Source organism: Bradyrhizobium sp., assembly GCF_027451485.1.
GTDB lineage: Bacteria > Pseudomonadota > Alphaproteobacteria > Rhizobiales > Xanthobacteraceae > Bradyrhizobium.
Window position 1 is genome coordinate 1 of the sequence record NZ_DAIDJE010000156.1, and the last position, 55,280, is coordinate 55,280.

General features: G+C 62.3%; 60 protein-coding genes and 1 other RNA gene. 19 read left to right on the forward strand and 42 right to left on the reverse strand.

Annotated features, from left to right (window positions below; genetic code table 11):
- Window positions 1-402 (forward strand): hypothetical protein (locus NEZ08_RS18920; protein ID WP_298110190.1); only part of this gene is annotated, 402 nt, incomplete at its 5' end.
- 24 nt (window positions 403-426) lie between these two features.
- Window positions 427-1,089 (forward strand): SOS response-associated peptidase, encoded by a 663-nt coding sequence (locus NEZ08_RS18925; protein WP_298110192.1) that lies wholly within the window; start codon window positions 427-429, stop codon window positions 1,087-1,089.
- 259 nt (window positions 1,090-1,348) lie between these two features.
- Here the strand turns inward: NEZ08_RS18925 and NEZ08_RS18930 are convergent, their stop codons facing one another.
- Both NEZ08_RS18930 and NEZ08_RS18935 read right to left on the reverse strand, forming a co-directional pair.
- The gene (locus NEZ08_RS18930) at window positions 1,349-1,600 is read right to left on the reverse strand and encodes a hypothetical protein (protein WP_298110195.1); all 252 of its coding nucleotides are present in this window, start codon (window positions 1,598-1,600) and stop codon (window positions 1,349-1,351) included.
- A gap of 68 nt (window positions 1,601-1,668) precedes the next feature.
- Window positions 1,669-2,100: a hypothetical protein gene (locus NEZ08_RS18935; protein WP_298110198.1), complete on the reverse strand. Its 432-nt coding sequence runs from the start codon at window positions 2,098-2,100 to the stop codon at window positions 1,669-1,671.
- Between the two features lie 48 nt (window positions 2,101-2,148).
- On the opposite strand from NEZ08_RS18935, the gene NEZ08_RS18940 reads away from it, so the two are divergent.
- Window positions 2,149-2,358 (forward strand): cold-shock protein, encoded by a 210-nt coding sequence (locus NEZ08_RS18940; RefSeq protein ID WP_298110200.1) that lies wholly within the window; start codon window positions 2,149-2,151, stop codon window positions 2,356-2,358.
- A gap of 168 nt (window positions 2,359-2,526) precedes the next feature.
- Here the strand turns inward: NEZ08_RS18940 and NEZ08_RS18945 are convergent, their stop codons facing one another.
- Complete coding sequence (locus tag NEZ08_RS18945) at window positions 2,527-2,862, reverse strand: hypothetical protein (RefSeq protein WP_298110202.1); 336 nt, start codon at window positions 2,860-2,862, stop codon at window positions 2,527-2,529.
- A gap of 574 nt (window positions 2,863-3,436) precedes the next feature.
- On the opposite strand from NEZ08_RS18945, the gene NEZ08_RS18950 reads away from it, so the two are divergent.
- From NEZ08_RS18950 to NEZ08_RS18965, 4 genes are all read left to right on the forward strand, one after another.
- Complete coding sequence (locus NEZ08_RS18950) at window positions 3,437-4,345, forward strand: hypothetical protein (protein ID WP_298110206.1); 909 nt, start codon at window positions 3,437-3,439, stop codon at window positions 4,343-4,345.
- A 197-nt stretch (window positions 4,346-4,542) separates the two neighbouring features.
- Window positions 4,543-4,959: a hypothetical protein gene (locus NEZ08_RS18955; protein ID WP_298110209.1), complete on the forward strand. Its 417-nt coding sequence runs from the start codon at window positions 4,543-4,545 to the stop codon at window positions 4,957-4,959.
- Window positions 4,960-5,063: 104 nt separating this feature from the next.
- Window positions 5,064-5,501 (forward strand): L,D-transpeptidase, encoded by a 438-nt coding sequence (locus NEZ08_RS18960; RefSeq protein WP_298110212.1) that lies wholly within the window; start codon window positions 5,064-5,066, stop codon window positions 5,499-5,501.
- A gap of 87 nt (window positions 5,502-5,588) precedes the next feature.
- A complete protein-coding gene (locus NEZ08_RS18965) occupies window positions 5,589-5,843 on the forward strand; it encodes a hypothetical protein (RefSeq protein ID WP_298110215.1) in 255 nt (84 codons plus the stop codon).
- Window positions 5,844-6,070: 227 nt separating this feature from the next.
- Here the strand turns inward: NEZ08_RS18965 and NEZ08_RS18970 are convergent, their stop codons facing one another.
- From NEZ08_RS18970 to NEZ08_RS18995, 6 genes are all read right to left on the reverse strand, one after another.
- Window positions 6,071-6,562 (reverse strand): hypothetical protein, encoded by a 492-nt coding sequence (locus NEZ08_RS18970; RefSeq protein ID WP_298110217.1) that lies wholly within the window; start codon window positions 6,560-6,562, stop codon window positions 6,071-6,073.
- 319 nt (window positions 6,563-6,881) lie between these two features.
- On the reverse strand, window positions 6,882-8,441 hold the full coding sequence (locus tag NEZ08_RS18975; RefSeq protein ID WP_298110219.1) for a 2-isopropylmalate synthase: 1,560 nt from the start codon (window positions 8,439-8,441) through the stop codon (window positions 6,882-6,884).
- A gap of 479 nt (window positions 8,442-8,920) precedes the next feature.
- A complete protein-coding gene (locus tag NEZ08_RS18980; protein WP_298110222.1) occupies window positions 8,921-9,628 on the reverse strand; it encodes an OmpA family protein in 708 nt (235 codons plus the stop codon).
- Window positions 9,592-10,038 (reverse strand): hypothetical protein, encoded by a 447-nt coding sequence (locus NEZ08_RS18985; protein WP_298110225.1) that lies wholly within the window; start codon window positions 10,036-10,038, stop codon window positions 9,592-9,594. Before NEZ08_RS18985 ends, NEZ08_RS18980 begins: the two co-directional genes overlap by 37 nt.
- Window positions 10,039-10,111: 73 nt before the next feature.
- Window positions 10,112-10,489: a BA14K family protein gene (locus NEZ08_RS18990; protein WP_298110228.1), complete on the reverse strand. Its 378-nt coding sequence runs from the start codon at window positions 10,487-10,489 to the stop codon at window positions 10,112-10,114.
- Between the two features lie 11 nt (window positions 10,490-10,500).
- Window positions 10,501-10,860 (reverse strand): hypothetical protein, encoded by a 360-nt coding sequence (locus tag NEZ08_RS18995; RefSeq protein WP_298110231.1) that lies wholly within the window; start codon window positions 10,858-10,860, stop codon window positions 10,501-10,503.
- Window positions 10,861-11,347: 487 nt separating this feature from the next.
- Here NEZ08_RS18995 and NEZ08_RS19000 point away from each other — a divergent pair, with 487 nt between their 5' ends.
- A complete protein-coding gene (locus tag NEZ08_RS19000; RefSeq protein ID WP_298110234.1) occupies window positions 11,348-11,572 on the forward strand; it encodes a hypothetical protein in 225 nt (74 codons plus the stop codon).
- A 301-nt stretch (window positions 11,573-11,873) separates the two neighbouring features.
- On the opposite strand, the gene NEZ08_RS19005 is transcribed toward NEZ08_RS19000, so the two are convergent.
- The 9 genes from NEZ08_RS19005 to NEZ08_RS19045 form a co-directional block, all read right to left on the reverse strand.
- The gene (locus tag NEZ08_RS19005; RefSeq protein ID WP_298110236.1) at window positions 11,874-12,479 is read right to left on the reverse strand and encodes a phasin family protein; all 606 of its coding nucleotides are present in this window, start codon (window positions 12,477-12,479) and stop codon (window positions 11,874-11,876) included.
- Window positions 12,480-12,681: 202 nt separating this feature from the next.
- The gene (locus NEZ08_RS19010; RefSeq protein ID WP_298110239.1) at window positions 12,682-12,873 is read right to left on the reverse strand and encodes a hypothetical protein; all 192 of its coding nucleotides are present in this window, start codon (window positions 12,871-12,873) and stop codon (window positions 12,682-12,684) included.
- A 230-nt stretch (window positions 12,874-13,103) separates the two neighbouring features.
- On the reverse strand, window positions 13,104-13,352 hold the full coding sequence (locus tag NEZ08_RS19015) for a hypothetical protein (protein ID WP_298110242.1): 249 nt from the start codon (window positions 13,350-13,352) through the stop codon (window positions 13,104-13,106).
- Between the two features lie 102 nt (window positions 13,353-13,454).
- Window positions 13,455-14,414, reverse strand: a complete 960-nt coding sequence (locus NEZ08_RS19020; RefSeq protein WP_298110243.1) for a polyphosphate kinase 2 family protein — start codon at window positions 14,412-14,414, stop codon at window positions 13,455-13,457.
- Window positions 14,415-14,691: 277 nt separating this feature from the next.
- On the reverse strand, window positions 14,692-15,387 hold the full coding sequence (locus NEZ08_RS19025; RefSeq protein ID WP_298110245.1) for an NUDIX hydrolase: 696 nt from the start codon (window positions 15,385-15,387) through the stop codon (window positions 14,692-14,694).
- Between the two features lie 31 nt (window positions 15,388-15,418).
- Complete coding sequence (locus NEZ08_RS19030; protein WP_298110248.1) at window positions 15,419-15,715, reverse strand: hypothetical protein; 297 nt, start codon at window positions 15,713-15,715, stop codon at window positions 15,419-15,421.
- A 20-nt stretch (window positions 15,716-15,735) separates the two neighbouring features.
- Entirely contained in the window at window positions 15,736-16,782 is a 1,047-nt protein-coding gene (locus NEZ08_RS19035; protein WP_298110250.1) for an ABC transporter substrate-binding protein, read from the reverse strand.
- A 201-nt stretch (window positions 16,783-16,983) separates the two neighbouring features.
- Window positions 16,984-17,772, reverse strand: a complete 789-nt coding sequence (locus tag NEZ08_RS19040) for an ABC transporter permease (RefSeq protein ID WP_298110251.1) — start codon at window positions 17,770-17,772, stop codon at window positions 16,984-16,986.
- Between the two features lie 153 nt (window positions 17,773-17,925).
- The gene (locus NEZ08_RS19045; RefSeq protein WP_298110253.1) at window positions 17,926-18,735 is read right to left on the reverse strand and encodes an ABC transporter ATP-binding protein; all 810 of its coding nucleotides are present in this window, start codon (window positions 18,733-18,735) and stop codon (window positions 17,926-17,928) included.
- Window positions 18,736-18,913: 178 nt separating this feature from the next.
- Between NEZ08_RS19045 and NEZ08_RS19050 the strand changes: the two genes are divergently transcribed.
- A complete protein-coding gene (locus NEZ08_RS19050; RefSeq protein ID WP_298110255.1) occupies window positions 18,914-19,699 on the forward strand; it encodes an ATP-binding cassette domain-containing protein in 786 nt (261 codons plus the stop codon).
- A complete protein-coding gene (locus NEZ08_RS19055; RefSeq protein WP_298110258.1) occupies window positions 19,696-21,261 on the forward strand; it encodes an ABC transporter permease/substrate-binding protein in 1,566 nt (521 codons plus the stop codon). Before NEZ08_RS19050 ends, NEZ08_RS19055 begins: the two co-directional genes overlap by 4 nt.
- A 42-nt stretch (window positions 21,262-21,303) precedes the next feature.
- Here the strand turns inward: NEZ08_RS19055 and NEZ08_RS19060 are convergent, their stop codons facing one another.
- Together NEZ08_RS19060 and NEZ08_RS19065 are read right to left on the reverse strand one after the other, a co-directional pair.
- On the reverse strand, window positions 21,304-21,564 hold the full coding sequence (locus tag NEZ08_RS19060) for a hypothetical protein (protein WP_298110262.1): 261 nt from the start codon (window positions 21,562-21,564) through the stop codon (window positions 21,304-21,306).
- A gap of 333 nt (window positions 21,565-21,897) precedes the next feature.
- Window positions 21,898-22,740: a universal stress protein gene (locus NEZ08_RS19065; protein WP_298110265.1), complete on the reverse strand. Its 843-nt coding sequence runs from the start codon at window positions 22,738-22,740 to the stop codon at window positions 21,898-21,900.
- A gap of 519 nt (window positions 22,741-23,259) precedes the next feature.
- Between NEZ08_RS19065 and NEZ08_RS19070 the strand changes: the two genes are divergently transcribed.
- Window positions 23,260-24,237 (forward strand): J domain-containing protein, encoded by a 978-nt coding sequence (locus NEZ08_RS19070; RefSeq protein WP_298110268.1) that lies wholly within the window; start codon window positions 23,260-23,262, stop codon window positions 24,235-24,237.
- Between the two features lie 86 nt (window positions 24,238-24,323).
- On the opposite strand, the gene NEZ08_RS19075 is transcribed toward NEZ08_RS19070, so the two are convergent.
- Both NEZ08_RS19075 and NEZ08_RS19080 read right to left on the reverse strand, forming a co-directional pair.
- A complete protein-coding gene (locus NEZ08_RS19075; RefSeq protein ID WP_298110271.1) occupies window positions 24,324-24,947 on the reverse strand; it encodes a trans-aconitate 2-methyltransferase in 624 nt (207 codons plus the stop codon).
- Between the two features lie 7 nt (window positions 24,948-24,954).
- A complete protein-coding gene (locus tag NEZ08_RS19080; RefSeq protein WP_298110274.1) occupies window positions 24,955-25,581 on the reverse strand; it encodes a tetratricopeptide repeat protein in 627 nt (208 codons plus the stop codon).
- 525 nt (window positions 25,582-26,106) lie between these two features.
- Here NEZ08_RS19080 and NEZ08_RS19085 point away from each other — a divergent pair.
- Window positions 26,107-29,343 (forward strand): CusA/CzcA family heavy metal efflux RND transporter, encoded by a 3,237-nt coding sequence (locus tag NEZ08_RS19085; protein WP_298110517.1) that lies wholly within the window; start codon window positions 26,107-26,109, stop codon window positions 29,341-29,343.
- 355 nt (window positions 29,344-29,698) lie between these two features.
- Here NEZ08_RS19085 and NEZ08_RS19090 read toward each other — a convergent pair whose 3' ends face one another.
- The 11 genes from NEZ08_RS19090 to miaA form a co-directional block, all read right to left on the reverse strand.
- Entirely contained in the window at window positions 29,699-31,321 is a 1,623-nt protein-coding gene (locus NEZ08_RS19090; protein WP_298110276.1) for an ABC-F family ATP-binding cassette domain-containing protein, read from the reverse strand.
- Between the two features lie 249 nt (window positions 31,322-31,570).
- Window positions 31,571-32,446 carry an MBL fold metallo-hydrolase gene (locus NEZ08_RS19095; protein ID WP_298110278.1) on the reverse strand — a complete coding sequence of 292 codons (876 nt, stop codon included), beginning with the start codon at window positions 32,444-32,446 and terminating at the stop codon, window positions 31,571-31,573.
- Between the two features lie 262 nt (window positions 32,447-32,708).
- On the reverse strand, window positions 32,709-33,524 hold the full coding sequence (locus NEZ08_RS19100) for an MBL fold metallo-hydrolase (RefSeq protein WP_298110281.1): 816 nt from the start codon (window positions 33,522-33,524) through the stop codon (window positions 32,709-32,711).
- Between the two features lie 388 nt (window positions 33,525-33,912).
- Entirely contained in the window at window positions 33,913-34,932 is a 1,020-nt protein-coding gene (gene ilvC, locus NEZ08_RS19105; protein WP_298110284.1) for a ketol-acid reductoisomerase, read from the reverse strand.
- A 243-nt stretch (window positions 34,933-35,175) separates the two neighbouring features.
- Complete coding sequence (locus tag NEZ08_RS19110) at window positions 35,176-35,727, reverse strand: LysE family translocator (protein ID WP_298110519.1); 552 nt, start codon at window positions 35,725-35,727, stop codon at window positions 35,176-35,178.
- Between the two features lie 50 nt (window positions 35,728-35,777).
- Complete coding sequence (locus NEZ08_RS19115) at window positions 35,778-36,659, reverse strand: EamA family transporter (RefSeq protein ID WP_298110286.1); 882 nt, start codon at window positions 36,657-36,659, stop codon at window positions 35,778-35,780.
- 162 nt (window positions 36,660-36,821) lie between these two features.
- Complete coding sequence (locus NEZ08_RS19120) at window positions 36,822-37,517, reverse strand: class I SAM-dependent methyltransferase (RefSeq protein WP_298110288.1); 696 nt, start codon at window positions 37,515-37,517, stop codon at window positions 36,822-36,824.
- A gap of 3 nt (window positions 37,518-37,520) precedes the next feature.
- The gene (gene ilvN, locus NEZ08_RS19125; protein WP_298110290.1) at window positions 37,521-38,063 is read right to left on the reverse strand and encodes an acetolactate synthase small subunit; all 543 of its coding nucleotides are present in this window, start codon (window positions 38,061-38,063) and stop codon (window positions 37,521-37,523) included.
- Between the two features lie 79 nt (window positions 38,064-38,142).
- A complete protein-coding gene (locus tag NEZ08_RS19130; RefSeq protein ID WP_298110294.1) occupies window positions 38,143-39,126 on the reverse strand; it encodes a threonine dehydratase in 984 nt (327 codons plus the stop codon).
- A gap of 15 nt (window positions 39,127-39,141) precedes the next feature.
- A complete protein-coding gene (locus tag NEZ08_RS19135; protein ID WP_298110296.1) occupies window positions 39,142-40,917 on the reverse strand; it encodes an acetolactate synthase 3 large subunit in 1,776 nt (591 codons plus the stop codon).
- Between the two features lie 376 nt (window positions 40,918-41,293).
- On the reverse strand, window positions 41,294-42,217 hold the full coding sequence (gene miaA / locus NEZ08_RS19140) for a tRNA (adenosine(37)-N6)-dimethylallyltransferase MiaA (protein WP_298110300.1): 924 nt from the start codon (window positions 42,215-42,217) through the stop codon (window positions 41,294-41,296).
- Here miaA and serB point away from each other — a divergent pair.
- Together serB and NEZ08_RS19150 are read left to right on the forward strand one after the other, a co-directional pair.
- Complete coding sequence (serB, locus tag NEZ08_RS19145) at window positions 42,216-43,109, forward strand: phosphoserine phosphatase SerB (RefSeq protein ID WP_298110302.1); 894 nt, start codon at window positions 42,216-42,218, stop codon at window positions 43,107-43,109. The genes miaA and serB overlap by 2 nt on opposite strands.
- Window positions 43,110-43,395: 286 nt before the next feature.
- Window positions 43,396-43,728, forward strand: coding sequence for a hypothetical protein (locus tag NEZ08_RS19150; RefSeq protein ID WP_298110305.1), 333 nt, complete (start codon window positions 43,396-43,398; stop codon window positions 43,726-43,728).
- 212 nt (window positions 43,729-43,940) lie between these two features.
- Here NEZ08_RS19150 and NEZ08_RS19155 read toward each other — a convergent pair whose 3' ends face one another.
- The 9 genes from NEZ08_RS19155 to NEZ08_RS19195 form a co-directional block, all read right to left on the reverse strand.
- Window positions 43,941-45,440 carry a Do family serine endopeptidase gene (locus NEZ08_RS19155; RefSeq protein WP_298110308.1) on the reverse strand — a complete coding sequence of 500 codons (1,500 nt, stop codon included), beginning with the start codon at window positions 45,438-45,440 and terminating at the stop codon, window positions 43,941-43,943.
- A 400-nt stretch (window positions 45,441-45,840) separates the two neighbouring features.
- Complete coding sequence (locus NEZ08_RS19160) at window positions 45,841-46,041, reverse strand: DUF2065 domain-containing protein (protein ID WP_298110311.1); 201 nt, start codon at window positions 46,039-46,041, stop codon at window positions 45,841-45,843.
- 70 nt (window positions 46,042-46,111) lie between these two features.
- Window positions 46,112-47,029 carry a protease modulator HflC gene (gene hflC / locus NEZ08_RS19165; protein ID WP_298110314.1) on the reverse strand — a complete coding sequence of 306 codons (918 nt, stop codon included), beginning with the start codon at window positions 47,027-47,029 and terminating at the stop codon, window positions 46,112-46,114.
- Entirely contained in the window at window positions 47,026-48,177 is a 1,152-nt protein-coding gene (gene hflK, locus NEZ08_RS19170) for an FtsH protease activity modulator HflK (protein ID WP_298110318.1), read from the reverse strand. Before hflK ends, hflC begins: the two co-directional genes overlap by 4 nt.
- A gap of 163 nt (window positions 48,178-48,340) precedes the next feature.
- Entirely contained in the window at window positions 48,341-48,853 is a 513-nt protein-coding gene (locus NEZ08_RS19175) for a dihydrofolate reductase (protein ID WP_298110321.1), read from the reverse strand.
- 107 nt (window positions 48,854-48,960) lie between these two features.
- On the reverse strand, window positions 48,961-49,455 hold the full coding sequence (locus tag NEZ08_RS19180; protein WP_298110324.1) for a GNAT family N-acetyltransferase: 495 nt from the start codon (window positions 49,453-49,455) through the stop codon (window positions 48,961-48,963).
- On the reverse strand, window positions 49,452-50,246 hold the full coding sequence (locus tag NEZ08_RS19185) for a thymidylate synthase (RefSeq protein WP_298110326.1): 795 nt from the start codon (window positions 50,244-50,246) through the stop codon (window positions 49,452-49,454). The genes NEZ08_RS19180 and NEZ08_RS19185 overlap by 4 nt, the downstream gene beginning before the upstream one ends.
- A gap of 170 nt (window positions 50,247-50,416) precedes the next feature.
- Entirely contained in the window at window positions 50,417-50,953 is a 537-nt protein-coding gene (locus NEZ08_RS19190; protein WP_298110328.1) for a chromate transporter, read from the reverse strand.
- A complete protein-coding gene (locus tag NEZ08_RS19195; RefSeq protein WP_298110330.1) occupies window positions 50,950-51,543 on the reverse strand; it encodes a chromate transporter in 594 nt (197 codons plus the stop codon). Before NEZ08_RS19195 ends, NEZ08_RS19190 begins: the two co-directional genes overlap by 4 nt.
- 281 nt (window positions 51,544-51,824) lie before the next feature.
- On the opposite strand from NEZ08_RS19195, the gene ssrA reads away from it, so the two are divergent.
- The 5 genes from ssrA to NEZ08_RS19220 all read left to right on the forward strand — a co-directional run bounded on the left by ssrA (window position 51,825) and on the right by NEZ08_RS19220 (window position 55,238).
- Window positions 51,825-52,203, forward strand: a transfer-messenger RNA (tmRNA) gene (ssrA, locus tag NEZ08_RS19200).
- Between the two features lie 149 nt (window positions 52,204-52,352).
- Window positions 52,353-52,859 carry an SspB family protein gene (locus NEZ08_RS19205; protein WP_298110333.1) on the forward strand — a complete coding sequence of 169 codons (507 nt, stop codon included), beginning with the start codon at window positions 52,353-52,355 and terminating at the stop codon, window positions 52,857-52,859.
- 49 nt (window positions 52,860-52,908) lie between these two features.
- A complete protein-coding gene (gene fumC / locus NEZ08_RS19210) occupies window positions 52,909-54,333 on the forward strand; it encodes a class II fumarate hydratase (protein ID WP_298110336.1) in 1,425 nt (474 codons plus the stop codon).
- Between the two features lie 435 nt (window positions 54,334-54,768).
- Entirely contained in the window at window positions 54,769-54,957 is a 189-nt protein-coding gene (locus NEZ08_RS19215; RefSeq protein WP_298110338.1) for a DUF4169 family protein, read from the forward strand.
- Window positions 54,954-55,238 carry a ribbon-helix-helix domain-containing protein gene (locus NEZ08_RS19220; protein ID WP_298110341.1) on the forward strand — a complete coding sequence of 95 codons (285 nt, stop codon included), beginning with the start codon at window positions 54,954-54,956 and terminating at the stop codon, window positions 55,236-55,238. The genes NEZ08_RS19215 and NEZ08_RS19220 overlap by 4 nt, the downstream gene beginning before the upstream one ends.
- Window positions 55,239-55,280 lie beyond the last annotated feature (42 nt).

Consider the following 55,280-nt stretch of genomic DNA (forward strand, 5'->3'; position numbering starts at 1 on the left):
ACGTTTCGGTGTGCAGGCGCAACCGACATTGAAAATCGCCGATTGAGTCCCCCAACAGGGCCGGCGCGATTTGCCTCAGCATCCGGACAGGTCGCACACTTCCAATACTTTCAAGGATCGTTCCCGGACACAGTTGGCAAACTCGCTGTCCCCGGTACAGGTGTCCACCGCCTTGTTGTTCTGGTCCGTGATACAGTCTGCGAAATTGTGGCCTTCCGCGTCACCGAACTTCTTTCGAAATTTGGCCTGGCAGGCCTTGCTTGCTCTTGCGGTCTGCGCAACCCACTTGTCACGGTCGATAGCTTCAGCCCGGGCGATCGAGCCAAGCAACATCGCGATGATCAAAATGGATCGCATGTTGTTATCTCTCTTTCCACAGCAGGCAATGCGCCTACGATATGACATTCGAACGTCGCTGGTTCACCGATGTGCAATCTCTATAGCATCACCACCAACCAGGCTGCCATCATCGCGCTGTTTCGCGTGGTTAACCGTTACGTCGGCAATCTCGCGCCCATGCCCGGCGTCTTCCCGGACTATCCTGCCCCCGTGGTCCGAAATACCGGTACCGGGACCGAACTGGCGATGATGCGCTGGGGAATGCCGCCCCCGCCGCGGAGCGGCGGACCGCCCGTGACGAACATCCGCAACACCTCATCGCCGCATTGGCGCGGCTGGCTCAAGCCGGAGAACCGCTGCCTGGTGCCGTTCAACAGCTTTGCGGAATACGCGCCGGAGACAAATCCCGAGACGAAGAAGAAGGACGTGGTCTGGTTCGCACTCGACGACGACCGTCCCCTCACCGCCTTCGCCGGGATTTGGACCACGTTCGACGGCGATCGCGGCACAAAGTCCAAGCCGGTGCCCGGACCGCATCAGGTCTATGGCTTCCTGACGACGTCACCGAACGCCGTGGTCGAACCGATCCATCCCAAGGCCATGCCGGTGATCCTGACCACGGACGAGGAGCGCGACGTCTGGCTGCGCGCGCCGTGGGACGAAGCGAAGGCCCTGCAACGGCCACTGCCGGACGATCAGTTGAAAATCGTGATGCGTGGTCCGGACAAGGAAGATCCGGGCATCGCATGAATGCGGGACGCAGAGTGAGCGGTCCGATTCAGGATTTGACATCGCGTTTTGCGAACTGCGGCCAGGTGGGTAGCGAATGTCAAATCCACTCCACCGGTGCGGCGAATTTGAAGTTCCTATCGGTCTCGCTGCAAGTTCGTCATAGGAACTTCAAATTCAAAGCCGCTACTCAGAAATCAATAAGTTGCCAGAGCTCCTTTGATTCCGAAGTTCGCATCGGAGGCCGCCGCGATATCCTGCGAACTTCGGAATCGGAGCGCTACCCGTTCTCCAATACGCCAAGCATCGTGTTGCAGGCGCCCTCGGCCTCGGTGAATGTATCGAACGGCGAACCGATGACCTTGATCGCGCCTATTCCCGAATGGTCCGGGCGCCATGATGCAAGGAAGCCGCGACGTCCGTGAAAGCCGGGACCTGACGGACTTGCGAAGGTAATGACGAACGAAACGTCGGCGCAGCTGGCGCTCCATACGTCCATGTTTTCGACGGCCTGATGGAATTGCAGAGACATGTTCGAGAACTCCCCTGAATCCTCAAAACCCCGCCCATGTCGATATTCCGCCGATTCCTGCGGCAATTTTAAGGGCCGAAGTCCGGCATCTTCCGGAGCCAAATGCGGCCTTTTTCGGATTCCGTTAACCCTTTGTTAACCATGAATATCCACCCTGCCCGCGGGGCTGGGGCTCGATGGGGCAACGGCATGTCGGGAAATGAGGGACCCGCCGAAGCAAACCTGCTGTCGGCGTTCGCGTTGATGATCGGCGGCGCCTTGGGTGCCGCTGTTCCCATGACGATCGTGATCATCTGGATTTGCTCGTGACGGCGCCTCGAATTCGGTGCGCCGCCGCCGTGCTGCTTGTTGCATTGAAGCGGCGGATTTTGCCGCAGGCCCCGCACTGCTTGTAAAATCGCGAAAAGAGTATATATAGCTTTTTGTTCGATTAGCCGCTGTGCCTTGTTGAATGCGCCCGCGGGCTCCTTTTCCAAAGACATCGACGAAGTTGAATTCATTCGCGCGACTGTCGCGCGAAAACGCGCACGTGCGCTTTGGAGAAGAGAATGACGACAGGTACTGTGAAATGGTTCAATGGCCAAAAGGGCTTCGGATTCATCCAGCCGAACGAGGGCGGCAATGATGTGTTCGTGCACATTAGCGCCGTCGAGCGTGCCGGGCTTTCCGGACTGGCCGAGGGACAGCAGGTGACGTTCGAGATCAAGGCCGACCGCATGCGCGGCAAGGTCAGCGCAGACAATCTTTCGCTGGCGTAAGGCAGACGACGTCTTTCCACGGATGTACTGGAAAGCTGTGCCCGTTCAACCCTCGGGGTTGGGCGGGTTTTCCGTTTGGCGAGCATCGTTGCCGGTGCGATGATGGCGAGAAAATGAGGGAGATGGCCCCGCATTGCCACCGGCTCCGGCTATTCGGCACAATCCGAGCTAAAGTTGCGAGGTCGAGGCTTGCGTCCGCAACTGACGACAGAAATTGTCCAGCAGGCGTTGGGTGAGTTCGAATGTCGCAATGAGCCGGTCCAGTCCTGCGCGCTGGGCCGGATGAACTTCTCCGTCGCGCATCCAACGAAGCCGATCCAGCCGGCTCCGGCCGTTCGCCGCCCTGCTTTCTGCAAATTCAAGCTGCTCCTGATAACGGCCGAGCTTGTCCTCTTCCTCGACGAGCCGCTTGACGATGGCCGCATAGCTCTCCGGCGCGAGATCGGAATCATCCAGGGTTTCGAGAAAGTGGTCGATGTTCGCGCGGAAGACAGAGTCTGGCATCAAGCGGTCCTTCGGCTCTCGAAGCGCGAGACTACAAGAAACCGCCGAGTGCCGGAACGAGATACTCACGGTTATGATTGTAGATCTCCTAACATTCCGCCGCTCGTCTGCGGACGAGTGATCGTTGCCGCGCATTGCAGCGGCGCGGCCCTGCGTCCCCCGGGGCATCAGGACTAGTCCCTTTGCCCGTGTGAAAAAGGCTCAATGGCAACAAGATGCCGGGCAAACTGACCCGTGCTCCCCAGGACTGCCCCGTGGGGGGAGAGCGACGGATGGTCCCGCGCTTCGGTGATGCGGTGCCGGGACCATCCAAGCTCGCGCGAAAGGCGCGTCGCTTCTCCGAACGCTTCGGACCAAGGTCGGCGCGCATCATTGCACCGCGCGCAGGATGACCCCCCACCAGCCTGCCGTCCGCCCGGAGCACTTGACGCCCAACCAATTCCTTGAGGATTTCTCATCAGGCCGTTCGCCTTGCGGCTTGTGCCGGCCGGACGCCGGATGGAGAGTATCGCCCGACAAGACCGGGAGAGGCGTGAGGACGCCTGCCTGAACACGAGTTGGAAGACCGATCCCGATGCCGTTTCCGTTGCGAACCGCCGCCCTCGTCGCAACCTGCGTCGCGTGCGTCTGTGCCGCATCTGCAAAGGACGGCGATGACGACAGCGGCGCAACGAGCCAGTCGGACGCGACGCCGTCGATCTACCTGGATATGAAATCGAGCTATGTGTCGCTTCCGGCCGGAGCGCTGCCCATTGGACTGGGGAATTCGGCACTGTTTCCCAATCTGCAAGGCGTCCTGCTCGCCAACGGCACGGCCTTGCCGCACCCCAGCGGGATCAGCCTGCCCGCGATCCAGGGTGCCGTCGTCGATCTTCCCCTCACCATCGACGTGACCGACCGCGTGTCGCTCTATGCCGGCGTTTCAGCAAGCTCGATCAGCACACCCGTCAGCGATTGGTCGACGCCGGCGATCACAAGCTGGAACATCGGATTCCAGGCGGATCTCTACAAGCAGGACGGCGGATCGATTCCCACCATCACATGGCAGCCGACCATTACGCAGTCGGTGCCCAACAGCAGCCCGCTTTCGACGACAATATTCACCAACATCCTCGAATTTGACTATGCCTTCGACAAGGACGAGACGCGCGGATTGCTTGCCGGCGTGCAGGACACCCGCGTCTCGCTCAACACTGCGCTGGCAAACATCCATCCAAGTACGATCGGGTACGTCGGCGGCTACTATCAATGGCCGAACAACTGGAAATTCACCGGACGCCTCGGCGTGCAATCATTTGGCGGCGCCGAGCTTCTGAACTTCACGCCGGTACATCCCCTGACCCAGCCGGTCGCGCGCTTCGACCTGGATCGGATGGATGACAATGACAACCGCCTGTTCGGCGTGATGCTGGAAATCATGTGGATGCCCAAACCCGCCTACCAGTTGACACTGAGGACTCCCCTTTACTTCGCGCGCAACTGACGACGTCGCGTTTACCTCGGCGCGCCTGTCGGGCCGGCCCGCAGCGGAGCGGCTCCATCAGCCTCAAAGTGTCTGGCAAACCGCCAATTTTGCAATTTGAGCTAGGTCAAGGAGCGAAGGTTCCTTGCGTGAGAGCGTTTAGGCGAAGCTTGAGCAAGGCTTTTTGTATTTGTCCGAATGAAAGAAGAGGGGCGGTCATGCGCGTTCTCGGGAAGTCACTGGCCTGTGGTTTGGCAGCGGCGCTGCTTGCAGGGCAAATCGGTGTGGCAACGGCGGCCCCGCTGCCGACCAACATCTCCGCGATGAAGTCGGCCGTGGAGAGGCCGACACCGGTCTATTGGCGCGGCGGCTGGGGCTGGGGCGCCGGAGCAATCGCCGGCGCGCTGATCGGTGGAGCAATCGCGAGCGGCGCCTACGGTTATTATGGCGGTCCGGCCTACTACTACGGCTACGGCTATCCCTACGCCTATCCGTATCCTTACACCGGCTATTACGCGCCGTACTATGGCGGTTACACGCCGTACTACACATATCCGCGCTACCGCTATTATGCCCGTCCCTACGGCGTCCATCGCCGCGGTTACGTCCGGCATCACCATTACCGCCATCGGTGAGCTTTCAACGCTCTCCTGCCCTTGCGCGCATATAGGCTCCGCATTCGACCATCCGGTCGACTTGCGGCGCCGGCAATCACGACCATTGCGAACCCCGTTGAGCAATGCCCCGATCATTTTCCAGGGCGATGGCGTCTGCCTCCGCCATTGTCTTGCTGTTGGTGGCCTGCGACAGCGGCTTCGCCGAGGTTGCGGTTCAAGTGCAGCTTTCAAGCCAGACGATGAACGTCACGGTCGATGGTGCTCGATTTGCCGAATGGAGAGTCTCGACGGCGCGACGCGGCTACCGGACTCCGGTCGGGACCTACAAGCCATATTCTCTCGAGACGATGCACTATTCCAAGCTCTACGACTACACGCCGATGCCGTACTCGATCTTCTTTCACAGCGGATACGCCATTCACGGTACCTCTGAAGTGCGCAATCTCGGGCGACCGGTTTCGCATGGCTGCATCAGGCTCAGTCCTGATCATGCGCGCTCCCTTTTCGAACTGATCCGGGCGGAAGGAAAACAGAACACGACGATCGAGATCGTCCCGTAAATTGCCTTCCTGCTTGGAACCTGACGGCAAAGCGGCAGGTTTAAGATGCGATCGCCGCCATCCGGCCGGCATACGGGAGGGAATCACATGAGACTGCTTGTCGCCGCGCTGTTCTCGCTTGGGCTTGGGCTCGGGCTCGGTTTGAATCCTGGCGCCGCGCAGGCCTATGATGGCTGCGGCCCGGGCTGCCACGCCGCCGTCAATGGCGGCTGCGTCGTGAACGGCTGGGAAGCCGGCGCGGTGGCCTGGAACGAATGCCCCGCCGGCGCACATCCGCAGCCACCTTGCGGTACGTATTACGTCTGGCGCAAGCACTCCAGGATGTGCATGCGGTTGAATTGAACTGTCATCCCGGACCGCGAGCATAGCGAGCGAGACCGCGATCCATTCTCAGCGATCGGTCGAACCGTTCGATCGAATCCGGTTCGATGCTCGACGCGCGGCTCCGAGGAAGATTGCTTGCGCGTTCCGACCACAGGCCGCCGACGCGCCATGACGACGACGAAGGGCGATAACGAAAAGAGGCGGCCGTCCGGCCGCCTCTCCGCTCGTCGTCAGCCAAAGCTCAATCAGCGGTGATACCAGTCCTTCGCGGCGTAGGGGCGGCAATCATACGGGCCTACGCCCGGACGGCACTCGTAGTCGCCCCAATTGCTCGATGCATAATACGGACCCTCGTAGCCGGGGCCCATGGCATAGGGACCTTCGCCAAACGGAGCGGCGGCGATGGCGCCCGCCGTGCCGATCGCGCCGGCGGCGATCGCGCCTGCGGTGTTCACGGCGCCGGCTGCGACGTTGGCGCCCGCGGCGACCGGGTTAGGCCCATAACCGTATCCCGGGCCAGGTCCATAACTGGGTGCACGCCCATAGCCGCGCGCATAGCCATGCCGGGCATAGCGCATGTGGCGGTGCGAGACCGCAACGTGTTTCGAAACCTTGGCATGGCTGACCCGCGTCTGGGCCTTTTCAACCGCTTGCGCGCTGCCGACCGACCAACTCAATGAAAGCAAAGTCGCACATGCGAAAGTCGTGGCTGCGGTCGCAATTTTTCCTGGGTTCATTCGCTCTTCTCCGTTGCTGAATTCCTCCCCGGGGCGTGCCCGGTCGCGGGCAACAAACGTCCCGCCGCAGATAGGGTTCCAGGTTCCATCGCAGATCAGTGATTTGTGAGGGGATTCGTTCCGGGACCGCGCCTCCCGGCACGGACTCCGGACCCCTGCGGCGCCGCGCGAACGTCAGGAAAAATGGAACCGCGCCGCGCCGTCCACGCCAATAGCTTCGCCATTTTGGCGCGACGGCGCATCCCGCAAGAAGGCAAGCGTCGGGATCACGTCGCCGGATCGGGGTTCGATGCCCGCCCTCGGAACGAGCGCGGCGTCGTTAACCCGCCGCCTGCGCCGGGATGTCGCGCTGACGCTTCATGACGATCTTGTTCAGCGCGCCGAGATAGGCCTTGGCGGAGGCCACCAGCGTATCGGGGTCGGCGGCGCGCGCCGTCATCGATCGGCCCTCATGCGCGAGCCGCACCGACACTTCGGCCTGGGCGTCGGTGCCTTCGGTCACTGCATGAACCTGGTACAGCTCGAGCTTGGCCTCGTGCGGTACCAAACGCTTGATGCAGTTGAACACCGCATCGACCGGACCGTTGCCCTCGGCTTCCTCGATCCTGATCTGACCGTCGACGTCGAGCTTCATGGTGGCGCGCTGCGGCCCGTGCGTGCCGGCGATCACCGTCAGCGAGGTCAGCTTGATGCGATCGTGCGCGGCCGCGATCTCCTCATCCAGCAGCGCCTCGATGTCCTCGTCGTAGATGTCCTTCTTGCGGTCGGCGAGCGCCTTCATCCGCACGAAGGCATCCTCGATCTGGTTGGCGCCGAGCTTGTAGCCCATCTCTTCCAGCTTGTGCACGAAGGCATGACGGCCCGAGTGCTTGCCGAGCACCAGAGAGGACTGTTTCAGGCCCACCATTTCCGGCTTCATGATCTCGTAGGTCGAGGCATCCTTCAGCACGCCATCCTGATGGATGCCGCTCTCATGGGCGAACGCATTCCGTCCCACGATCGCCTTGTTGTACTGCACCGGGAATGAGGTCGCCGCCGACACCAGCTTTGATGCGGCGGTGAGTTTGGTGGTGTCGATCTTGTTCCAGTACGGAAATTTGTCGTTGCGAACCCGCATCGCCATCACGATCTCTTCGAGCGCGGCGTTGCCGGCCCGCTCGCCGATGCCGTTGATGGTGCATTCCACCTGGCGCGCGCCGCCGGCGACGCCGGCCAGCGAATTCGCCACTGCCATGCCGAGATCGTTGTGGCAGTGAACCGAGAATACGGCCTTGTCGGAATTCGGCACCCGCTCGATCAGCGTGCGCATGAAGGCGGTGTACTCTTCCGGCACGGTGTAGCCGACGGTGTCGGGAATGTTGACCGTGGTCGCGCCGGCCTTGATCACCGCCTCGACGATGCGGCACAGGAAATCCATCTCGGACCGCGTGCCATCCTCGGCCGACCATTCGACGTCGTCGATCTGGTTGCGGGCGCGCATGACCATGGCCACTGAAGTCTCGAGCACCTGCTCCGGCGTCTTGTTCAGCTTGACGCGCATGTGCAGGGGCGAGGTTGCAATCACCGTGTGGACGCGGCCGCGCTTCGCGAATTTTACCGCCTGCGCACAGCGGTCGATGTCGTCGGGATGGGCGCGCGAGAGGCCGGCGATCACCGCGTTCCTGGAGCGGCGGGCGATCTCACTGACCGCCTGGAAATCGCCTTCGGAGGTGATGGGAAAGCCCGCCTCGATGATGTCGACGCCCATGTCGTCGAGCATTTCGGCCACCTCGAGCTTTTCCTCGAAGGTCATGGTGGCGCCGGGGCATTGTTCGCCGTCGCGCAGCGTGGTGTCGAAGATAACGACGCGGTCCTTTTCGGACTTCGGAGCTTGGGTCATCTGCTGATTCCTTTGGGTCGGTGCGGCTCGCATTTCCTGCGCGCTGAAGGGTTTCTCGGTTGCGGTACGAACCCCTGAGTGCCCAGGCGTAAACCGCCCAGACGGCCCTCAGGGGCCGATAAGAAGCAGAAGCCCGCCGAGAAGCAGGGTGGGCAGCGACGCAGGCAAAATCGAGCGTCGGGCCTCAGGCGTGGCCGCCTGCCCCAAGACTTCGATCATTTCGCTGCGAATCAGCATTGCCGAGCCCTTTTGCGGCAACCTTCGGATAAAACCGTTGACGCTTGGTTGCGAAGGCCGCCGCTCACGACCTTTCTAGACGAGTTCGACGCAATATCGCAATGCCAAAAGAAGGGCAGCGGAGCTGACCTAAATGGACTCTCGCCGCCACAGGCGGGCTCGAACCTGCATATCCTTCGCCTTCGCCAAAGAGCCTTTTGCGAAGCGGAAACCGATGCTCGATCCGGCTTGGCCCGGACCGCTTACCTGACGCCCTTTCGCGAGGATTTTTTGGCGCTCGCTTCCGGCGGCTTTACGCTTGTGCCGCCGGCGACTGGCGCGATCTCGCGGAGCGTGACGACCATGGACTGCTGGTTGATCGCGGCCTTCGGATTGTTGGCATCCACCAGCTGCTCCTCGCCGAGACCGACCGCGAGAATGCGCTTGGACGAAAGCTTGAACGTCGTCACCAGCGCATCGCGGACCGCCTCTGCCCGGCGCTGGCTCAGCGCCATGTTGCTGTCGCGCTTGCCGTTGGCGTCGGAGCGGCCGACGATCAGGAACGTCAACGATGTCAGCGCCGGCGTGGTCAGCGCATCGGCCAGGCGGCCGATCGTGCGGTAGGAGTCGGGGCGGATCACCGGCGAGTCCGGATTGAACTGGATGTCGAGGTCGATATGCGGCAGCCGGTTAAGCTCGCGCGACAGCGGCGGACGCTTGAGAGCAACGAGATCGGCCCTTTTCTTGATCCGTTCGGCGGCCTGCTGGCGCAGAACGGCGACGTCGAGATCGGAAGGCGCTTCAAGGCCGGAGAGCGCCGCGACCATCGCTTCCGTCGTCGGCGCATCCTGCGACCAAGCGGGCGGAGCGGCTGCGAGCAGCATTCCGAGAAGGCCCAGCGGAACGAGGCGCCGCGCGATGCCGGAAAAGCCCATCAGCGATACCCCGCCTGGCCGAGCGCCTGGTTGCATCCCCAGCCGAGACTTCGCGCCGGCGCCTTCAAAAGGCAGGCAATGGTCTCGCCCGGTTTGCCCTGCAGGTCGGCACAGATCTTCTGCTTGTCGCGGTCGCACGCCCTCCAGACGGCGCTGCGCGCGGCGATGCGCTTCTGGATCGCGTCGAACGCCTTGATGTAGTCGGTGCGGCACTGCGGTGAGATGCTGTCGGCGTTGCGTGACAAGCATTCGCGCAAGCGCGGCGCGTCGAGACTGACGCCGAGGCAATTGGCCTCGATGTCCTTGCCGCAACTTTCCGCAAGCAGCGTCGCCGAATTCTCGAAGCTCGCGGTTTCGGCGGCCATGGCGGGTGACACCATGGGCGACACGGTAGACCATGCCGCCACGACAGTGGCCAGTAGCGCGAGGAAGACAGCCCGAAACATGGCGTCATCTCACCTGATGCGCTGCCAAAACGTCAAGGCCGCAATAGGGCGCAACTTGTGTTTAGGACGAGGCTTATGGAGTCAGGCAGCGGACATACCGCCGGCCGTCGGCCGCCCGCTCGATCCGCGTATGCGGGCAGGTGACATAGCCGCGCACCTGCACGGAGTAGGTCCGGGACGGATAGGGAATCGCCTGATGCTGCGGGTTGCTGCCGAGCCATCCGGCGGCGCCGACACCTGCGAAAAACGGCTCGGTGGCGAAATTGCCCGGGAAGACGCCATTGGTCGGGAAATCGCGCTGATCGTCGCGGTTGTCGTAGAAGAAGAAGCTCGCCGTATTGCCGTTGCCATAGCGCTCATGCCCGGCGCCATAGACCACCTGCGCCCGGACCGGACTGCTCGCCACCGTGGCTGCGAAGGCCGCCGCCAGGATCGTCGTTTTCGTATCCATCCCCCTTAACCTCACCAGCCTACGAAAGGCGGCCTGGCCGTTCCCCAGTCGCCTTTCCATCCCGTCAGCCTTCCCTTGCGGAATTGCAGATAGAGTCCGTCGCTTCGGATCGTGAGTGCGCTGCCCTTGACGTTCGGCAGCGCCAGCAGGAGTTCGTTGCCGGGACGCCCGCGAACGTAACTCAGGGGCACGCCAAGCGCGGCGGAGGCCTCCTGCTCGCTCATGCCGAACACAAGCGGCGCACCGGTCGGCACGGCCGCCGGCTGAGCCCTGGCCGAGACAACGTGGCCGGCGATGTTCGCGAAAATCATTGCGATCGTCACCAAACCGACATTCAGGCGTCGTGTCATGAGGCCAATGGTTTTTGCCATCTCGCTGGTCCGTACTCTGCGGGCATGCGCGATGTTAGTTTCAAAGCAAGGGCTGCACAATGACGGGAGCGAAAAGCACTTTAGCGCCCACTTTCCGAAACTCGTGCTCCATTGCAGCAACCACCTTGACGAACTTCGGAAAGTCATGGGCTCCCGCAAACTTATTGATTCCAGGACCGCTTTATCGATCCGAAGTCCCTGATCGAATTCGCCGCTTGGGTGCAGGGACTTCAGATCGGCGATACTGGAAGCAAATCCGCGCCAATCGCTTGACTTCCATGCAGACGCATTTAGAAACGATTAAGCCCTCCCTGAGCATAGTGGGTTTGAAGGCACGCATCGGCACGGCGGCGTCGATGGCCTTCCGGATCGCTTGAGAAACAGGCGATCTCGCCCGAACCCACTCCCAAAGACCAGCGCGACGACCCGGGACCCTTTCTGAAAAGGGGGTCTCTTCACGTCTTGAGAAGACGAGGACGCGACGGCGATGCGACAGGATCAGTGGAAGTCCCAGGTGCTTCAGGAATGGGATCGTTGGCTGCAGGCCCAGCCGATCGACCCGCCCTCAGAGCCAACCGCCCGCGACACGCTGAAATTCTTCTGCGAGCTTCAGGACAGGCATTCCCCGCTGCTCGATTTCCGCCCCGGCCGGCGGGACAAATGGCAGATCATTCATGCCTGGCTGCACCACGCGGGCCGGGTCGCCGATTGAGCACGGAGCGCTCGGCAAGCGAGCGGTCCAACTCCAGCATTTGCATCTCTTCTCAATGGACACCGATGCAGTGTTAGAACCAGAGCGTCACCGGCAATATAGGTTTCTAGTGGGGCTTTGATTTGACATTCGCTTCGCTTGTGGAGTCTTCGGGACGTGGTTAGCGAATGTCAAATCCACTCCACTAACTTTGCGGCAATCCGTCTTGCCGACCGGGTTCTGTTCACACCGCGGTTCTGTTCACACCGCGCCGGCGGGAGTGGGAACGCTCCTCACCCCGGCCGCCCGCGGCGTATTGCGTTCAGCGCCCTGCCCGCGTCCATTCAGCCGCGAGACTTTCATACGGCTTGAAGAATTGCTGGGCCCATTCGCCGTAGAGAACATACATCCTCTCCGACTGGGCGATGAAGTTCGCATAGGCTTGCCTGGCGAATTCGCCCTGCACCTCGACCGCCTCGTCGAACGAACGCACCGTCATCAGCCGTTCAAGCAGGAAGCGCCCTGCCGCCCACGATTTTCGCGTGTAGTCGCCATAAGCGAGCGCCATGGCCGAAAGCGCAGCCTCCCGGGCTTGCGGCTTGCGCACTTCCGGGGGAAGCACCTCGCCGCTCAGGGCCGCATCCGGAGTTTCCTCCATTGCCGAAACGGCCGGCGCGGCTTCGCTCGGCACCGCCTCGCCCGGCGCGACGTCGGCTTCTGCCATCTCGGCGGGTGTCGTCTCCGCCTGCGCAACTTCGGTTGCGGCCGCTTCGATCGCCGCGGCGATCATGGCGCTGACCGGCTCGGCCTCCACGGTCCCGAGGTCGGACGCGACTTGCGCCTTTGCTTCGAATTTTGCCGCCTTTTGACCCGCCTTGCGGCTGCGCGAACGCGGCTTGACGGACTTTTCTTCTTGGGTCGTGGACATGATCACACTCCGGTCACGTGCAGTTGTGCAAGGCCACCAAACGGGAGGACTTCGCCGTGATTGCGTTTGAAACGCGGTGGCCGCTTGTTCGTTGCGCGGCGTTGATGTGATCACCCTGTTCCGTGCCGCAAGCCACACGCGGAAAAGCAATTGGCCCCCTCAAGGGAACACCTGAGGAGGCCAATGCGAAACGTCTTTTAGTTCACGCCTGGTCGCGCAGCTCGATCTCTTCCAGCGAAGCACGCAGCTCGGCGACAACCTGATTGTAATATTCAGTGAGCCGTTCCGAGCTCTTCAGCTGCTCGCGGAGCCTTTCGGAGTGCGCGACGCTTTCTTGAAACTCGACGCTCACCAGTTCGTCTTCCGCGACCGACTGTTGGTTCTCAGGTACCATTTTTACTCACTCACATGATGGGTCCCAGCGCTGGATACCCTCAGAGAGCGACAGGTTTTGGGGATTAATGGGGCACTTCCTTGCCGCTGCGATGATGGAACAAGGCCAAACTGCGGAGCTTTGGCCTTATTTCGTCGCAACCCTCATCTGGCGGTTCGGCTCGCTTTCATGAAGCGAAAAAGAAAGCCGCCCATCGGGCGGCTTTCCGTCCAAGAAGCGAATTTCCGCGCCTAACCGCCCGCTTCACATTTCTTCATGAAGGAAGCCTTGGCGGCACCGGCGAGCTTCTTGCCGTCGGAGCCGACAGCCTTCGTCTCGCAGCTGTCGTGCATGCATTTTTTCATGAACGAGGCCTTGGCCGCGCCGGCAAGCGGTTTGCCGTCCTTGCCGACCGCCTTGGTATCGCAGCTTTCCTGCGCAAAAGCCGCACCGCCGGCAAATGCAACAACGAGACCCGCCAGCATAATTTTTCTAAGCATGTTGTCTCCCTGGGATATGATTGGAAGTTCCACGATTTGATCCCAGACGATCGTCCCCGGCAAGGGGAAACCGCGCCCCGCTCTGCCATGTCGGTTCTCTTCCTACGTCGTCTTGGCAGCCTTCTTCACCACCCTGGCCAAGGCCTTCGCGCTCCCCTTGCCTTCATTCTCGAGCGCCTTGCGCACCTGCGCGAACTCTTCCTGCGAAGCCTTGTCGACCCGGGGAAAGCGCAGGTTCAGTCCCTCCAGCGCGCTGACGATGGCCGAGCCAATGACCACGCGGGCAAACCACTTGTGGTCGGAGGGCACCACATACCAGGGGGCGTAAGGCGTCGACGTGTTGCGGATGATATCCTGGTAGACCGCCATGTAGCGAGGCCACAGCGTTCGCTCCGAAACATCGCTCATCGAGAACTTCCAGTTTTTCGAGGGCAGCTCCAGCCGATCGAGAAAGCGCGCGCGCTGTTCCTTCTTCGAGACGTTGAGAAAAAATTTCAGGATCACCGTGCCATTGCGCGACAGATAGCGTTCGATCGCGCGGATGTCCTCGAAGCGTTCCCGCCAGATGTTTCCGGTCATCAGCTTGTGCGGAATTTTCTCCGCTGCCAGAAGTTCAGGGTGCACCCGCGTGACTAGGCACTCCTCATAGTAAGAGCGGTTGAAGATGCCGATGCGACCTCGCTCCGGCAGCGCGATCATCGCGCGCCACATGAAATCGTGGTTGAGTTCGTGGACCGTCGGCTGCTTGAACGAGACGACTTCACAGCCCTGCGGATTGACGCCCTCGAAGATGTGCTTGATCGCGCTGTCCTTGCCGCCGGCGTCCATGCCTTGCAGGATCACCAGCAGCGACCATCGATCCTGGGCGTAAAGCCGCTCCTGAAGGTCGCTCAGGCGCTTGCTGTTGGCTTCGATAATCTTCTCGCCCGCCTCCTTGTCGAGGCCCCCCTTCTCGCCCGTCTTGTGCGACCTCAGGTGAAACCCGCCCCCGCCCTCGAAGCTGAACGGGGCCACAAACGGCTTCAACCGCTCGGAGAGAGACTGCTTCGGCTTCTTGCTCATGACGCTGGTGCCTGCTTTCCGAAGTTCGTACTCCATCGCGGTGGAGTTCGGGATTTGATATCCGCCTTGCGAACCCGCGGCCAGGTGGGTAGCGAATGTCAAATCCACGCCACGAGTGCCCGCTTTCCGGAGTTCGTGTTACGCCTCAGCACCCACTTTCGCGAACTTCGGAAAGTCATGGGCACTAACTAACTTATTGATTTGAGTAGCGCTTCATCGATCTGAAGTCCTTGATCGAATTCGCCGCTTGTGGTGCAGGGACTTCAGATCGGCGCCACTAGGCTAGCTGATTTTCGAGAAACGCGCTGACAAAACCCGGCATCGCCGGCCTGATGTCGGCGCGCCGGCGCACCAGGTGCACGGCGCGCAACTCCGGCTTCGTCTCCGCGGCGAGATTGGCTTCAATGCGCGCACGCAGAGCCTCGCCGGTGAGATCGACGTGCAGAATGCGGATCAGCGCCGCCGACGGTCCGGTGAGCACGCAGGTCCAGTGGGCGTCCATGCTGTAGTCGGCCGCATCAAGGCCGGTTTCCTCGGCGATCTCGCGGACGATACTGCCGGCGAGATCGAGGGCGCCGTCTTTCACGTCATCAGGATCGGGCGTGCCCGCGGGAAAATAGATCCGCCCGGCATTGGACGTGTGGTCGGCCATTTCGCCGAGCAAAAACGCGCCGTCGGACGATTGCAGCGCGCCCATGCCAAAGCCGTTGAAGATGCCGCGATCCGGAAAGCCCCAGTCGCGCCACGCGAGGAAGCTGGCAAAATCGGTCTCGAAAAAATCGGCGGCAAGGTGCTCGCCGCTGCGAACGGTATTGCGTCCGAGCAGGACGCGCCCGTTCCAGAGCTCGGGTTTTTCGCGCTGCTTCCCGGCGAAGTGCGCGTCGATCTCCCCGCGCCGTTCGCCTGCAAACGGCCACGCGAACGGCTTCACCTTCAGATCAAGCGTCGCGATGCGGAGAATTTCCGGCGTCATGCCCCGGTGTTCTGCGTGCTCGATGGATTGCTTATGCGGGGCGGTATTCCCACGGGGAGCAAATATTGGGGTCACCGGATGTCTGGTAGAAATCGACGACATCTCCGGCCATAGCGACGTGAATGGTGCATTGGTTGAGCGCCTGTCCCTTGAACCAGGTGTAGATCTTTTGTCCGTCTATCGTCTGCTCCTGCTCCGGAGGGCCAAGTCTGACCTCGACCGCACTAAGCGGCTGCCCCTTGAAATCGTTCCTGGCAGTGTTGAAGCTCGAGCCGGTCATCGAACAGCCGTCCATGCCCATGAGGGCGAGGATCAGGAGATAGCGCATTCGTCTCTCTCCTTGCGGATTTACTTCGCGTTCGAGCCCGTCGTCTTCCTGGCGCGATCGACGAACTTGTCGGTATAGGTCTTGGTCACGTCGATGTTCGCTTTGGCCACGTCGGGCGAACTGAGGCTGAACACCGCGAGCACCGCATTGGCGCCCTTGGGGTCCATCTTTCCCGTCTGCGAATACATTGGAAGCGTATTCTTCAGCGCGGCGAGATAGAGCTCCTTGTTCTTGCCGACCATTTCCGGCGGCATCTTCGCCATGATCTCCTCGGCCGAATGGGAATGAATCCAGCCGAGCGTGTTGAGGATCGCCTGGGTCAAGGCCTGGGCTTCCTTGTCATGACCTGCGACCCATGCCGCCGTCGAATAGAGCGCGCCGCCCGGATATTCGCCGCCGAACACATCCAGCGTATCCTTGCCGGTGCGGGTATCGGACAGGATGCGCAGGTCCGGGTGGTTGCCTTGCAGCACCGTGACGGAAGGATCGAGCATCACCGCCGCATCGATCTGCCCCTGCTCCATGGCCGCAACCGCCGTGCCGCCGAGACCGACACCGATTACCGCGACGCTGGTGGGATCGACGCCGTTTCTCTTCAGGAGATATTTGAGGAAGAAATCGGTCGAGGAGCCCGGCGCGCTGACGCCGACCTTCTTGCCGGCGAGATCCTTGATCGATTTGATTTCACCGGTGTGCTTCGGTGACACCACCAGCGCCTCCCCGGGATAGCGGTCATAGACCACGAACGACACCAGCTCCTGGTGTCTGGCGGCGAGATTGACGCAGTGGTCGAAATAGCCGGAGACCACGTCGGCGCTGCCGCCGAGCACGGCTTTCAGCGCATCCGATCCGCCCTTGAGGTCGACGATATCGACGGCAAGCCCCTCCTTCTCGTATTCTCCGAGTTGCTTGGCGAGCACCGTTGGCAGGTAACACAGGCACGCGCCGCCGCCGACGGCGATCGTGACTTTGCTCTGCGCCCAGGCCGATGTGAGACCGACATTGGGCGCGGCAATCATCGCGAGTGCGATCAGCGCGGCGGCCAATTTCTGAATTACCATTTTCATGATTTTCTCCCGGCAAATCCTTCAATTTCCGCGCACGATAGAACAGGCCGCGCGCGATGAGAAGTGAACGAAAGACGAGCAACCATCTCGATTCCTCATTCCGGGGCGCGAATGAAACGAGCGAGCCCTAAATCCATTCGTCGGGACGGCGTGCGGCAAAGTGGCTTCGGGCGCCCCCGAATGACGGCCGCTCGACTGCTGTCATCCCCTCACCTCGGCGGCATTGGGACGCCAGACCAACAGACGCCGCTCGACCAGACTGACGAAGATGTCGATCAGGATAACGAAAGCCGAAAGCACGAACATGCCGGCGAAGACGCCCGCCACATCAAACACGCCTTCGGCCTGCTGGATCAGGTAACCGAGGCCTGCCGCCGACCCCAGATATTCGCCGACCACGGCGCCGACGACGGCAAAGCCGACGGACGTGTGCAGGGAGGAGAACATCCACGACAGCGCCGACGGCCAGTAGACATGGCGCATCAGCTGCGCCTCGTTCATGCCGATCATGCGGGCGTTGTCGCGCACGGTGGTCGAGACTTCCTTGACGCCCTGATAGACGTTGAAGAACACGATGAAGAACACCAGCGTGACGCCGAGCGCGACTTTCGACCAGATGCCGAGGCCAAGCCACAGCGCGAAGATCGGCGCCAGCACCACGCGCGGCAGCGCATTGGCCATCTTGACATAGGGATCGAACACCGCGGCAACGAGCGGCTTGCGCGCAAACCAGAAGCCGATCGCGACGCCGAAGAACGACCCGATCGCAAAGGCGAGAATCGATTCCCAGAGCGTGATCGCCAAGTGCTTCCAGATCACGCCGGTGACGAACCAGTCGACGATCTGCCAGCCGACGTCAGTCGGCTTGGAGAAGAAGAACGGCGGCAGCAGCGTGTGGCCAAGGATCGGCACGGTGGCAAAGAATTGCCAGAACGCGAGCGCCGCGACCGCGACCAGCACTTGCAGGGATAGGAGCGTCAGACGGGGCATGGTTATCTCAATTTCCTGGTCGTCCCTGCGAGACAGGGACCCGTACGCAGCGGCCTGTCCGATTTGGACTGCATGGCAGGGACAGCTTCTCGCCATGACCTTCCGTATGGGTCTCCGCGGGCCCGGGGCCGACACCTGCAATCAATTCGTTGCTCATTCGCCCGCGGCTTTCGTCGATTGCGCGTAGCCCTTCAATACCTCGTCCTTCAGCGCGTCCCAGATTTCCCGGTGCAGGTCGTGGAAGGCCTGGTCGAGCTTGACTTCGGTGATGTCGCGCGGGCGCGACAGCGGCACGCGCCAGTCGCCGATAATCCGCGCCCCCGGCCCGGCCGACATGATCACCACGCGATCGGCCAGCGCGATCGCTTCCTCGAGATCGTGGGTGACGAACAGCACCGCCTTGCGATCGGCGCTCCAGAGATCGAGCAGGAGGTTGCCCATGATCTGGCGCGTCTGCGCGTCGAGCGGCCCGAACGGCTCGTCCATCAGCAGGATCTTCGGATCGCGGATCAGGACCTGGGCGAGGCCGACGCGTTTGCGCTGGCCGCCGGAGAGCATGTGCGGGTAGCGCTGGGAAAATGCGCCAAGGCCGACCTGGGCGAGAAAGGCCTGCGCGCGCTCCAGAGCCTGGCGGCGCGGCACACCATCGATCTCCAGCGCGATCGCGACATTGTCGATCGCCGTCTTCCAGGGAAACAGCGCATCGGCCTGGAAGAGATAGCCGGCCTGGCGGTTGAGGCCGGCGAGCGGCGCATCGAAAATCCGCACGTGGCCTGCGGCCGGCGCCAGCAGTCCCGCCGCGACGTTCAGCAAGGTCGATTTGCCGCATCCGGTCGGCCCGACGATGGCGACGAATTCGCCGGCCGCGACAGCGAGATTGGCCTTTTCGACCGCCGTGTAGACGCGGCCGCCCGCGAGGCGGAAGGCGACGCTGGCGTCCTGCAAGGAAACGGCTGTCGGCACCGCGCCGGTCGATATTGGTTCTGCTGGCCCAGGCAATTCCACCCGTCTGTCCCTCGATGTCTCTCTCGAAGCTTGGGGCATGGCTTAGCCAATGCAACGGATAAGTTCAACGCAAAGCGAGGCCGTGATAATAGCTCAAGGACCAAGATGCGCGCCGCATGCACGAGACCACACCGGAATGTCTGACGCAGCCCTGATCGCCTTCGACCACGTGGCCAAGAGTTTCGACAACGGGCGCGTCAAGGCCGTCGACGACGTCTCGCTTGGCGTGGCGGCCAGGGAATTTCTCGCCGTCGTCGGCGGCTCCGGGTCGGGCAAGACCACCCTGCTCCGGCTCGCCAACCGCCTGCTCGAGGCGGACCGGGGCCGCATTACCATCGAAGGCAAGGATGTGCGCGCGGGCGACCCGGTCGCGTTGCGCCGCCGCATCGGTTACGTGTTCCAGAGCGGCGGGCTGTTCCCGCATATGAGCATCGCCGCCAATATCGGCATCACGCCGAAGCTGAACGGCGAGCCTGAGGCCGACATTGCGGCACGCGTCGACGAACTGCTCGATCTGGTCCGGCTCGATCGAAAAAGGTTTCGCGACCGCTTTCCGCAAGAACTTTCCGGTGGCGAGCGGCAGCGCGTCGGCGTGGCACGCGCGCTGGCGGCGCGACCGAAAATCGTGCTGATGGACGAGCCGTTCGGCGCGCTCGATCCGCTGACGCGCGATGCGCTCGGTGACGATTACCGCGCGCTGCATAACGAGCTCGCCCTGACCACGGTGATGATCACCCATGACATGACCGAAGCCATCCTGCTCGCCGACCGCATCGCGGTGATGCGCGGCGGCAAGTTGCTCGCGCTCGGTACGCCGTCCGAGCTGGCGAAGAGCGACGATGCCTATGTCGGCGAACTCCTGGGGACTCCGCGCCGGCAGGCCGAACGGCTCAATGCGGCTCTCCCGCGGGGCGAAGCATGAGCGTTTTGTCCGATCCGCGCTGGGCCGAGGCATGGGCGCACCTGCCGGACTATCTCGGCGGTCATGTGCGGGTCAGCGTCACCGCGATCGCGCTCGGGCTCGTCGTATCGCTGCCGCTTGCCATCATCGCGCGCAACCGCCCGGTGATGCGAAGGCTGCTGCTCTCCATTGCCAGCATCGTGCAGACCGTGCCCGGACTGGCGCTGCTCGCCTTGTTCTATCCGCTGCTGCTCGCGAGCGCCTCGTTAACCCTGAAGTGGTTCGGCTTCGGCTTCTCCGCCTTCGGCTTCCTGCCCGCCGTGCTGGCGCTGGCGCTTTATTCGATGTTGCCGGTGCTGCGAAACACCGTGACAGGCCTGCGCGGCATCGACCCGTCCATTCTGGAAGCCGCTCAGGGCGTCGGCATGACCGGGCTGCAGTCGCTCGGCAGGGTGGAGTTGCCCCTGGCCATGCCGATCATGATGGCTGGCGTCCGCACCGCATCGGTCTGGGTGATCGGTACCGCGACGCTGTCGACGCCGATCGGCCAGACCAGCCTCGGCAATTACATCTTTGCCGGCCTGCAAACCCAGAACTGGGTGTTCGTGCTGTTCGGCTGCATCGCCGCCGCGCTGCTCGCGCTCGTTGTCGATCAGCTGCTCGCGCTGATCGAGGCAGGTTTGCGCCGCCGAAGCTCCTGGCGCGCAGCACTCGGCGGCGCCGGCATTGCCGCGCTCGTTGCCGCCACATTGATACCTTCGCTTGCACGCCCCGCGCCGAGCTATGTTGTCGGCGCCAAAACCTTCACTGAACAATACGTTCTTTCGGCGCTGATGACTCAGCGGCTGGATGCCGCCGGTCTGTCGGCGACGACCCGCGAAGGGCTCGGCTCGAACGTGATCTTTCAGGCGCTCCTCGATGGCGATATCGACGTCTATGTCGATTATTCCGGCACGCTGTGGACCAACCAGTTTCATCACACCTCGCTGAGGCCGCGCCGGCAGCTGCTCGCCGAATTGACGGCCGAACTCAAGCGGCAAAACGTGACGCTGCTCGGCGAACTCGGATTCGAGAACGCCTACGCGCTGGTGATGCCGAGAAAACGCGCCGAAGCGCTCGGCATTCGCAGCGTTGCCGATCTTGCCGTCCATGCGCGTTCGATGTCGATCGCGGCCGACTATGAGTTCTTTTCACGGCCGGAGTGGACGGCGCTGCGCACGGCATATGGATTGAATTTCCGCGAGCAACGCCAGATGCAACCGGATTTCATGTATGCAGCCGTCGCTTCGGGCGAAGTGGACGTGATCGCGGGCTACACCAGCGACGGCCTGATCGCGAAATACGATCTTGCAACCCTCAGCGATCCCAAGGGCGTGATCCCGCCCTATGACGCGGTGGTGCTGCTGGCGCCGAAACGCGCCGAAGATCAGGCAATGCGCGATGCACTGCGCCCGCTGCTTGGCAACATCGATATTGCCACCATGCGCGAGGCGAACCTGCGGGCCGCAGGGGGGGACGGCAACGCTTCGTCTGATGACGTGGCGCGCTGGCTTTGGGAAAAGATCAAGTCAAACAACAGGTGACCGGCGCGCGACCGCAGGGTCCGCCGCGCGCCGGCTCGCCCTTCAATACGCGTTGCTGCGTCCGGGCGTGGGGACGCAGTTGATGTCGGTGCGGTCGTCCCATCCGCCACGCGCACGCCAGGCGCTCCAGGCGAGAAAGTCGGTCACCTTGTTGTGGGGATTGCCGGGATCGTAGTTGGCGCAGGAATGTTCCAGGGCATAGGGGGCCGCGGGATAGGCCATCCTGTGCTGCGCGAAGGCGGGCGCGGCGAATGCGGTGGCAGCGGCGACCGTTGCAATCCCGAGAAGCGAGAGTTTCGTCATGGCTTTATCTCCTCGTAGCAGTGCTCAATTCCGGTGCCGGGGCACGATCTGGGAAAGCCAAAGCTTTCTCGGCCACGCCAAGCCCTAACTCCGGGCGCGAGGATCGTGCTCAAGCGGTTAATAAGACGGGGCTGGTTCGCGAACGACGTTCGATTCTCGTATCGCCTCTCTTGCCGGCGACGAAATGGAGGCGAACCAGTCGATGTGATGAATCTACGCTCGCGGTTCCAAGACCCAACTAAAGAATCATTTATGAGGCACAAAGTTTTTTGAGAAACGCGCAGGCGAACAGCCCGGGCGGCATCTGCTGCGTGACGCGATCGGCTAACGGCTTCAATGAGCGATCAGGAGCGGTATCGCGGCCTCACGCAACAACGAGCGGGTGACACCGCCAAAGACCATCTGCGCCGCCCTTGCATGACTGTAGGCCCCGATAATCACGAGATCGGCGGCCGACTGCCTGACGTGATCCAGTATGGCTCTTGCGACCGGCGCCCCGTTCGAAGCGATTTGCTCGACAGTCACCTTGGCGCCGTGGCGACTGAGATAGAGTGCGATATCCGCGCCGGGCTCATCACCGTGACGGGAGTTTTTTCCGGGATCCACCAGCAGCACGGTGACAGACTTTGCTGCAACGAGAAGCGGCAGCGCATCCGCCACCGCGCGACGTGCCTCCCGGCTCGCATTCCAGGCAACCACCACATGCTCGACGGCAGCTCCGGTCCAGCAATCCGGCAGCAGCAGAAACGGCACACCGGTGGCAAGAAGCAGCGCCTCCGCGCTCCACGCATTCGGCAATCCCCCGTTGCCCGAGGGGCCGCCGGTAACGACAAGATCGGCATGCAACGAGTTGAGCGCCAGGTCATCGCCGAATTCGCCCTGCTCCAGCGAACGGAACTCGAAGCTGACGCCTTGGCGACCGCAGACGCCGCTGAGGCTTCGCTTTGCCGCTTCGACCGCCTCGGCTTCCCGGGCGCGCTGGTGTGCGATCACGTCCTTGAGGGCCTGGTGACCGCGGACGAAGGATTCCGCGCCATGGCCGCCCGTCAGCATCGGCACTACGAACAAGCCGACCAGATGGGCGCTGTGGGCGCAAGCCAGCCTTGCGGCAAAGGCAATGCGCGCCTCGCCCGGCGGCGTGGCTTCGACAATCACGGCGATGCTCTTGATCGGCATAAGCTCCCCCTGCATCCTGATGCCAATCAACTAACGTGCGCGATGCTCCGGCGCCTTGATCAATCTCAATGGGGCGAGCGGCAGCGGACTGCCATCCGCCGGCCGCCGGCGCGGGAGGAAGCTCGCAGTCGTCCTGCTCGATCGCGGAGCTCTGCCCATTTGATTCCACGCGGCATGGCCGAGCTGCGTGCGAAGCGCCGTGCCGCCTGAACGCGCCCGCGACGACTCTGGCTTGATCTCAGGCCATCTCGATTTTCGTCGCGGCGTTGCCTTGGTTACGCCACAAGCCGCGCGGGAATGCGGTATCGGTCCGGCAATGCGTTGATCGCCAGGCGGCGCGTTAAGCAAACGCGCGCTGCTTCACGAAGCTTTTTGGAGCTACGTGGATACAGTCATTTTTTTGCCCCAGTACACCAACATCATTTTCCTCGCGGTGAATTTGGTTGACGCGTACTCCGCAGCGAATTTCGCGACAGGAATTTCGGACGGGGGACGAGTGAATCCTGCAGCGAGAGCGCAATGGATACGCTTTACGATTTGCTTGGGGCTCTTCCACGGGACGATGCCGAGAGCCTGAGGACTGCATTTCGCAGGGCCGTCAAGGGCGCGCATCCGGATCTGCATCCCGGCGACCCCGATGCCGGCGCGAGATTTCGGCAGATCGTCCGCGCCAATGAAATCCTTTTGGATCGAGACCAGCGGGCGGTCTACGACCATCTGCTGGCCCTCGCGCAACAGGAGAAAGATCCAGCGTCGGCACACCCCATCGCAGCGAAGATCCACAAGGCCGCTTCCACCGTGCTCGCGCTCGCTTCGCTTTCGATCGTGACGGCGAGCGGCTATTTCCTGTTCATGCACATGTCGATGGCCCTGGCCCCGGCGACAAGCCTCGCGGTGGCGCGCGCGCCGGCCAGTGACCTCACGACCCGCCTCTCCGCCAGCATCGCCGCCGTCAGTCCGGGGGATGCGCCCGATCCGGCCGCCGTCAGCGCCTTCCTCGCAGCGAGAGAAGGTGGCGCCGCGGGCTCGGATACCACATCGAATGCGATGGCCAGGGCTGCAGCCGAAGACTCTTCACCGACCGGCGGCATTGTCACCACTCACGGGACCGATAATGCTGGCATCTCGCACCCGCTCGACGCGTCCGCGCGCGCCATTGCCGAGGCCAATGCGGCGCCCGCCGATCCCGAGCACGTCGCGCAGCTCGACCAGACCTTCACGGCGCCCTATGTCGATCGCGGCATTCTTTTCTTTCGCGACAAAAGGGACGATCACCCCTTCCCCGAGCTTCCGCCGTTGAAGCATGCCAAAAACACCGCCCATTCCAAGTCTCTCCTGGCGGCGAACGGAAAGGCACATCCCGACGGACACGCGGACGCGCTGCCGAAGGTCGTGCCGCTGCCGGTGCCGCGGTCAGTGCTTCACATTGTTCCGAGGCCTTACCAGCCGCCGCCCTGGTCGCCGCAGCCCTGGTATATCACCGCCTCTTTCCAGTAAGGCGGGGCGGCCAGTCAGCCTTGCCGCTTCAAAAGAGCAACGCCGGTCCCCCTCATCCTGGGGCGCGCGTCCTTGACCCGGAAAGACTAACCGTCTCGTCTTCTGAACAACGAAAACTGAAAGTGCTGGGTCGCATTCCAGGGCGTGGCGTGGTCGTGCCTGCGGGATTCAATCAGCGTGAACCCCTGGCCGAGTTCGCGCGCCAGTCCCTCCGGGTCATAGCGGTTGATGGGCAATCCGCTGCATTTCTCCGGTCCGTCGAGGGCAAAGGTCGCGATGATCGCGTGCCCTCCGGGCCTCAACGCCTCCGTCAGCCGCGCGATATAGGCGGCGCGGTCGGCCGGATCGACCAGGAAATGAAAGGCCGCCCGGTCGTGCCAGATGTCGAAGCGCCGCGGCGGATTCCATTCCGTCACGTCCGCCGCGATCCACTGAACTTCGCTGGCGCGCCGGCCCAGCCGCAAGCATGCGAGATCGAGCGCGGCCTGCGAAATGTCCAGCACGGTAACGTGGCGGAAGCCGCGCTCCAAAAGGGCGTCGGGCAGCCGCGACGCCCCGCCGCCGATATCGATGATGTCGGCGTCCTGCCCCGGCCCGGCCTGTTCGATCAGTTCGAGCGAGAGTGCAGGATTGTCCTGAAACCAGCTGACGGCGGCTTCTTCCTTTGATGTGTAGACACCTTGCCAATGGGCCTGTCTTGCCTCTGCCATCAATGCCTCATTCGCCCAGCCGCTTGGCCGAGGCGAGATCGGCCTCGGCGCGGGAATCGCCCTTGGCCTCGTAGGCGAGGCCGCGGGTCTTCAACGCCCTTCCGTTATTAGGATTGAGGCGGATGGCATTGTCGAGATCGACGAAAGCATGGATCAGGTCGTCCTTCTTGAAATAGGCGAAGCCGCGCTCGGTGTAATAATCGGAAAGCGCGCGCTCCTTGCCGAGCTTTTCGTTGTCGCTGGCCTGCATCGCATCAGCGGTGGGCCCGAGCTTGATGGCCTGGCTGCATTCGGTTATGGCGGAATCATACGCCTTCCTGAAATTGAAGATCGAGCAGCGGTTGAAATAGGCGTCCGCATATTTCTTGTCGGCCTTCAGCGCCTCCCCGAAATCGGCCAGCGCCTCATCGTAATTCTCCTTGGCGCGTCGCTCGACGCCGCGATTGAGGTAGAGGCGCGCCAGCGTATGGCCACTGTAGTGCCTGGACTGAATCGCGCGCGAACAGGCTTCGATCGCGACATCGCCGGATTCCTTGGTGCAGGTTTTGGCGTCGTCGGCGGCGTTGGCTGCGATACTGCCAAGCAGCATCAGCCCGGCGGCAAGCACCGGCGATTTAAGGTCCCTGCGCCACAAGCGGCGAATTCGATCGGGGATTTCAGATCGGCAATGCGGGGCTGGAACTAACAAGTTTGCCGTCGCCCACGACTTTCCGCGGTTCGCGAAGGCATGTGCTGCGATGGAACGCAAACTCCGGAAGCTGGGCACCACTGCACAAGCGCGGTACGCTTGAAATCCCCTGACCATGGCTCTCCTCCCCGTCCGGATTGTCCCTTCCGGATCCCTCGCTGCCGAGCATAGCACGACGGGCGCGGACGAAAAGCCGTGCCATCCGGCGTCAAAAATGGCCGGCATAAGTACCGCCGATCTGAAGCCCCCGGCGATGGAGTTCGAACTTCGGAAAGTGGGCCCGGCGTCTTTTTCAGGGGTCAGCATCGTGAAAACCCGGCATTGTGAACCCCGGATTGCCCCCTGGCGGTTTGGACTTCAGGGCCACTTTGATACTGTCTGTCATTCGCGCTATTCGGAGGGCGCTTGCGGATTCGGTCCCGACTCCATGGAGTTGGGAGCGCCGCAAACTCAAGTCGATCGGGGGCCGCTCTGCTTAAAGGACTTCTTACCTTCAGCCTGACCCGGCGCCCGCTGGTGCTGTTGGGGCTGCTGGCGTTCATCGGCGCCGGCATCTTCGCATTCTTCAGGCTCAACATCGAAGCCTATCCCAACCCGGCGCCGGTGATCCTGGAGATCACGGCGCAATCGACCGGCCTCTCCGCCGAAGAGATGGAACGCTACTACACGATCCCGATCGAGGTCGGGCTGGCGGCGACGCCCGGCGTCAATGTCATTCGCTCGACGTCGTTCTTCGGCCTCTCGTTCGTCCGCGTCGTCTTCGACTATGGCGTCGACTATTATTTTGCGCTGACCCAGACGGCCATCAACCTGCAACAGAACGTCAGCCTGCCCGGCGGGGTCACGCCGCAGATCCAGGGGACGAGTCTGGTCGGCGAAATCTACCGATACGAACTGGTTGGGCCGCCGCATTTCGGCTTGAGCAATTTGCGCACCGTGCAGGACTGGATCTTGCAGCGCCGGCTGCTCTCCGTTCCTGGCGTGGTGCAGGTCAACACCTGGGGCGGCACAACCAAGGAGTACCACGTCGACGTCGACCCGCAGAAGCTGGAGGCCTACGGCGTCACCCTTCAGCAGGTGATCAGCGCGCTCGGCAACGCCAACGTCAACGTGGGCGGCCGCACCATCAATATAGGGCAGCAGTCCGTGAACGTTCGCGGCGTCGGGCTGATGGAGACCGGCGGCGAGAAGGATCTGACGCAGGGCTACAAGGTCCGCGACATCGAGAACGTGATGCTCGCCTCGCCGAACGGCCTGCCGATCTACGTGAAGGATGTCGCGAAGGTGTCGGTCGGCTATGTGCCGCGGCTTGGCAAGGCCGGGCGGGACCACTCGGACGACGTGGTGGCGGCGATCGTCATCATGAACCGCACGCTGCACACCAATGACGTGGTCAAGCGCGTGCGCGCCGAGATCGAGAAGATCAATACCGACGGCAGCCTGCCGCCGGGACTTAAGCTGGTGCCCTTCTATGACCGCTCGACGCTGGTCGCCGTCACAACCAACACCGTCCTGCATAACCTGCTGTTCGGTTTTTTGCTGATCTTCTTCATTCAGTGGCTGTTCCTCGGCGACCTGCGCAGCGCGGTTATCGTCGGCATCAACGTTCCGTTCGCCCTGTTCTTCTCCATCATTATCCTCGTGCTGCGCGGCGAAGACGCGAACCTGCTATCGGTTGGCGCCGTCGATTTCGGCATCATCGTCGATGCCGCCGTGATCCTGGTCGAGAACATCTACCGCAATTTCCAGTCGGAGCCTGCGGAACGGCAAATGCTGCTGCAACACCTCGCCGAAAAGTGGTGGGGCGACGATCCCACCGGCGCCGGGCAGCCGTCTGCGGACGCAACATGGACCGACCGGCTTCGAATTATTCTGGTCAGCGCGCTACAAGTCGACAGGGCGGTGTTTTTCTCCACTGCCATCATCGTCGCGGCTTTCATTCCGCTGTTCACGATGCAGGGGGTGGAGGGCCAGATCTTCGGCCCGATGGCGCGAACCTATGCCTACGCGCTGGTGGGAGCGCTGCTGGCGACCTTCACCGTGACGCCGTGCCTCGCTTCGCTGCTGTTGCCCGCGCATGTCAGCGAGGTCGAGACGTTCGTCGTACGCGGCCTGCGCCGGATCTATCAGCCCGTGCTGCGCTGGTCGCTGCGGCGGCGGCCGGTCACGATCGCGCTCGGATGTGTCTTCCTCGTGCTCTCCGGTTTCGTCGGCTCGCGGCTGGGCAGCGAATTCCTGCCGACGCTTGAGGAAGGCAACCTCTGGATCCGCGCCACGATGCCGCCGACCCTGTCGCTCGAGGCGGGCATGCCGATCGTCAACGAGATCCGGGAAATCCTGCTGAAACATCCGGAAGTCATCACGGTGGTCTCGCAGCATGGCCGGCCCGACAATGGCAGCGACGCAGCAGGATTCTTCAACGCCGAGTTCTTCGTGCCGTTAAAGCCGTTCGACGAATGGCCGGCCAATCTGACCAAGGAAAAGCTGGTCGAGGAGTTGCAGGAGGAATTCTCCCAGAAATTCGTCGGCATTAATTTCAATTTTTCGCAATATATCCAGGACAACGTCGAGGAGGGCCTTTCAGGCGTCAAAGGCGCCAATTCCATCAAGATCGTCGGTCCGGACCTCACGACCCTGGAGAAGATCGCCAAGGAGGCCATGGCCGAAATGGCCAAGGTGCAGGGCATCACCGATCTCGGCGCGTTCTGGGTGCTTGGTCAGCCCAATCTCAACATCAAGATCGATCGCGAGAAGGCGGCGCGCTACGGCTTGAACGTGAATGACGCAAACACCGTGGTGCAGGCCGCGCTTGGCGGAACGGTAGCGACCAACATCCTGGAGGCGGATCGAAGCTTTGGCGTTGCCGTGCGTCTGGCGCCGGAATACCGCAACGACATCGAAAAGGTGCGCAACCTCAAGGTCGGCGTTCAGACCTCCGCCGGCACCGCCTTCATTCCCTTGAGCGACTTCGCCTCGATCACGCTCGACACCGGCGCCTCCTATATCTTCCGCGAACGCAACGAGCGCTTTGTGCCGATCAAGTTCTCGGTACGCGGCCGCGACCTCGCCGGCGCGGTCGAGGAAGCTCAGGAGCGCATCACCAAAAACGTCAAGCTGCCGACGGGCTATCGCATCGATTGGGCGGGAGAGTTCGAATGGCTGCAACAGGCCAAGAAGCGGCTCGCCATCATATTGCCCGTGACCTTCGTTTTCATCATGGTGCTGCTCTACGGGCTGTTCAATTCGCTGCGGAACTGCCTGCTGGCGCTGCTCGGACTTCCGTTCGCCGTCGGCGGCGGCATTCTGGGCCTGTATGCGTTCGGATTGAACTTCTCGATCTCGGCCGCAATCGGGTTCATCTCGCTGTTCGGCGTCTCGGTGATGAGCGGCATCCTCATCATCCACGGCTATTACAGGGTCGTCGGCCAGGGCGTCGCGCGGGAAGAAGCAATGTTCCAGGCGGTCGACCAACAGATGCGCCCCATTCTGATGATGACCTTGTCGGCCTGCATCGGCCTCTTGCCGGCTGCGCTTTCGACCGGCATCGGCAGCCAAGTGCAGCGGCCGCTTGCCACCGTGATCGTGGGCGGAATGCTGATCGGACCGATCATGCTCCTGGTGGTCGTGCCGGCCCTGCAGAGCTATTTCCTCGGACGGGAAGAGGAGCGTCAACCGCGTCCGCGCGGGCAGCAAGCCGAACAGACCTGAGCTGTCGATGCACGCAAGAGAGCGCCATCCGAAATCGGTTCGCTGTCACCCATGCTTTTCGGAACCCCCATTCCGAGAGGGGCCAATTTGGTCCTTGCCCTACTGATGCGGACCATGCGGCCGCTCTCGGGACGGTGTTCGTGGGGTGCCGCTACGCTTAAGCCCGAACCTCTGCCTCGGCGATCGTCGCGGCGCGCTTTGCAGGTGGAGTCATCAAACCTCCTCTGCTTCGGCCAACATCAATGTTGGTCATCGTAATAGGCTGGTAGCGACCCGCCGATTTGTCAATGTTCCCCTGACGATGTTAACGGCAGCAATGCTGTCGCATGATCGGCCCGATACATTTCGGCCTGGCTTAACTATGCAATCCTGGCGCCTCGCGGCCGGAGCGCGCGACATATTCGGTATAACCGCCGCCATATTGGTGGATGCCCTCGGGCGTCAACTCGAGCACACGGTTGGAGAGCGCAGCGAGAAAGTGCCGGTCGTGCGAAACGAAGAGCATCGTGCCTTCGTATTGCGAGAGCGCCGTGATCAGCATCTCCTTGGTCGCCATGTCGAGATGGTTGGTGGGCTCGTCCAGCACAAGAAAATTCGGCGGATCGTAAAGCATGATCGCCATGACGAGGCGCGCCTTCTCGCCGCCTGACAGAACGCGGCATTTCTTCTCGACGTCGTCACCGGAAAAGCCGAAGCAGCCGGCGAGCGCGCGCAAGCTTCCCTGGCCTGCCTGCGGAAACGCATCCTCCAGAGATTGGAACACCGTACGCTCGCCGTCGAGGAGCTCCATCGCGTGCTGGGCGAAGTACCCCATCTTGACGCTGCCGCCCAGCGCCACCGTACCGTGGTCCGGCTCGCTCTCGCCCGCGACCAGCTTGAGCAGCGTGGATTTGCCCGCACCGTTCACGCCCATCACGCACCAGCGCTCCTTTCGGCGGATCATGAAATCGAGCCCGTCATAGATCACGCGGCTGCCATAGGCCTTTTGCACGCCCTTCAGGTTCACGACGTCCTCGCCCGAGCGGGGCGCTGCCGGAAAGTCGAAAGCCACGCTCTGGCGCCGCCGCGGCGGCTCGACCCGTTCGATCTTTTCCAGCTTCTTCACCCGGCTCTGCACCTGCGCCGCGTGCGAGGCGCGCGCCTTGAAGCGCTCGATGAACTTGATCTCCTTCGCCAGCATCGCCTGCTGGCGCTCGAACTGCGCCTGCTGCTGCTTTTCGGTGAGCGTCCGCTGGGTCTCGTAGAACTCGTAATTGCCGGAATAGGTGGTAAGCGATCCGCCGTCGATCTCGACCACCTTGTTGATGATGCGGTTCATGAACTCGCGGTCGTGCGAGGTCATGAGCAGCGCGCCGTCATAATCCTTCAGGAACTGTTCGAGCCAGATCAAGCTCTCGATATCGAGATGGTTGCTCGGCTCGTCGAGCAGCATGACGTCCGGCCGCATCAAAAGAATGCGCGCCAGCGCCACGCGCATCTTCCAGCCGCCGGAGAGCGCGCCGACGTCGCCCTCCATCATCTCCTGGCTGAAGGAAAGACCGGCGAGCACCTCGCGGGCGCGGCCCTCCAGTGCATAGCCGTCGAGTTCTTCGAAGCGGTGCTGAACCTCGCCATATTGGGCGATGATCTCTTCCATCTCGTCGGCGCGATCGGGATCGGCCATCGCGGCTTCGAGCGCTTTCAATTCAAGCGCGACCGCGGCGACGGGCCCTGCCCCATCCATCACCTCAGCGACGGCGCTGCGGCCGGACATTTCGCCGACGTCCTGGCTGAAATAGCCGACGGTGATGCCGCGATCGAGCGAGACTTGGCCTTCGTCCGGCAGCTCGGCACCCGTGATCATGCGAAACAGCGTCGTCTTGCCGGCGCCATTCGGCCCGACCAGGCCCGCCTTCTCGCCCTTCTGAAGCGCAGCCTGCGCCTCAATGAACAGGATCTGATGGCCGATCTGCTTGCTGATATTGTCCAGTCTAATCATGCGGTGAGGGAACCCGGATCGAGAGTTTCGGGCCGCTCTTAGAGCATCATCCGGGGAATTGAAAGCGCCAGGAGCATGAGAGGCTTCGAGACGCCGCATTAAAGCGCGGCTTCTCGCCACGATGGTCTGATCGAGCCGCAAATCATGGCATCATCCTGAGGACCGCATTCGCGCGTCTCGAAGGATAGATACGGACGTCCTCGGGCTAAGCCATATACGGCTGCCCTGCCGCCTGCCAGGTAAAGGAGCTCAATCCCGCTTGAAGCGATAATTGAAGCGCTCGCCGTCGGCGGTGATGTAGCCGGCGGTCGGTGACGGGAAATGGATCGGCAGGATCAGCGTCTCGGTGCCGGCCACCTCGCGGAAGAATTTGCGCCGCGACTGCGCCGATTGCCGGGCGTCCCAGTCGGGCTTGGACGACCAGTCCACCTCGCGGCACTGGATCGCATGATGCATCAGGTCGCCGGCCACCACTGCCCGCTGGCCTTTGGAATGAATGTTGACGCAGCAATGGCAGGGCGAATGGCCGGGCGTTGGCGTCAGCGTGATGGTGTCGTCGAGTGCGTAATCGTCATCGACGAGTAATGCCTGCCCAGCCTCGACGATCGGCAGGCAGTTGTCGCGAAACACGGTGCCCGGCGGGTCGTTACGCTTGTTGTGCTCCGCCTCCCAGGCCGCATATTCGCGCTTGTGAAACACGTATTTTGCATTGGAAAAGGTCGGCACCCAGCGGCCGTCGCGCAGCGTCGTGTTCCAGCCGGTGTGGTCGATATGCAGGTGCGTGCAGAAGACGTAGTCGACCTGCTCGAAGCTAACGCCAAGCGCGAACAACTCGTTGCGCCAGCGCTCCTTGCCGGGAAAATCGAAAGGCGGCGGATGGCCCTTGTCCTCGCCGGTGCAGGTATCGACCAGGATGGTATGCCGGGAGTTGCGCACCACAAAGGTCTGATAGGTGATGACGATCTTTCCTGCCGCCTCGTCCCACACTTCCGGCTCCATCGACGGCAGGTGAGCGCGGAAGGTCGCCTCGTCATAGGCCGGAAAGAAATCCTGAGGCCGCCGCCACGGCCCCTCGCGCTCGATCACCGCATCGATGGTGACGTCGCCGATCCTGATCTGCTTCATGCCGAGCGCTCCCGTAGATTTTTTCCCAACGCGAACCTAGCGGCGCGTCAAGGCCGGTTCAAGCGAGCATGGTCGCATAGCTGGCGAGTGCGGCGAATTTGAAGTTCCTATCAGTGTCGCTGCGGGGTCAGCACACGAGCTTCAAATTCGAAGCCGCTACGAATATCCGCAACTTGCCGGACTCCATTGATTCCGAAGTCGGCATCCGAGGTCGCCGCGATATCATGCGACCTTCGGAATCGAAGCTCTCGTCCCAGCCACTTTACGGCTGCTCGGCCTGCAGCAGTTCGATGTAGCGGGCCGCCGATCGTTGCACGATCCCGGCACCGTCAGCCATCACCTGCCGCGCCGGAAAGGCGCCATAGATCCGCTCGAACGGCCACGGCTTCAATGTATCGGCGATCCGGCCCACGGTCGCGGCCGACAGCGGCATCATGTTTGGATAGCTCCAGAGAAAGGAGACGCGGCGCGCGTCTGCGGCGACCTGCACGATGTCGCCGCTCAAGAGCACACCGCGGCGCTGCGCGCCATCGGCCCAATGCAGCACCGTCCCGCCCGGAAAGTGCCCGCCGAGCCGCAGCAAGGTGAGTTGAGGCGCAATGGCCATTGTTTCGCCTTCCCAGTACCGGACCCTTGAATCCGGCCGCATCAGCCATTGCGCGTCGGCCTTGTGCAAGTGGATCGGGCAATCGAAAGCACGCGCCCAATCCTGCATGCAGGAATAGTAATGCGGGTGCGAGATTGCGATGGCGGCAAGGCCGCCCAACGTCCGGATCAACGCGTCGGTCGCCTCGTCGAACAGCGTGATGCAATCCCAGAGAATATTGCCGTGCGCAGTGCGGAGCAGCAGCGCGCGCTGGCCGATGGCAAAGCTGGGCGCGGTGTGGATCTCGAACAGACCATCCTCAAGCTTGCGCCATGCGTTGGCATGGCCTGCCGCCAGCCGCAGCGGCGTGGTCCAGCCCTGTCCGCTTCTCGGCACGAACTGCCGTTCATCCTCGCAGATCGGGCAGCTTGTGGGCGGCTCGCTCGCATCCGGAAAGGACGTCCCGCACGTGGTACAGATATGGATCGGCATCGGAACCTCCGGCTCGACCGACTCGCCACGGACAACGACAAAATCAGCGCGGCATATCCGACTGCACCGCGCCGGTGCAGGACGGGCTCTCCAAATGTCGCGGCCCGGACACGTTGCGGCATGCAATGCCGCTACGCTGAGCGGGGCCCCATCAACATCATAGCCCCAACATCTCGATCGCGGCGGATTTAACGTTCGGTTCGGTATCGCCGCCGCTCATATAGCGAACGTCCTATCCAAAGCCGCACCTGGCATCCACTTTACGAGTGCCCCTTTGGTTCTGACATTCGCAAACGAACTCTCAGCGACGTGGATACGAATGTCAGAACCGGGGCACCATCGTATCACGCCAAGCGGCGCGCTGCGCGGCGCCCCGGGGCGCGAAATCTCAGTTCTTCGTCTTGTCCACCAGCGCGCCCTTCTTGATCCACGGCATCATGTCGCGGAGCTTGGCGCCGACTTCCTCGATCGGGTGCGCGGCGAGCTTTGCGCGTGTCGCCTTGAACGAGGTCTGGTTGACCTTGTTCTCCAGCATCCAGTCGCGGGCGAACTTGCCGCCCTGGATGTCGGCTAGCACCTTGCGCATCTCCTTCTTGGTCTCGTCGGTAATGATGCGAGGACCGGTGACGTATTCGCCATATTCGGCGGTGTTGGAGATCGAGTAGTTCATGTTGGCGATGCCGCCTTCATAGATCAGGTCGACGATCAGCTTCACCTCGTGGAGGCATTCGAAATAGGCCATCTCCGGCGCGTAGCCGGCTTCCACCAGCGTCTCGTAGCCGCCCTTGATCAGTTCGACCAGGCCGCCGCAGAGCACGACCTGCTCGCCGAAGAGGTCGGTCTCGCATTCTTCCTTAAAGGTGGTTTCGATGATGCCGGCTCGGCCGCCGCCGACCGCGGACGCATAGCTCAGGCCGAGATCATGCGCGTTGCCCGACACGTCCTTGGCGATCGCGATCAGGCAGGGCACGCCGCCGCCGCGCTGATATTCCGAACGCACGGTGTGGCCTGGGCCCTTCGGCGCGATCATCAGGACGTCGAGATCTGGCCGCGGATCGAGCAGGTTGAAATGCACGTTGAGCCCGTGGGCGAACACCAGCGCCGCGCCCTTCTTCATGTTGTCGTGCAGGTGCTCGCGATAGATGTCGCCCTGCAATTCGTCGGGGGTCAGCATCATCACGAGGTCGGCCCACTTGGCGCCCTCGGCCACTTCGAACACCTTGAAGCCGGCGTTTTCGGCCTTCTTGGCGGAGGCCGATCCCTTGCGCAGCGCAATGGCGACGTCCTTGACGCCGGAATCCTTCAGGTTCAGTGCATGGGCATGGCCCTGGCTGCCGTAGCCGACGATCAGGACCTTCTTGCCCTTGATCAGGTTGATGTCGGCGTCGCGATCGTAATAAACACGCATTGGTCGTTTCCTCTGTGAAGGGGGCCGAAATCGGCCGATGGATCAGGCAATAAGGTCAGATGGACCGCGGGTCGCCCTGAATTTCCCGCGTGGTCTAAAACATTTTCCGCATGGGGGTAAACCCTCTTTCTGGCGTCCCGGCTCTGACATTCGTGCCCGTCGCAGCGAGTTCGTTTACGAATGTCAGAGCCAAAGGGACACCGGAAGCATTGGATTCCGGTGCGGACGAGCCATGGTTTCGGCCTACTCCATGAACACGGGATAGAGCGAGGCCAGCAGCAAGGCGGCCATCACAAGGTTGAAGGCGCGCACTGCCAGGGCTGAGGTCAGGAAGGGGCGCAGGGCGCTGCCGAACAGCGTCCAGGTCGTGATCGAGGCCGTTCCCATCACCAGGAAAATCAGCACCTGGAGCACAATGTTCATCGGGAAGCTTGCGATCGCCGCATAGGCTGTGATGGTGCCGATGATCGCGACCCAGCCCTTGACGTTCACCCACTGAAACATCGCGGCACCCCAGAAGGTCATGGGACCGCGCGCGGTCTCGCCTGGCCTTGGCGGACCGGACATTGCGATCATGACCGCGAGATAGACCAGGTACGCCGCGCCGGCATATTTGAGCATGACCTGCAAGAGCGGGAAGGCGATGAAGATCGTGCCGAAACCGACGCCGACCGCGCCGACCATGAAGGCAAACCCGATGACGACGCCGGTGATATGCGGCAGGGTGCGGCGAAAGCCGTGGGTCAGCCCCGAGGACATCACCATGATGTTGTTCGGCCCCGGCGTAAAGAACATCACGGCGGCGAACACCAGGAAGGCAACCAGCAGCGAGGGATTTTGCACGGTTACGCTCCCGCGGTCTTCGGAAGAGCTTGCGCACGTCTGGCGAGCAGCATGACGGCAATGCCGCCAACCACGGTCAGCATGCCCGCAAGGCGGAGCTTCCCAAACGTTTCGCCGAACACGATGCTGGAAGCGGCCGAACCGACGAACGGGACCAGCAGCGCGAACGGCACCACCTGCGCCGCCGGATGGTCGCGCAGCAGCCGATTCCACAGCCAGTAGGCGAAACAGGTGGAGACGAGGCCGATGCCGAGCATGGAAAGAACAACGCCAAGCGACATGTGCCGCAGTGCATGCCAGGTCGCCTGCGGGCCGTCGCTCATCAGCGCCAATCCGAGCAGCGGCACCGCGGCCACCAGGCAGAGCCACACCGATAGATCGAACATCGGCACGCCCTGGGCCCGCCGCAGCAGCAGATTTCCCGCCGCAAAGCACAGCGGCGAGAGCATCAGCACGGCGAAGGCCGAGACACTGAAATCATAACCGACGGTGCCGCAGATCATCAGGAGCCCGAAAGCGGCAATCGCGATGCCAAGGGTTTGCAGCCGCGACGGCCGCTCGCCGAATATGATCGCGGCGAAGCCGATGGTGAACAGTGCCTGGCTCTGCACGATCACGCTGGTGAGTCCGACGGGAACGCCATTCGCCATGCCGTAGGACTGCGCGAGGAACTGGCCAAGAAACAGCGTGAAGCTGATCGCGATCAGAGTTGGCCAGGAAACCTTCGGCCGCGGCACAAACAGGCAGGGCACCGCGGCAATGGTGAAGCGCAGCGCCGTCATCAATTCCGGCGACAATTCATTTAGCGCGATCCGGCTGAGGACGAACGCGCTGCCCCAGATCACCGCGACCAGGACGGCGAGGAAGACGTCGGCAGGTTTCATCGTTGTTTTTCCTGCCTCCTGGCTCCTGACCTGAACCCGTCATTGCGAGCCAGCAGGTGGTGCGAAATGCGCGCCCGATGACAAGCTCCGCGAAGCGACCCAGACTGTCTGATCTGGATTGCATCGTCGCTCCACTCCTCGCAATGACGATAGGACAAGATTTCAGCCCTGCTCGCCGTGTCTCGGCTTGCGCAACAGGTAAGTGCCGTGCAGCGGCGCCTGATAATCCGCCGAAATCAGCTCGAAGCCGGCGTCGGTAAGCATGCGTTCGATCACCCAGCCGAAGGTCGAGTACTCGTCGCGCATATGGGTGACAACGCTGTCGCGATTGAAATCGTGATTGGAAATGGAGAACTCGGCCCATTCCTCGATGTCGCGCTCGGTGCCGTCAGGGGTCCGCACAAAGACGATGTCGCGGAGGTAGAAATTCGCACCCGGCTTCAGTGCGGCAAAGATTCGCGACATCGCCACCGCCTTCCAGAAATCCGGCAAGTGATGTAGCGTGAATTCGCTGACGATCAGGTCGTAGCTTTTCGGCTGGTAAGTGAAGCTCAAAAGCCCTGCCGACTGGGTGCGGATCGCAACCCTGCGGTCCTTTGCTACGACCTGCGCCAGCGCCAACAGGGCCGGCGAAATATCGATCGCATCGACCTCCGCGCCCAGCAGCGCCGCCTCGCAGGCGAGCAGGCCATTGCCGCAGCCGATGTCTGCGACCCGCCAACCCGGCTTGACGTCCAGCATGGCAAGCGCGGCACGCGCCCGCAGGTCGCTGTCACCATGGCGATCGTAGATCGCGGCGACCGCGGAATCGATGCCAACCTGCCGCCTTTGGTTGTAGAACCAGTCGCGTGCCAGCATGGCTCACATCCCCTCGGCTCCACGGCCTATGGCGGCAACGCCCGTGCGCGACACCTCGACCAGACCCAGCGGACGCATAAGATCGATGAACTGGTTGATCTTCGACGAGTTGCCGGTGATCTCGAAAACGAAGCTTTCCGTCGTGGCGTCGATCACCCGCGCCCGGAACGCTTCCGCAAGCCGCAGCGCCTCGATGCGGTGCTCGCCGGTGCCGCGCACCTTGAGCATGCCGAGCTCCCGCTCGACCGAGCGACCGGTAAGCGTCATGTCGACCACGCGATAGACCGGCACCATGCGGTCGAGCTGGTGCTTGATCTGCTCGATCACCATCGGCGTGCCCGTGGTGACGATGGTGATGCGCGAGAGATGCTTCTGGCTTTCGGTTTCCGAGACCGTGAGGCTCTCGATGTTGTAGCCTCGCCCGGAAAACAGCCCGATGACGCGGGCGAGCACGCCCGGCTCGTTCTGCACCAGCACCGAAAGCGTGTGCGACTCGTTTGGCGCCTTTTGTTCTTCCATGAAGTAGGCGGATGCGGGCTGGTTCATTGTCGTCCCCCTTGAAAGGCTGTGCTCCCTCTCCCCGCGAGCGGCGAGAGGTGATGAAGAGAGCTCCGGCAAACGCCGGTCATGCCATCATCACCTTCTGGACGATGGGATCCGCCATCACCCAGGTGCGAAACAATTCGAAATCGATGTTGCCGCCGCTCAGGATCAAGCCGACGCGCCTGCCGCCAAGCCTGGTCTTTTCCCGGAGTGCGGCCGCAAGCGCAGCCGCGCCCGCTCCTTCGGCAAGGTTATGCGTATCGATCCAGTAAGCGCGGATTGCCGCAGCAATCTCGTCATCGCTGACCTGAACGATATGCGAGGCGCCGTTGCGGATGATTTCAAACGCCTCGCTATCCGGAACGCGCGTCGCCAGGCCATCAGCACGGGTATTGCTGGAGTTGGTGCTCACGACGCGGCCGGCCGCAAACGACAGCGCGTAGGACGGCGCCTCCGCCGATTGCACCCCGACGATCTCGGTCTTCAGCCCCAGCAGGTCGCGGGCCAGGATGCAGCCGCAGATCCCCGAGCCCTGCCCGATTGGCACATAAAGCACGTCGATATCCGGGGCGGCGCGGAACAGTTCAAGCGCATAGGTCGCAACCCCGAGCACGAGGTCGCGATGAAAGGACGGCACGATGTGCAGCCCTTCTCGTTTGGCATGCCGCTCCGCCTCTTCGCGGGATTCCTGGAAGTCGGCGCCATATTCAACGAGATGGGCGCCGAATGCCTTCATCGCGCGGTTCTTCTCGGTCGAATTGCCGTTCGGCACGTAGATCGTCAGTGGCAGCCTGTTGCGTTTGGCTGCAAAAGCGAGGCTCTGGCCGTGGTTGCCGCGCGTCGCCGAAATAATCCCCGCCGTTTGCGGCTGCTCGCGCTTGAGGCGCTCGACATAGACGATGCCGCCGCGGACCTTGAACGCGCCGATCGGCGTGTGGTTCTCGTGCTTGACGACGACGTCGGCAGCGAGCCGCTGTGCCAGGAGCGGCCATGTATATGCCGGTGTCGGCGGCATCGCCGCATGGACGATCTCCTGCGCACGTTCGAGTTCGGCGAGGCTAAACATGCTCGAACCTCGTCATCACACCAGCGCCTTGCCGCTCGCAAAGGCTTCCGCAGTCGCCTCGTCGTTGGCTTCCGCCGGCAGCAGCATCTCGTTATGCGCCTTGCCGGACGGAATCATCGGGAAGCAGTTTTCCAGCGCAGCCACGCGGCAATCGAACAGCACGGGCCGCTTGATCTTGATCATCTCCTCGATCGCGCCGTCGAGATCGGCAGGCTTGGTCGCCTGCAGGCCGACGCAGCCATAGGCGTCGGCGAGCTTGACGAAATCCGGCAGCGCCTCCGAGTACGAATGCGACAGGCGATTGCCGTGGAGCAACTGCTGCCATTGCCGCACCATGCCCATGTACTGGTTGTTCAGGATAAAGATCTTGATCGGCAGCTCGTACTGGACCGCGGTCGACATTTCCTGGATCGTCATCTGCACCGAGGCATCGCCCGCGATGTCGATGACAAGACTGTCAGGATGGGCGACCTGCACGCCGAGTGCGGCTGGAAGGCCATAACCCATGGTGCCGAGGCCGCCTGACGTCATCCAGCGGTGCGGCTCCTCGAAGCCGAAGAACTGCGCCGCCCACATCTGGTGCTGACCGACTTCGGTCGTGATGTAGACGTCCCGGCCTCGCGTCGCCTGGAACAGCCGCTGGATCGCGAATTGCGGCAGGATGACATCGTTGTTCTTCTTGTAGGACAGCGAATTGCGCGCGCGCCATTTGGCAATTTCGGCCCACCAGGCCCTGAGGTCGGGCTTCCCGGCCTCCGCCTTGAACACCTGCAGGAGATCGCCGAGCACGTTACCGGCATCGCCGATGATCGGCACATCGACACGGATGTTCTTGTTGATGGAGGAGGGATCGATGTCGATATGGATCTTCTTCGATCCGGGCGAGAACGCATCCGTGCGTCCGGTGATGCGGTCGTCGAAGCGTGCGCCGACGCACAGCATGACGTCGCAATCGTGCATCGCCATGTTGGCCTCGTAAGTGCCGTGCATGCCGAGCATGCCGAGCCAGTTCTTGCCCGATGCGGGATAGGCGCCCAGCCCCATCAGCGTCGAGGTGATCGGAACTCCCGTGACATCGACCAGTTCGCGCAACAGTTTGGCGGCCTCGGGTCCGGAATTGATGACGCCGCCACCGGAGTAGATCACCGGCCTTTTTGCACCAGCGAGCAGCGCCACAGCCTTGCGGACTGCCATCGCGTCGCCCTTGACCCGCGGCGCATAGGAAATGTGGACGTCCGACTTGCGTGGAGGATGATAGGTGCCGGTGGCAAACTGCACGTCCTTCGGCACGTCAACGACGACCGGCCCGGGACGGCCGGTGGTTGCGACGTAGAATGCCTCGTGCAGCACCTTGGCGAGGTCGTTGACGTTGCGCACCAGCCAGTTGTGCTTGGTGCACGGCCGCGTGATGCCAACGGTATCGCATTCCTGGAAGGCGTCGTTGCCGATCAGATGGGTCGGCACCTGACCGGTAATGCAGACCAGGGGGATCGAGTCCATCAGCGCATCGGTCAGCGGCGTCACCATGTTGGTGGCGCCCGGCCCTGAGGTCACCAGCACGATGCCCGGTTTGCCGGTGGAGCGTGCATAGCCTTCCGCCGCGTGGCCGGCGCCCTGCTCGTGGCGCACCAGAATGTGCTCGACCTCGCTCTGCTGGAAAATCTCGTCGTAGATTGGAAGCACCGCGCCGCCGGGATAGCCGAAGAGGTGCTGCACGCCATGATCGATGAGCGCGCGCACGATCATGGCGGCACCGGTCATCTGGTTCGGATCGTGGCTCTTGTCACTCATGGCTGGCTCCGGATGCGCCGTTCCTGGCGCGATGTTCTCGTTGACGTGGTTCGGGAAATAAAAAAGGGCCCGAAGAGGCCCCGTGCGCACCGCCTGAATTTGGATGGCACCTAGCCATCCCCGGCGATGCGCCTGGGTACTACGGTGATAAGAAGTTTGGTAATAATATTTCGCATAAGACCGCTCAGGCTTCTCGAAGGTTGCGCGACCATACCGGCCGGATGCCGAAAGTCAAGCGCATCGCGTTTCAATTGGAAGTGTAACCGGCTTCCGGGCATTCGGCGAGGCTGAAAATGCTGCAGTCGCGGAAAAAGGTGCCATCATGGTCCCACAGCTGGCGGCTGGTCGTCCCGGCGCGGGCGGGGACGACGACCGGCTATGGGAGACCATCCACCCACTCCGCCGCCGCATCCGGGGACATCCATTCGAATTCCGGCAGTTGATGCCGAAACCAGGTGAACTGCCGTTTGGCATAATGACGCGTATCTGCGCGGCCGATCTCGCTGGCTTCTTCGCGGCCGATCTCACCTTCGAGATGCCGGATCAGTGCCGGTACGCCATGCGCCTTCATCGCGGGCAACAGCGGATCGAGCTTGCGCGCCGCAAGCCGGGCGACCTCTTCCAGCGCGCCATGTTGCAGCATCGTCTCGAATCGCGCGTCGATCCGCGCGTAGAGCGCATCGCGCTCGGGCGCCAGAAACAGCGCGCGAAACGTGCCCGGTGCCAGAAGCGGCGGCAGGGCTTCGCAGTGCCAATCCAGGAGCGAACGCCCGGTCGCCTCGATCACTTCCAGAGCGCGGGCAATGCGGCTGCGGTCGCGCGGCTCCAGACGTTCGGCATAGGCCCGATCGCGCCGCGCAAGCTCGGCATGCAGCGCCTCGACACCGTCGCGATCGAGCCGCGCGCGCACCGCCTCGCGTATCTCGCCTGGAATCGGCGGCACCGCCGACAGGCCCCGCGTCAGCGCCTTGAAGTAAAGGCCTGAGCCGCCGACGAAGATCGGCGGCCGCTGTTGCGCGCGCACCTCTGCGAGCACGCGGGCAGCATCGCTCACCCAGCTTCCTGCGGAAAAATTCACCGCGGCGTCGACGTGGCCGTAGAGCCGATGCGGAACCTCGGTCTCTTCCTCCGCCGACGGACGCGCCGTGAGCACGCAGAGGTCGCGGTAGACCTGCATGGAATCGGCATTAATGATGACGCCGCCGGATTTTCGGGCGAGTGCGAGCGCCAGGGCCGACTTGCCGCTGGCGGTCGGCCCTGCGATAAGCACGGCATCATTGACGTCAGTCCGAAGATTCATGTCGCTTGTCGCCACACTGATCTGCAATCCCAATAATCCGGCGCTGGATAGCACGGTGCTTGACGGCGCGCGCGCGCTTCTTCCCTTGTCCCAGCCTCCGCAATGGCTGTGCGACGAAGTCGCTGCCGACATTCGCTTCGGCGACGGCCGCGAGGACGTTGCTGCCATGGCCGATCGCCTGCGCGAGGCGCGCGCCGACCTGCCGATTGATATTGTCGTGCAGCCGCAGGCTGTGCGGCGCAAGAGGCTTTTTCTTGCCGACATGGATTCCACCATGATCGGCCAGGAATGCGTCGACGAACTGGCCGATTTCGTCGGAAAGAAAGCACATGTCGCCGCGATCACCGAGCGCGCCATGCGCGGCGAGATCGCTTTCGAGCCCGCGCTGCGCGAGCGCGTCGCGCTGCTCAGGGGACTGTCGGTCGACGTCGTCGACAGGGTGATCGCCGAGCGGATCCGGCTTACGCCAGGCGGCCGCGAACTCGTCGCAACCATGCGCGCGCACGGCGCCTATACCTGCCTGATCTCCGGGGGCTTCACACTGTTCACGCAGCCGATCGCCGCCAGGATCGGCTTCCAGGAGAATCGCGGCAACGAGCTGGTCGTGCGCGATGGCAAACTGACCGGCGAGGTCAGCGAGCCGATCCTCGGCCGCGACGCCAAGCTTGCCACTCTGCTCGAGCTTCGGGAAAGTTTCGACCTCGACAATATCGACACGCTTGTTGCGGGCGATGGCGCCAACGATCTCGGGATGATCGGTGAGGCCGGGCTCGGCGTCGCCTACCACGCCAAACCCGCGGTCGCAGCGGCAGCAGCAGTGCGCATCGACCATGGCGATCTCACCGCGTTGCTCTACGCGCAAGGTTTTGCGCGCGAGGAGTTCGTGGCCTGAGCCCTTGGACAATCGGCGTGCGGCGTGGCCGCTGGCCGAGCTTTCAAGACCGCCAGAACAATTCGAACGGCATGCGCGTGCTTTGAAGAAACATCGTTCGTATATCGGCCACGATACGAAATATTCTTTGCACCTTGCGCTGCCGTGCCGATCTCGCAATTTGATGCAGCGCAATGACTTGTCACAGAGTCATGGTATAGTTCAAACTAAGTCAGGGAGAGTCCAAGGAGCCGAAACGTGGTCGCAGAACATGCGGTCGCAACATCGAATCCAAAGGATCTCTCCCATGCAACGTCCCTTCGCCAAGACCGTTCTCGCAACCACCGTTCTCGCCTTCGCCGTGCTGGAAAGCGCTGCCGCAGGGGCTGCTGAACTTCCCACATTCGGAGTCTCTTCGTTCCCAGCCACACCGCTGCAGGTGTCCGTGATGGGTTCGGCAGGCATCCAGGAGCAGGCAGCGACACCGGCGCTGGCGCGTAACGGCATGCCTGCTTCGCCGCATCAGCTCGCCGTACTCACGCCGCGACACCGCAAAGTGAGCGAGGCCGATCACAGCACCGTCGGCGCGGTACATAACTGGGACAGGCATTTACGGAAGCCGCATGCTCAACTGTCATGACCCGCGAAAGCGGGTGATGACAGTATACCGGAGCCGCTTGTTACTCACCGAAAGGCCGTGGCGTTCGGATCCCCGTGCCGCCCGGCCCGGGGCATCCATCAAAACCTGCAAAAGTTCCTGCCGAATAGGGATCGCCGGGCGCATGCCCAGGCCGAAGTGGCTCCAGCCTCGCAGGCAGACCGAGCCCGGGCAATGACGACCAGTCGCGGCTCCTACCGCATGCTCAGCTCGACGGTGCGCAAGTCACCGTCGGCGTTCGAGACCAGAAGAACCACGGACTTCTTGCCGTCCTTCTTCATTTGCTCGATGCGCTTCTTGATATCGGCGGCGCTCGCGACCGCCTGCTGCGCGACTTCGACGATGACATCGCCGGCCGATATCCGCTTGCCGGCGGCATCCGAAGAGTTGTCGACACCGGTGACGATGACTCCTTTGATGCTGTCCTTGATCTTGTAGCGGTTGCGCAGGTCCTTGCTCAGATTGGCGAGGTCGAGTCCGAGCGCCTTTTGCGTGACCGTCTTTTCCGAATCCGGAGCCGACTTCGCGGCAACCGGCTGCGGCTTGTCGTTGTCTTCCAGCCGGCCGAGCGTGACCTGCTTGGTCTGCTCCTGGCCCTTGCGGATAACGACGACGTCGACCTGCTTGCCGACCGGCGTGTCGGCGACGATGCGCGACAGGTCCTTCGGGTCCTTGATGTCGTGGCCGTCGAACGTGACGACCACATCGCCCGGCTCGATGCCGGCGGGCTTCGCCGGCCCCTTGTCGTCCACGCCCGCTATCAGCGCGCCCCGCGCGGGCTTGATGTTCAGGCTTTCGGCGATCTCATCGGTCACCTGCTGGATACGCACGCCGAGCCAGCCGCGGCGCAATTCGCCGAACCGCCGGAGCTGATCGACCACGCCCGCCACGGTCTTGGAAGGCACCGCAAAGCCGATGCCAATCGAGCCGCCGGTCGGCGAGATGATCAACGTGTTGACGCCGATCACTTCGCCGTCGAGGTTGAACAGCGGGCCGCCCGAATTGCCGCGATTGATGGCGGCATCGGTCTGGATGTAGTTCTCGTAGGTACCGTTCGCGATGTCGCGGTTGCGCGCCGAGACGATACCCGCGGTCACCGTGCCGCCGAGGCTGAAGGGATTTCCGATCGCGATCACCCATTCACCGAGACGCAGTTTGTCGGAATCGCCGAACTTCACCGCCGTCAGCGGATGCGGCGGCTTGAATTTGAGGACCGCCAGATCCGTGCGCTTGTCGATGCCGACAATATTGGCCTTGATCTTGGTGCCGTCGTTCAGGATCACGTTGATCTCGTCGGCGTCGGCAATCACGTGATTGTTGGTCACCACAATGCCTGAGGTGTCGATGATGAAGCCGGATCCGAGCGAGGTGGTCCTGTGCGGCTGCAGGTCGCCGCCCCGCTGGCCGCCGCGGTGGTTCTTGAAGAAATCGTCGAAGAATTCCTCGAAGGGCGAGCCCGGCGGCAGCTGCGGGACCGCGTCCCGGCGCTCGCCCGGACCGCCCTTGGCCTCGACGGTTTGCGAGGTCGAAATGTTGACCACCGCATCGATCACTTTCTCGGCAACGTCCGCAATCCCGTCGGGCCCGCGCGCAAGGGCCGGCGCGGCCGGGATCAAAAGCGTCGCCGCCCCGAGCCATGCCGCCGCCAGCACGGGGCGCAGGCCATGACGCAAGGCTGTGGTTACTACGGTCATATCGGTTCTCTCTCGCCGAACGCGCAAAGTTGAGCGGCCACAGGCCGCCTGGTTGAAGTTCCTGCATCGCAAACCGCGTATTCCATCAGGGACTTCAACTGGAAGGCGGCACCAGGATTAAGGGTTCACCGGAGTGATCGTTTCGCAAATTCGTGAAACTGGTTGCCGCAATTGAGCACGAACTTCGAAACAGAGTGCGCCCGAAGGGTTGGCCGCGCAAGCATTTGAACTGACCATTTCGGCGAAAAACGGACACTGCGCAACAAGCCCGCATCGACAACCCAAATCCACTTCATCATTCGGGGTCGATGACGCGCCACTGGGCGTCTGGAGGTCTCGTGCCCGGGGCAAAACTGAACATCAATCTTGTCGCGCCGCCCAGCCGGAAAACGAACATATGTTAACGGCGGATCAGCCAGATCAGGAACAAGCCCACGACGGCCGAGCCGATGCCGGCCGCTCTGAGGATATGATCGGGCGTTTCCAGCGCGCTCTTCATCGCCCGCTTCAGCCAAAGGGGAGCGGCTGCGAACATCAGACCTTCAATCACAAGCAGGATTCCCACACCGATGAGGAAGTCGGCGAACGCTATGGACCTCATCGGATGGAAACCTCCCGCTTGAACTTTTTCACGGGCGAAGCGGCATGGCTTCGCCCTTATAATCACGTCATCACGGCTTTGCTGGCGCTGCCGCTGCTGCCTCGGGAGGCTTCGGCGGCTTGCCGCCGGCGCCGCCGAAGAAGCGGAAGAAATCCGAATCCGGCCGCAGCAGGAGCCGCGTGTCGTTGCTCTTGAGCGCCGTTTCATAGGCCGTCATCGAGCGATAGAACGCGAAGAAATCCGGATCCTTGCTGTAGGCCTCGGCAAACAGGCGGTTGCGCTCGGCATCGCCCTCGCCACGGATCTGCTCGGCCTTCGAATTGGCCTCGGCGACGATCACGGTCGCCTCACGGTCGGCATTTGACCTGATTTCCTGCGCCTTCTGGTTGCCCTGGGCGCGGAACTCGGCGGCCTCACGCTGCCGTTCGGTCTTCATGCGCTGATACACCGCCTGGCTGTTCTGGTCGGGCAGGTCGGCGCGCCGAATCCGCACATCGACCACCTGAATGCCGTAGTTGCCGGATTCCTTGTCGAGTTGGTCGCGAATTCGCCCCATCAAGGCTTCGCGCTCGTCACGCACCACCTGGATCAGCGTAACTTCGCCGAGCACACGGCGCAGCGCCGAGTTCAACAGCGTGGTAAGCTGGAGATTGGCAGCCTGGATGGTGCCGACGCTCTGGTAGAATTGCAGCGCGTTCTTGATGCGATAGCGGGCAAAGGCATCGACCACGAGCCGCTTCTGGTCGGAAGCGATGACTTCCTGTGCCGGATTCTCCAGGTCGAGGATGCGCTTGTCGATCGGGATAACGGCGTCAGTGAACGGCACCTTGAAATGCAGGCCGGGATCGGTGACGACCTGAACGGGGGCCCCGAAGCGAACCACAAGCGCCTGTTCGGTCTGCTGCACGGTGAAAACCGAGCTGTAACCGACGACGAGCAGCAGCAGGACAAGCAGCAGAACCATGATACCGGTGACGGGAGACCTCATCGCACGCCTCCCGGGCCTTGCTGCGCCGCCGGACCTTGTGATCCCTGCCGCGTCGTCAGTTCGTTCAGCGGCAGATACGGCACGATGCCCTGTCCTGATGGTCCGGCGTCATAGATGAGCTTGTCGGAATTGCCGAGAATGCGCTCCATCGTCTCCAGATAGATCCGCTCACGTGTGACATCGGGGGCCTTCTTGTATTCCTCGTAGACCTTCAGGAAGCGCGCGCTCTGGCCCTTGGCCTCGGCGACCGCCTGCTGCTTGTAGCCCTCGGCGGCCTGGATGATCTGCGCGGCGCGGCCCCGTGCTCCGGGCACAACCTGGTTGGCATAGGTCTGCGCCTGGTTTTGCAGGCTCTCGAGCTCGGTCTTGGCGTTCGTCACGTCGTTGAAGGACTGAATGACGTCCTGGTTCGGCGGATTGACGTTACCCATCTGCAACTGCTGCACCAGAATGCCCGAACCGTAGCCGTCGAGCACCCGCTGCATCAATTCCTGAACCTCCAGCTGGATCTTGTCCTTGTCATTGGTCAGGATGCCCTGAATGTTCGAATGGCCGACCACCTCGCGCATCGCGCTTTCGGCGACCGCCTTCACGGAGCCTTCGGGGTTCTGGATGTTGAAGAGATAATCGGCGGCACCGTTCGGCTTGATCCGCCAGAGTACGGTGAACTGGACGTCGACGATGTTCTCATCGCCGGTCAGCATCAGGCTTTCTTCGGGGATGTCACGCGGGACCTCGCGGCCGCGCCGCGCTGTCCCGTCGGTGGAAAATCCGATGTTGAGCGTGGAGACGCGCAGCGCCTTCGGCAATAGCACGGTCTCGATCGGATAAGGCAGATGATAGCTCAGCCCGGGGCCGACGGTGCGCACATGCTTGCCGAAGCGGAGCACGACGCCGAGTTCATCGGGTTGAACGCGGAATAGCCCGGAAAAACCCCAGATCGCGAGGACGGCCAGCAGCGCAATTGCAATGCCAAGCCCGCTGAAATAACCGCCGGGAAGAAACTGCTGCATGCGGTCCTGGGCGCGGCGGAGAAGATCTTCGAGGTCGGGCGGCCTGGGCCCACCACCGGTCGGCTGCGGTCCGGAGCCCCATGGTCCCTTCGGACCCGAACCCCAGGGACCTCCGCCCTGATTCTTCCACGCCATACAAATCTCCTTCAAGGCCTTCGGGGAACGGTCAAGCCCCTGCCCGGCATGCGGCCACGTGGGGCTTTATAGGGGACGGCACCTGCCCTTACAACGCGCGCCTTTGGCCCGGCAGAGCTATGTCGAAGGCCCCGATTGTCAATGTAAACATTCGCCGTTGCGGTTAATTCAGCCTTCGCTTGCGATAAGTGACAAAGGAAAAAGCCGCGCTGTCATCGGGACCGGCTGGGTGTTCGGTCCGCGTCACCTCGTCCCAGCTGGCCCTGTCGATTGGCCCAAAACGAGTGTCGCCGGGAGGAGCGATATGAACTTCGGTCACCTCCAGGCGATCGGCGAAAGCCATCCATTGGGCGTAGATCTCCGCCCCGCCGATCACGGCGATTTCAGTGGCGAAACGCCGCAGCGCGTCACCCCTCGCAACGTCCAGCGCCTGGCCCAGCGACGTCGTGACGACCGTGCCGCTCGCGCGAAAGGCCGCATCCCGCGTCATCACGATGTTGGTACGCCCGGGCAAGGGACGGCGCAGCGACAGGAAGGTCTTGCGGCCCATCACGACCGGCTTGCCGATCGTCAGCGCCTTGAAGCGCATCAGGTCGGTCCTGAGCCGCCACGGGATCGCGCCTTCCGCACCGATCACGCCATTATCGGCGACGGCGACGATGAGCACGATCTGCATACTAGTGGTCCGATCCTAACATTCGTGTCCCTGCTCCGCGGCACCTTTTACAAACGGATTTGAAATTTGCTCGTCCAGCGCGCGACCTATGGATAGCGAGCGTACAATCAGCTCCACTGGCGTGCTCCTTCCGCGAGCGCGTGGAGCGCAGGGCCGGCCACTTTGCAAATGGTCCAATCGTCAACCAGCACTGCGCCAAGCGACTTGTAGAACTCGATCGACGGCGTATTCCAGTCGAGCACAGCCCATTGCAGGCGCGACCAGTTGTTCGCCACGCACTCCCTGGCGAGGTGCGACAGCAGGGCCTTGCCGATTCCCTTGCCGCGCAGCGTCGGCCGCACGAACAGATCTTCAAGATAGAGTCCGGGCCGGCCGGCGAACGTCGAGAAATTCATGAACCAGACGGCGAAGCCCGCGACCTCGCCGTTCCATTCCGCGATCTCGCAGAACAGCCGCGGATGGGCGCCGAACAGCGCATCGGCGATCATCGCCTCGGTCGCCTCGACCTCGTGCAAGAGCTTTTCATATTCGGCGAGTTCACGGACCAGCGCGAGCACCACGCCTGCTTCATCCGGGTGCGCACGACGAATTTCCAGACTCACACCGCGACCTCGGCCTTGATGTGCGGATGCGGATCGTAGCCCTCGAGCGCAAAGTCTTCAAAGCGGAAGGCAAAGATATCCTTCACGTCGTGATTGATCCTCATGGTCGGCAGGGATCGTGGCGCGCGCGTCAATTGCAGCCGCGCCTGCTCGACGTGGTTGGAATAAAGATGCACGTCGCCGAACGAATGCACGAATTCACCTGGCTTCAACCTCGTGACCTGCGCCACCATCATGGTGAGCAGCGCGTAGGAGGCGATGTTGAAGGGAACGCCCAGAAACACGTCGGCCGAACGCTGGTAGAGCTGGCAGGAGAGTTTGCCGTTCGCCACATAGAACTGGAACAGGCAGTGGCACGGCGGCAGCGCCATCTGATCGATTTCGGCCGGATTCCACGCGCTGACGATCAGCCGCCGCGAATCCGGATTTGTCCGAATCATCTCGATCACGTTTGCGATCTGATCGATCTTGCGCCCGTCAGGCGCGGGCCATGAGCGCCATTGCGAACCGTAGACCGGACCGAGATTGCCATTGGCGTCGGCCCATTCATCCCAGATCGTGACGCCATGGTCATGCAGATATTTGACGTTGGTATCGCCCTTCAGGAACCAGAGCAGCTCATGGATGATCGCCTTCAGCGGCAGCCGCTTGGTGGTCAGCATCGGAAAGCCCGCCGCCAGATCGAAGCGCATCTGGTGACCGAAGATCGAGATCGTGCCGGTGCCCGTGCGGTCGGACTTTTCGACGCCGTCGGCCAGGATTCGTTCGAGCAGGTCGTGATACTGGATCATGGTCTTGTGGCGTTCCGAGGGTGGTGCCGGCCCTCACGGCGCAGGTTTAAAGGCGAACTTTTAGCGGTCAGGCGCGGGCTTACCTACGGCGATTCGCCTTTATACCCTGAAAAGTGAGCATTCGGCCGGGCCTCGGCAAGGCGGGAACCAGCGAGGCGTCCGTCGATTCCTTATCCGATCAGGCCGGCAAAGCCGGCGCAGCCGCCGGCGAGAAGCATCCAGAGCGGGTTCAGCCTGGTTACGGAAGCCAGCATCGCGGCACCGACGGTGACGAGGACCGCGACCACGGTCCGGTCGGAGGTACGCGCCAGAATGAAGCCGCTTGCGCCCATCAGCCCGATCGACAGCGGCACCAGTGCGGCCTGCACAATGCCGGGCCAGCGCGCCTGGCTCGCACGCGTCAGGAAGCGGCTGACAATCAGGGCCAGCACCGCTGTCGGCACGCACATCGCAACGGTGGCGACCAATGCACCGAGCAGCCCGGCGACCGAATAGCCGATCAGGGTCACGATCAACACGTTCGGCCCGGGCGAGAGTTGCGCGATCGCATAGACGTCGGTGAATTGCTGGTCGGAGAGCCAGTGGTTCACGTCGACGGCGACACGGTGCATTTCCGGAATCGCCGAATTGGCGCCGCCGACCGCAAACAGCGACATCGCGGCGAAAGTCCAGGCCAGCGTGAGGACGGGATTGGAATCAGAATTCATGCCGCCCTCCGCATCCACCAGGTGATTGCGATCGAGATCGGGATCGCGGCCAGCAGCACGGCCGCCAGCGGCAGGCGGGCGATGCCGATCGCAATGAAGACCGCGACCATGAGCAAGAGCGCAATCACGTCGCGCCGCTTCAAGAGCGGCGTCATCATCCGGAAGACCACGGCGAGCATCAACCCGATGGCCGCGCAAGCGACCCCGGAAAGAATACGGCGCAGCGCATCGATATCGCCATAGCGGTGGTAGAGCACACCCATAACGACCATGATCAGAGCGGGCGGACCGACCAGCCCGGAGAAGGCGGCAACAGCGCCCGGCAGGCCGCGCAGCCGCGAGCCGAACACGAAGCTCAGGTTGACGATGTTGGGCCCGGGCAGGAAATGGCAGAGCGCAAAGGTTTCGTTGAACTCGTCGGCCGTCATCCATTTGTGCTGGTCGACGATGCCGCGCCGCGCCCACACCAGGACGCCGCCAAAGCCCGCCAGCGACATTTTGGCGAAGGCGATGAAAAGCGTGAGCAGACTGGGGGGCGAGGTCGAGATATCCGGCGCTGCGAGGGCGGCTGATGACGAATCCGGGGGCATGGCCTCATTTAAAGGCAGGCTCCGAGGCGGCCAACCCTTATTCCGGCATATCCACCTTTCCTGGTGGTCCGACACCGAAGTTCGTCCGGTTTTGCGACTCGCCTTTGCGAACCTCGGAATCCACAACTAGCCTATTGAATCCACAGCTAGCCCATTTGTTGACCCGGTTTCGCTTTGGTGGTCCGCGTGACGGCAGCGGCAAAAATGCGACTTTTGAACCGCAAAACCGGACTCCCTGAGGCGCGGTTTCCTCAAAATCATGTGTTTCAATTGATTTTGCAGCACTGTCTTTCTCAACCTTTGCCCCCTATATTGGAGATGCCGGCTTGCCGGCTATGGAAATAAATGACCGTCGCAATAAACCATTCGGACCCGGGGGCAGTACCCGGCGCCTCCACCAAAGCCTGCCAAAGAAAAAGCCTGCCAAAAATCATGTCCGGCGGGCTTCGGCGGGGGCGAAATAGGATCGACGAGGGCGTAAAGGGCGTGTTTTTTCTCGGTATGGTTCCGCCGATATCGGGCCATGCAATAGTTGCAAACGACAACTATGCTCCGGTTGCTCAGGCTGCGTAACGCAGTTTGAAAGACCACTTTAAAGTCCTGGCGGGTTAAGCTCCGCTAGGCGGGGTTCGGAGGCACCTGGCAACAGAAGCCTCCACTTTCCTTTTATGACCCTTCCTCGTCCCGGCTTCCGGGCTGCTGACCTCCGCGTTCAAGCAGGGTACGATGCTGGGAACCCGTCCCGAGTCGGGCGCGGCGGCAGCCGGCCTCCACGGGAGATAGACATAAATCCTGCGACAGGACCGATCATGGCGACCGATCACATCCGATATGACGTACTGGCCCGCGACGCACTGCGCGGGGTACTGCGTCGCGTGCTGGCGGATGCCGCCGAGCACGGCCTGCCGGGCGACCACCATTTCTTCATCACCTTTGCTTCGACCGCCGAGGGGGTGAAATTGTCGCCGCGATTGCTCGCGCAGTATCCGGAAGAGATGACGGTCATTCTCCAGCACCAGTTCTGGGATCTGGTGGTGACGGAGGATCGCTTCGAGGTCGGCCTGTCCTTTGGCGGCGTTCCCGAGCGCCTTGTCATTCCCTTCAGCGCCATCAAGAGCTTCTTCGATCCTTCGGTGCAGTTCGGTCTGCAATTCGAGATGGGTGATGCGGAGCCCGCCGCCGCGGAAGGAAGTCCGGCTGCGCCTTCGTCTCCGCCGTCCGCTCTGCCGGCGCCCGAGAAGGAAACCAGGGACGGGCCGGAAAAGCCCACCGAGGGCGCCGAGGTGGTTCGTCTCGACCGCTTCCGCAAGAAATAACGCCCGCTACCCACTCGCTTACGGCGCCGACAGTCCATAGGTAGGATTTATGGCCCGCCCGAAACGTTCGTCCCCGTCAAAATCGACCGCAACACGCACCGAAACCGACAGTTTCGGTGCGATCGAGGTCGATGCCAGCCGCTATTGGGGCGCGCAGACCGAACGGAGCAGGCAGAATTTCCGCATCGGCCACGACCGGATGCCGATCGAGATCATTCGCGCCCTCGGTATCGTCAAGCTCGCCGCGGCCGAAACCAACCGTGAGCTCCGCCTGCTGGACCAGCGCCGCGCGCGGGCCATCATCCGCGCCGCGCGCGAGGTGATCGATGGCCGGCTGGACGATCACTTTCCGCTGGTGGTCTGGCAGACCGGCTCCGGCACCCAGACCAACATGAACCTCAACGAAGTGATCGCCAATCGCGCCAACGAACTGCTGGGCGGCAAGCGAGGCGCAAAATCGCCGGTGCATCCGAACGATCACGTCAATATGAGCCAGTCGTCCAACGACTCGTTCCCGACCGCCATGCATATTGCCGCCGCACTTGCCATCACGCACGATCTGTTGCCGGCGCTGACGATGCTGCATCGTGCACTACGGGCAAAAGAGAAGGCGTTCGCCCGCATCGTCAAAATCGGCCGCACCCACACGCAGGATGCGACGCCACTGACGCTCGGCCAGGAATTTTCCGGCTATGCCGCGCAGGTCGAGCACGGCATTGCTCGGATCCGCGTCGCGCTGAAGGAGCTTTATCCGCTGGCGCAAGGCGGCACCGCGGTCGGCACCGGGCTGAACTCGAAGCCCCGGTTTGCAAAAGCCTTCGCCCGCCAAGCCGCGAAGCTCACCCGCCTGCCCTTCACGAGCGCGGTCAACAAATTCGAGGCGCTCGCAGCCAACGACGCCTATGTATTCGTGCATGGCGCGCTGAATGCAGCGGCGACCGGCTTGTTCAAGATCGCCAACGACATTCGCTTCCTCGGCTCGGGCCCCCGCTCCGGCCTCGGCGAACTCATCCTGCCTGAAAACGAGCCAGGCTCCTCGATCATGCCCGGCAAGGTCAACCCGACACAGTGCGAAGCCGTCACCATGGTGTGCTGCCAGGTCTTCGGCAATCAAACCGCCATCACTACCGCCGGCAGCCAGGGCCATTTCGAGCTGAACGTCTATAAGCCGCTCTTGGCATATTGTATGATGAATTCCATACAACTGCTGACGGACGTGACCCGTTCTTTTACGGAGCACTGCGTCGAGGGCATAAGGGCCGACGAGAAACGCATTCACGAATTGATGGAGCGTTCGCTGATGCTGGTGACGGCACTCGCACCGAAGATCGGCTATGATAATGCCGCTAAAGTAGCCAAATCCGCGCATGGGCGCGGTACAACCTTGAAGGAAGAGGCGATCAGGCTTGGGTTTGTTTCCGCAGAAGAGTTCGAGCGTCTGGTGAGGCCGCGCGAAATGACTCACCCTGGATGAACGCGCAGGGCACCATGCAGCGCGCCGCTGCTTTTTATGCTTGGAGAATTTATCTGGCCGAAGAATTATGCTTCATTGTCTTTTACGGCGGCGTTCGCCCGTGCTAGTGGTTCAATTGTGACATTTGCACCCCCTTTTCAGCAGGCACTTTTGCCAATGTTAGAATCGAAGGACCGCTAGCCGACAATTGACATTCGCAGCGAGCGTCTTCGGCGCGGTGAGTAGCGAATGTCAAATCCACTCCACGAGAGCAAAATTTATTTCGAAAATCGAACCGCGACATTTGCGATCAAGCTGCATAATGAGGAATTGATAGATGAGGATCGAGCTGGCTTACACATCTCCCTCGAATTTGTATGCAAGGCGAACCTTCCCGCTTTCGTCGATTGATTGCACCGTCGCAGCGACGATCGGAATTGCGTGACGGAGGCCGGCATGGGTGAGGTCGTTAATCTCAAGCAGTTCAAGAAGCGCGCGGCGCGCGACCGCTCCGAGCAGGATGCCGCCACCAATCGCGCGCGGTTCGGCCGCACGAAAACCGAACGCGGCCGCGACGAGGCGCGCAACAAGCGCACGCGCGAGCTGCTCGATCAGCATCGCATCGACGGCGGAGAAGCATCATGAAGTCGCCCGTCGTGAAGCGGTCGATCGTGGTCGCTGGACACAAGACCAGCGTCAGCCTGGAAGAAGCGTTCTGGAACGGGATGAAGGAAATCTCGGGCCTGCGGAACATCACGCTGTCCGAGCTGGTCGGCGAGATCGACAGCAACCGTCAACAAGGCAATCTGTCTTCGGCGATCCGGCTCTTTGTGCTGGATTATTTTAGGACCCGCGCGCAAGCCGCTGCACCGGCGGCGATGGAATCAAACCCTCGCCACGACGGTCCCACCCAGCCGCGCACCTGAAGCGGCACGGGAACTGACGAAGCTTCCGATCGGGTCGATCAC

Coding starts and splice junctions, on each gene's coding strand:
- NEZ08_RS18925 (WP_298110192.1), top strand. CDS start 427: ATGTGCAATCTCTATAGCATCACCACCAACCAGGCTGCCATCATCGCG.
- NEZ08_RS18930 (WP_298110195.1), bottom strand. CDS start 1,600: ATGTCTCTGCAATTCCATCAGGCCGTCGAAAACATGGACGTATGGAGC.
- NEZ08_RS18935 (WP_298110198.1), bottom strand. CDS start 2,100: ATGAATTCAACTTCGTCGATGTCTTTGGAAAAGGAGCCCGCGGGCGCA.
- NEZ08_RS18940 (WP_298110200.1), top strand. CDS start 2,149: ATGACGACAGGTACTGTGAAATGGTTCAATGGCCAAAAGGGCTTCGGA.
- NEZ08_RS18945 (WP_298110202.1), bottom strand. CDS start 2,862: ATGCCAGACTCTGTCTTCCGCGCGAACATCGACCACTTTCTCGAAACC.
- NEZ08_RS18950 (WP_298110206.1), top strand. CDS start 3,437: ATGCCGTTTCCGTTGCGAACCGCCGCCCTCGTCGCAACCTGCGTCGCG.
- NEZ08_RS18955 (WP_298110209.1), top strand. CDS start 4,543: ATGCGCGTTCTCGGGAAGTCACTGGCCTGTGGTTTGGCAGCGGCGCTG.
- NEZ08_RS18960 (WP_298110212.1), top strand. CDS start 5,064: ATGCCCCGATCATTTTCCAGGGCGATGGCGTCTGCCTCCGCCATTGTC.
- NEZ08_RS18965 (WP_298110215.1), top strand. CDS start 5,589: ATGAGACTGCTTGTCGCCGCGCTGTTCTCGCTTGGGCTTGGGCTCGGG.
- NEZ08_RS18970 (WP_298110217.1), bottom strand. CDS start 6,562: ATGAACCCAGGAAAAATTGCGACCGCAGCCACGACTTTCGCATGTGCG.
- NEZ08_RS18975 (WP_298110219.1), bottom strand. CDS start 8,441: ATGACCCAAGCTCCGAAGTCCGAAAAGGACCGCGTCGTTATCTTCGAC.
- NEZ08_RS18980 (WP_298110222.1), bottom strand. CDS start 9,628: ATGCAACCAGGCGCTCGGCCAGGCGGGGTATCGCTGATGGGCTTTTCC.
- NEZ08_RS18985 (WP_298110225.1), bottom strand. CDS start 10,038: ATGTTTCGGGCTGTCTTCCTCGCGCTACTGGCCACTGTCGTGGCGGCA.
- NEZ08_RS18990 (WP_298110228.1), bottom strand. CDS start 10,489: ATGGATACGAAAACGACGATCCTGGCGGCGGCCTTCGCAGCCACGGTG.
- NEZ08_RS18995 (WP_298110231.1), bottom strand. CDS start 10,860: ATGGCAAAAACCATTGGCCTCATGACACGACGCCTGAATGTCGGTTTG.
- NEZ08_RS19000 (WP_298110234.1), top strand. CDS start 11,348: ATGCGACAGGATCAGTGGAAGTCCCAGGTGCTTCAGGAATGGGATCGT.
- NEZ08_RS19005 (WP_298110236.1), bottom strand. CDS start 12,479: ATGTCCACGACCCAAGAAGAAAAGTCCGTCAAGCCGCGTTCGCGCAGC.
- NEZ08_RS19010 (WP_298110239.1), bottom strand. CDS start 12,873: ATGGTACCTGAGAACCAACAGTCGGTCGCGGAAGACGAACTGGTGAGC.
- NEZ08_RS19015 (WP_298110242.1), bottom strand. CDS start 13,352: ATGCTTAGAAAAATTATGCTGGCGGGTCTCGTTGTTGCATTTGCCGGC.
- NEZ08_RS19020 (WP_298110243.1), bottom strand. CDS start 14,414: ATGAGCAAGAAGCCGAAGCAGTCTCTCTCCGAGCGGTTGAAGCCGTTT.
- NEZ08_RS19025 (WP_298110245.1), bottom strand. CDS start 15,387: ATGACGCCGGAAATTCTCCGCATCGCGACGCTTGATCTGAAGGTGAAG.
- NEZ08_RS19030 (WP_298110248.1), bottom strand. CDS start 15,715: ATGCGCTATCTCCTGATCCTCGCCCTCATGGGCATGGACGGCTGTTCG.
- NEZ08_RS19035 (WP_298110250.1), bottom strand. CDS start 16,782: ATGAAAATGGTAATTCAGAAATTGGCCGCCGCGCTGATCGCACTCGCG.
- NEZ08_RS19040 (WP_298110251.1), bottom strand. CDS start 17,772: ATGCCCCGTCTGACGCTCCTATCCCTGCAAGTGCTGGTCGCGGTCGCG.
- NEZ08_RS19050 (WP_298110255.1), top strand. CDS start 18,914: ATGTCTGACGCAGCCCTGATCGCCTTCGACCACGTGGCCAAGAGTTTC.
- NEZ08_RS19055 (WP_298110258.1), top strand. CDS start 19,696: ATGAGCGTTTTGTCCGATCCGCGCTGGGCCGAGGCATGGGCGCACCTG.
- NEZ08_RS19060 (WP_298110262.1), bottom strand. CDS start 21,564: ATGACGAAACTCTCGCTTCTCGGGATTGCAACGGTCGCCGCTGCCACC.
- NEZ08_RS19065 (WP_298110265.1), bottom strand. CDS start 22,740: ATGCCGATCAAGAGCATCGCCGTGATTGTCGAAGCCACGCCGCCGGGC.
- NEZ08_RS19070 (WP_298110268.1), top strand. CDS start 23,260: ATGGATACGCTTTACGATTTGCTTGGGGCTCTTCCACGGGACGATGCC.
- NEZ08_RS19075 (WP_298110271.1), bottom strand. CDS start 24,947: ATGGCAGAGGCAAGACAGGCCCATTGGCAAGGTGTCTACACATCAAAG.
- NEZ08_RS19090 (WP_298110276.1), bottom strand. CDS start 31,321: ATGATTAGACTGGACAATATCAGCAAGCAGATCGGCCATCAGATCCTG.
- NEZ08_RS19095 (WP_298110278.1), bottom strand. CDS start 32,446: ATGAAGCAGATCAGGATCGGCGACGTCACCATCGATGCGGTGATCGAG.
- NEZ08_RS19100 (WP_298110281.1), bottom strand. CDS start 33,524: ATGCCGATCCATATCTGTACCACGTGCGGGACGTCCTTTCCGGATGCG.
- ilvC (WP_298110284.1), bottom strand. CDS start 34,932: ATGCGTGTTTATTACGATCGCGACGCCGACATCAACCTGATCAAGGGC.
- NEZ08_RS19110 (WP_298110519.1), bottom strand. CDS start 35,727: ATGTTCTTTACGCCGGGGCCGAACAACATCATGGTGATGTCCTCGGGG.
- NEZ08_RS19115 (WP_298110286.1), bottom strand. CDS start 36,659: ATGAAACCTGCCGACGTCTTCCTCGCCGTCCTGGTCGCGGTGATCTGG.
- NEZ08_RS19120 (WP_298110288.1), bottom strand. CDS start 37,517: ATGCTGGCACGCGACTGGTTCTACAACCAAAGGCGGCAGGTTGGCATC.
- ilvN (WP_298110290.1), bottom strand. CDS start 38,063: ATGAACCAGCCCGCATCCGCCTACTTCATGGAAGAACAAAAGGCGCCA.
- NEZ08_RS19130 (WP_298110294.1), bottom strand. CDS start 39,126: ATGTTTAGCCTCGCCGAACTCGAACGTGCGCAGGAGATCGTCCATGCG.
- NEZ08_RS19135 (WP_298110296.1), bottom strand. CDS start 40,917: ATGAGTGACAAGAGCCACGATCCGAACCAGATGACCGGTGCCGCCATG.
- serB (WP_298110302.1), top strand. CDS start 42,216: ATGTCGCTTGTCGCCACACTGATCTGCAATCCCAATAATCCGGCGCTG.
- miaA (WP_298110300.1), bottom strand. CDS start 42,217: ATGAATCTTCGGACTGACGTCAATGATGCCGTGCTTATCGCAGGGCCG.
- NEZ08_RS19150 (WP_298110305.1), top strand. CDS start 43,396: ATGCAACGTCCCTTCGCCAAGACCGTTCTCGCAACCACCGTTCTCGCC.
- NEZ08_RS19155 (WP_298110308.1), bottom strand. CDS start 45,440: ATGACCGTAGTAACCACAGCCTTGCGTCATGGCCTGCGCCCCGTGCTG.
- NEZ08_RS19160 (WP_298110311.1), bottom strand. CDS start 46,041: ATGAGGTCCATAGCGTTCGCCGACTTCCTCATCGGTGTGGGAATCCTG.
- hflC (WP_298110314.1), bottom strand. CDS start 47,029: ATGAGGTCTCCCGTCACCGGTATCATGGTTCTGCTGCTTGTCCTGCTG.
- hflK (WP_298110318.1), bottom strand. CDS start 48,177: ATGGCGTGGAAGAATCAGGGCGGAGGTCCCTGGGGTTCGGGTCCGAAG.
- NEZ08_RS19175 (WP_298110321.1), bottom strand. CDS start 48,853: ATGCAGATCGTGCTCATCGTCGCCGTCGCCGATAATGGCGTGATCGGT.
- NEZ08_RS19185 (WP_298110326.1), bottom strand. CDS start 50,246: ATGATCCAGTATCACGACCTGCTCGAACGAATCCTGGCCGACGGCGTC.
- NEZ08_RS19190 (WP_298110328.1), bottom strand. CDS start 50,953: ATGAATTCTGATTCCAATCCCGTCCTCACGCTGGCCTGGACTTTCGCC.
- NEZ08_RS19195 (WP_298110330.1), bottom strand. CDS start 51,543: ATGCCCCCGGATTCGTCATCAGCCGCCCTCGCAGCGCCGGATATCTCG.
- NEZ08_RS19205 (WP_298110333.1), top strand. CDS start 52,353: ATGGCGACCGATCACATCCGATATGACGTACTGGCCCGCGACGCACTG.
- fumC (WP_298110336.1), top strand. CDS start 52,909: ATGGCCCGCCCGAAACGTTCGTCCCCGTCAAAATCGACCGCAACACGC.
- NEZ08_RS19215 (WP_298110338.1), top strand. CDS start 54,769: ATGGGTGAGGTCGTTAATCTCAAGCAGTTCAAGAAGCGCGCGGCGCGC.
- NEZ08_RS19220 (WP_298110341.1), top strand. CDS start 54,954: ATGAAGTCGCCCGTCGTGAAGCGGTCGATCGTGGTCGCTGGACACAAG.